The organism is Mycobacterium colombiense (assembly GCF_001672755.1).
Lineage (GTDB): Bacteria > Actinomycetota > Actinomycetes > Mycobacteriales > Mycobacteriaceae > Mycobacterium > Mycobacterium colombiense_C.
This window is the reverse complement of record NZ_LZKI01000133.1, coordinates 1-57,671: the sequence shown is the minus strand read 5'-3', so window position 1 is coordinate 57,671 and position 57,671 is coordinate 1. Positions and strand designations below refer to the sequence as shown.

Here is a 57,671-nt window from a genome sequence, read left to right as displayed (position 1 = left end):
AAAAGCGCCTCGCTCGGCACCAACGTCCTCACCGGCCCGTATCGCCAGTCGATTCTGCGCGGCGCGTACGAGAAGGCCATGGCCGCGAACTCGGTGAACTTCGTGTGGATCACCGACTTTCAGCCGTATCAGCCCCAGCTGGGTCAGCCCATCGCGTGGCTGGTCGCGCCGATCGGCCCGCCGGGCAAACCGGCCGGAGTGCTGGCGCTGCCGCTGCCGATCGCGAAGGTGAATCGGATCATGACCGCCGACAAGCAGTGGCGGGCGGCGGGGATGGGCCAGACCGCCGAGACCTATCTGGCGGGCCCGGACAACCTGATGCGCTCCGACTCGCGGCTGTTCCTGGAAGACCCGCAGCGATATCGGCGTGAGGCGCTGGCCGCCGGCGCTCGCCGCGAGACCGTCGACACCGCGATCAGATGGGGCGGCACCACGCTGGTCCAGCCCGTCGCCACCTCGGCCGTGCGCGCCGCGCAACGCGGCGAGACCGGAACGGTGACCGACACCGGTTATCTGGGCCGACGAGAGCTCGCGTCCTACGCCCCGTTGTCGCTGCCGAATTCCGACCTGCACTGGTCGATCGTGGCGACCAGGGAAACCTCCGAGGCCAACGCCCGGGTGGCGTCGCTGACCCAGACGCTGATATTGACCACCACAGCAATGGTTTTCGTCATCTGCGTGGCCGCGCTGCTGGTCGCCCAAATATTCGTGCGGCCCATTCGCAGGTTGCAGGCCGGGGCCCGCGAGATCAGCGCCGGCAACTACGACGTCGCGATCCCGGTCACCTCACGCGATGAGATCGGCGAGCTGATGGCCGCTTTCAACGACATGAGCCGCAACCTGCAGATCAAAGAGGAACTGCTGACCGAACAGCGCAAGGAGAACGACCGGCTGCTCGCGTCGCTGATGCCCGAACCGGTTGCCCAGCGTTACCGCGAGGGCGAACAAACCATCGCCGAGGAACACCAGGACGTCACGGTCATCTTCGCCGACATCGTCGGCCTCGACGACATCTCCGGCAAACTCTCCGGCCGCGAGCTGGTGGGCATCGTCGACGAACTGATCCGCGAACTCGACTCGGCAGCGGAATCCCTTGGCATCGAGCCGATTCGCACGCTGCACAACGGCTACCTGGCCAGCTGCGGCCTGAACTTTCCCCGGCTGGACAGCGTCCACCGCACCGTCGAATTCGCCGTGGAGATGCAAGACATCATCGCGCGCTTCAACAGCAAGACCGGCTACCACCTGGCCCTGCGGGCCGGCATCCACACCGGCAACGTGATCAGCGGACTGGTCGGGCGATCCAGCATCGTCTACGACATGTGGGGTGCGGCCGTCAACCTGGCGCATCAGACACGCAGCAGCACAACACAATCGGGAATCTATGTCACCGCGAAGGTCTACGAGGTGATGCACGACATCCGGCGATTCACCCCGGCCGGCACCATCACCGTCGGCGGCGTCGAGCAGCAGATCTGGAAGCTCTCGGAAGGGCAGGGGCAATGAAAACCTTTGACTCACCATCGCTGTACTGGGCCGCCGGGGTGATATTCGGCCTGCCGCTGCTGCTGATCGCCCTCACCGAATGGCACCAGAGCCTCGTGCGCAAGGAGAGTCCGCTGGCGCGGCCCGTCCTGCTGATGCGCAGCTACCTTGTTCCGCTGGGCGCACTGCTGGTGTTGCTGGTGAATGTGGCCAGGATGCCGGCCCAGTTCACGTCGGTTCGGGTGCTGGCGACGGTGTTCGGTTTCGTGGTGCTGGTGCTCCTGTTATCCGGGCTCAACGCAACGGTTTTCGAGGGCGCACCGCAGGGCTCCTGGCGCCAGCGGATCCCGGGCATCTTCCTCGACGTGACCCGGTTCGTGCTGATCGGAGTCGGACTGGCGGTCATCTTCTCCTACGTGTGGGGCGTGCGCGTCGGCGGGCTCTTCACCGCGCTGGGAGTCACCTCGGTGGTCATCGGCCTGATGCTGCAGAACTCCGTCGGCCAGATCGTGTCCGGGCTGTTCATGTTGTTCGAGCAGCCGTTCCGGATCGGTGACTGGCTGGACACCCCGTCGGCGCGGGGCCGGATCGTGGAGGCGAACTGGCGGTCCGTGCACATCGAATCCGGCCGCGGGCTGCAGATCACCCCGAACTCGGTGCTGGCCACCACCTCGTTCACCAATCTCAGCCGCCCGCCCGGCGGGCACCAATTGGCAATCACCACAACCTTTTCCGAGATCGACCCGCCCGATCGGGTGTGCGCGCTGTTGGAGCGGGTCGCCAACGCGTTGCCGCAGCGCAGGCCTGACGCGGTGGCGACCTCGGCGCCGACCGGGGACGCCGAATATCGGGTCACCGTCGGGCTGAAGTCGCCCGCGGACGACTCGGCCGCGCAAGCGGCGTTTCTGCGCTGGCTGTGGTACGCGGCGCGGCGCGACGGTCTACACCTGAACGGCGCCGAGGACGACATCTCCACGACCGAGCGCATCGAGAAGGCGGTACGGACGGTGGTGGCGCCTGCGTTGCGGCTCAGCCAACCGGATCAGCAGGCATTGGTGTCGCACGCGAAAATCGTTCGCTACGGGGCCAATGAGATCGTCGAGCACGCCGGTCGCGTTCCGGCGGGGATGACGTTCCTGATCGAGGGCGGCGTGCGGTTGACCGCGACCGCCACGGACGGATCGGTCGTCGCGGTCGGCGGGCTGGACGAGGGCTCGTTCCTGGGTGTCACCGCCCTGACCCGCCAGCCCAACCTCGCCGACGCGCAGGCCATCGACGAGGTGACCGCGCTGGAGATCGATCGCGATCACCTGGTCGAGCTCGTGATGGACAAGCCGCTGCTGCTGCAAGACCTGGGCCGCACCATCGACGAGCGGCGCGCCAGGGTGCGGGCGGCCACCGCGCCGGAGCTCGCGACGACGGGCCACTGACCCGACGGTGGTGACCCGCCGCGCCCGGCTACGCGGCACTTGCGATCGCCACTGACCCGACGGTGGCGACCCGCCGCGCCCGGCTACGCCGCGCTTGCGATCGCCACTAGGAAATCGGATGCTCGGCCTTCTTGTTGCCGTCCCAGCGGCGCAAACCCGCGAAGCTGCCGTCGATCTGGGCGGGCCGGCCCGCGATGCGCAGCGCCCTTCCGAGGTGAGCGCCGCCGACGCGCCGGGCCATCGTGACGTGCGCGGTCCACTGACCGGGCAGGCTGTTGGGCATCGGGCCGGGCGACAAATACGGCCCGCACACCCGGTGCACCTGGGCGTGCAGGGCCAGCAGCTCGCCCGTCGGCACCACCAGCCGCGCGAAAACCGCGCTGGCGCGGCCGAATAGCACCGGCGCACCGATGAGGCAGCGCAGTGGCAGCCGCTCGGTCAGCGGGCTCAGCAGCTCGTCGACGTCGGGGGCGATGCCTTCGGCCACCGCCAGCGTCACGTGCGGACGGCTGGCCGGTGCCTGACTGGGAATTCCTGCCCCGGCCAACGCTTCCCAGATGTTCCGGACCGCCGACTCGGTGTGGCGGTCGAAGACCAGCTCGATGGAGTGGACCATCAGCCCACCAGCGAGGTGACCCAGTCACGGTCGAACGCCTGGGCGCACAGGGCCGCGAACTCAATGGAGTCCAGCGACGCCGAACCTTCGGGCAGCACGGCGCGCACCGCGGCCAGCCTGGCCAGCGCGGGCCGGTTCGTCGTCTCCACCACCCCGGGCTGCCGGGGCCAGCTGCCGATGACCAGACCTGCGCACGAAAGATTCTGCGCGGCAATAGATTCTAGGGTCAGCGCGGTGTGGTTGAGGGTGCCCAGCGACGAGCCGACCACCACCAGCACTCCCGCGCCCAGCGCGGCGGCGAGATCGCGGGCGGTGACCCCGTTTTCGCCGAGTTCGACCAGCAGGCCCCCGGCGCCCTCGACCAGCGTCAGCCGCCCCGGGCGGTCCAGCTCCCCGATGAGCCCCAGCAGCTGCTCGCGGGTGGGCAGCGGCATCCCGGCCGCCTCGGCGGCGGCCACCGGTGCCAGCGGCAGCGGATAACGGCCGAACCCGGCCAGCTCGGTCACCCCGGACAGCCGGGCCACCTCGGCGAGGTCGTCGTCGCCCGCGTCGATGCCGGTCTGGACCGGTTTGCAGACCGCCACGTCGAGGCCGGCCTGACGGGCGTGGCACGCCAGCGCGGCCGTGGCGACCGTCTTGCCGACCCCGGTGTCGGTGCCGGTGACGACCAGAACCGTCACCGGCGCGCCTCAACCCAGCTTGGCGAGCACATCGGTGAGCACCCCGCGCGCGACCTCCAGCTCGGCGTCGTCCAGCGACGCGCGCGCGGTGAGCCGCAGCCGCGACGTACCGGCGGGCACGGTCGGGGGCCGGAAGCATCCCACCCGCACGCCGGCGTCCAGGCAGGCCGTCGCGGCGGCCACCGCCACGTCCGGGTCACCCAGGATCACCGACACCACCGCCGACTGCGGCGTCTCGGGCACGCCGCAGACCTCGGCAAGAAAGGCGGCGTGGCGTAACACCGCGTCCGCGCGCCATGGCTCGGACCGCAGCACGGTCAGCGCGGCCCGCGCGGCGCCCACGGCCGCCGGGGCCAGGCCGGTGTCGAAGATGAACGTGCGTGCCGCGTCGATCAGGTGGGCGCGCACCGACGCCGGCCCGAGCACCGCGCCGCCCTGGCTGCCCAGCGCCTTGGACAGCGTGGTGGTCATGACCACGTCGGGCGCACCGGCCAGCCCGGCCTCGTGCAGCAGCCCGCGGCCGCCGCCGCGCACACCCAGGCCGTGCGCCTCGTCGACGATCAGCAGGGCGCGATGCCGGCGGCACACCTCGTGCAGGTCCCGCAGCGGCGCCAGCGCGCCGTCGGTGGAAAACACCGACTCGGTGATGACGACCGCGCGCTCCTCGTCGCGGGCCGCCAACGCCGCCTCCACGGCACCGACGTCGCGGTGCGGCGTCACCGCCACCCGCGCCCGCGACAGCCGGCAGGCGTCCACCAGCGACGCGTGCGAGTACTCGTCGGACACCAGCAGCGAACCCCGGCCCGACAGGCCGACGACCGCGCCCAGGTTGGCGGCGTAGCCAGAGGAGAACAGCAGGCCGGAGGGGGCGCCGACGTAGTCGGCAAGCTCGCACTCGAATTGCTGGTGCAGCTCGGTGTCGCCGGTGACCAGGCGCGACCCGGTCGCCCCGGCACCCCACATGCGCAGCGCAGCGACCCCGCCGTCGATCACGTCGGGGTGTTGGGATAGCCCCAGGTAGTCGTTGGAGGCCAGGTCCAGCTCGGTGGCCACGGCGGGACGCGGCCGCAGTGAGCGGCGCAGTCCGGCCTCGCGCCGCTGTCGTTCCACCGCTTCCAGCCAGGCCAGCGGGGAAACCTCGATCGGTGCCTTCATCGCCCTAGAGCCTACGAGAGCCGGTTCGCTTGGCGACCTGCACCATCGCCGAGGTGATCTGGTCGATCTCGCCGGGCGTGCAGATGTAGGGCGGCATCGCGTAGACGAGGTTGCGAAACGGGCGCAGCCAGACGCCGTTGTCCAGCGCCGCCGGGGTGGCGACGGCCAGGTCGACCGGGCGCTCGCACTCGATGACGCCGATGGCGCCGCACACCCGCACATCGCTGACCCCGGGCAGCGCCCGGGCTGGCTCGAGTCCGGCGGCCAGGCCGGCGCCGATCTCGCCGACCCGCGCCCGCCAGTCCTGCCCGAGTAGCACTTCGACGCTGGCCACTGACACCGCGCAGGCCAGCGCGTTGGCCATGAACGTCGGGCCGTGCATCAGCGCTCCGGCCTCACCCGTGCTGATGGTGTGGGCGATGTCGGTGGTGCACAGTGTCGCGGCCAGGGTCAGATATCCGCCGGTCAGCGCCTTGCCGACGCACATGATGTCCGGGCTCACGCCGGCGTGGTCGGCGGCGAAGAGCTCGCCGGTGCGGCCGAAGCCGGTCGCGATCTCGTCGAAGATCAGCAACACCTCGTGCCGCCGGCAGATGTCCCGCAGATCGCGCAGGTATTGCGGGTCGTGAAAGCGCATGCCGCCGGCGCCCTGCACGACGGGCTCGACGACGACGGCGGCCAGCTCGGCCGTGTGCCGGGCCAGCTGTTCCTCGAACGCCGCGCTGTAGGCGGGGTGGTAGTCGCGGGGCACCTGCGGGGCGAACACCTGGCGGGCCAGGATGTCGGTCCACAGCGAGTGCATGCCGCCGTCGGGGTCGCAGACGCTCATCGGCGTGAAGGTGTCGCCGTGGTAGCCGCCGCGCCAGGTCATCAGCCGGTGCTTGCCGGGCCGGCCGCGGCTGCGCCAGTACTGCAGCGCCATCTTCACCGCCACCTCCACCGACACCGACCCGGAGTCGCTGAAGAACACTGTGTCCAGCCCGGCCGGGGTGATGTCCACCAGCAGCTGGGCCAGCCGCGCCGCCGGTTCGTGGGTCAGGCCGCCGAACATGACGTGGTTCATCGCGCCGAGCTGGGCCGTCAGCGCCGCATCCAGGACCGGGTGGCCGTGGCCGTGGATCGCGGTCCACCAGGAGCTCATCGCGTCGAGCGCCTCGAGCGGCGTGCCGTCGCGGATCAGGGTGAGCCAGGCGCCGCGGGCTCCGACGGCCACCACGGGGGCGACGGATTCGGCGCCGATGGTGCTGTAGGGATGCCACAGATGCGCGGTGTCGATCGCGCTGATCTGCTCGGGCGTCAGCCCGGCCTTGGCCGCGGGCATAGTGATCGAGGGTAAAGCAGCCGATTCGCGCAAAACTCCGACGTCGGGAAGCATGGGACTTCATGGCCACGCCGCAGCAGTCCGACAGCGCAGCGCCGGGACCCGAGGCGGGGCCGGCGCCGGGGCCCGGCTGGTCGAGGGATACCCACTACCCGCTGGTGGACTACGACGACGAGGCCCCCCGAGTGATCCGGGTGCGGCTGGCGCCATGGGACGTCGTCTGCACCGTCGTGCTGCTGATCCTGCTTGCGCTGCTGGCCACGGCGACGACCTGGCCGACGCGGCTGTTCGGCTTCCTGGCAAACGTCTGCGAGGACGAAACCTGCGGGCCGGTGCCCTACGGGCTGGACCTGTACATCCACCCGATCGTGTGGGGCGGTATCGGTGCGGCCATCGCCGCGGCCATCATCGGACCGGTCGTGTCGATCCTGAAGGGCTGGTACATGTCCTTCTGGCCGGTTCTGGCACTGGCGCTGGTCATGGTCAGCTCGGTGGCCGGGTCGCTGCTGACCATGTTCAGCGAACGCTACTGGCTCTGATCGCCCCGCCGCCGGCGCCCGGCGGACGTGCGGCTCCGTAGCCGACTGAGACCGAAATCACAACTGCGCACACGAGATTCGGCGCGCCAGTCACCGTCCGGTCACGGTACGACAAAAAATCCCGCGTGGACCTGGCGGCTAAGAAAATCTGTTGTCAAAGTGGCTTGTGTGACTGATGTGAATACAGCGGGCTGACCGCTGATTCACTTCGCAAGTGCCATGGACGGCGTCCGGCCCCAGCGTGGGGGCCCTCGCCTGGTCCATGAACCGGGGGCGGACGCGCGAGGTCACCGCGTCGAGGCCCATTGAGCGCCTGAGAGGCCAGGAACAATGAAACGCATCTACGCCTTCGCGATCGGTTTGGCCCTGCTCGGGGCGCCGATGGTGGTTCCCACCATCGCGACCGCCGACCCGGGCGCCAGGTCGATGGACTATCAGCAGGCCACCGACGTGGTGATCGCCCGCGGTCTGTCGCAGCGCGGTGTGCCGTTCTCCTGGGCCGGTGGCGGCATCAACGGCCCCACCCGGGGCACCGGCACCGGCATCAACACCGTCGGTTTCGACGCCTCCGGGCTGATGCAGTACGCGTACGCCGGCGCCGGCATCAAGCTGCCGCGGTCGTCGGGCGCGATCTACCGCGTCGGCCAGAAGATCGTCCCGCAGCAGGCCCGCAAGGGTGACCTGATCTTCTACGGCCCCGAGGGCACGCAGAGCGTCGCGATGTACCTGGGCAACAACCAGATGCTCGAGGTCGGCGACGTCGTGCAGGTCTCGCCGGTGCGCACCAACGGCATGACGCCCTACATGGTCCGGATTCTCGGGGCCCCTTTGCAGCAAGTGCCGGCGCAGCAGGCGCCGTTGCAGCAGGCGCCGCAACAGCTGCCCACCCAGCAGACACCGCAGCAGCTGCCCACCCAGCAGGCCCCGCTGCAGCAGACACCCCAGCAGCTGCCCGCTCAGCAGGCCCCGCTGCAGCAGACACCCCAGCAGCTGCCCGCTCAGCAGGCGCCGCTGCAGCAGTCGCCGTTGCAGCAGGTTCCGACGCAGCAGGCACCGCTGCAGCAGTCACCGTTCCAGCAAGCGCCCGTCCAGCAACTGCCGACCCAGCAGTCGCCGTTGCAGCCGACCGGCGCCGGCATCGGCAGGTAGTTTCCCCGGTCGATCGTCGGCCGTCCGACGCCCGCCACTCGCTCCCCCGCCGCCCGGCGCGGATGCTCTCCCGACCCGGCTGAGCAGCCTCCCCGCCGCGAGCTGCCGGGAGTGGGTGGCGGGTTTTCGGTAAATTAGCTGTCGATCATGCAGACCCCGCCCCCCTCTCCCGCACCGGACGCCACCGCCGATCCGGGGGCCACGGGGGTGCGCAATCCGGGGTCGCAGGGGTTCTATCGCTACGACCTCGACGGCCTGCGCGGCATCGCGATTGCGCTGGTCGCCGTCTTCCACATCTGGTTCGGCCGCGTCTCCGGCGGCGTGGACGTCTTCCTGGCGCTGTCCGGATTCTTCTTCGGCGGCAAGGTGATTCGTGCCGCGCTGAACCCGGCCGTGACGCTGTCGCCGGCCTCCGAGGTGGTCCGGCTCATCCGTCGCCTGGTTCCCGCGCTCGTCGTGGTGCTGGCCGGTTGCGCGGTGCTGACCATCCTGGTTCAACCGGAGACCCGCTGGGAGACGTTCGCCGACCAGAGCCTCGCCAGCCTCGGCTACTACCAGAACTGGGAGCTGGCCAACACCGCCTCGGACTACCTGCGGGCGGGCGAAGCCGTCAGCCCGTTGCAGCACATCTGGTCGATGTCGGTGCAGGGCCAGTTCTACGTCAGCTTCCTGGTGTTGATCGCCGGGTTGACCTACCTGTTCCGGCGCCCCCTGCGCGCCCGGCTGCGGACCGTGTTCCTGATCGTGCTGACCGCGCTGACGGTGGCCTCGTTCGTCTACGCGATCGTCGCGCACCAGCAGGACCAGGCGGCCGCCTACTACAACACCTTCGCGCGGGGCTGGGAGTTGTTGCTGGGCGCGCTGGTCGGCGCGGTGGTGACCCGGGTCCGCTGGCCCATGTGGCTGCGGACGACGGTGGCCACCGTCGCGCTCGGCGCGGTGCTGTCCTGCGGGGCGCTGATCGACGGCGTGCAGGAGTTCCCCGGCCCGTGGGCGCTGGTACCGGTGGGCGCCGCCATGCTGCTGATCCTCGTCGGGGCCAACCTGCAGCGCGGCCGGTTGCCGCTGCCCAACCGGATTCTGGCGACGCGCCCGCTGGTTGAGCTGGGCGCCATGGCGTATGCGCTGTACCTCTGGCACTGGCCGCTGCTGATCTTCTGGCTGTCCTACAGCGGCCACAAGCACGCCAGCGTCATCGAAGGCGCGGTGCTGCTGCTGGTGTCCGGTGTGCTGGCGTATCTGACCAACCGGCTCGTCGAGGACCCGTTGCGCTACCGCGCATCCTCGAAGCCTGCGGTGGCGCCGCCCCCGACCAGGCGGTGGCCGACCCGCCTGGCCCGGCCGACGATGGCGCTGGGATCGGCCATCGTGCTGCTGGGCGTGACGCTGACCGCGACCTCATTCACGTGGCGGCAGCACGTCACCGTCCTGCGGTCGGCCGGCAAGGAGCTCAGCGTCCTCAACCCGCAGGACTATCCCGGCGCGCGTGCGCTGACCGAACGCCTGCGGGTGCCCGCGCTGCCGATGCGGCCCTCCGTATTGGAGGTCAAACAGGACCTGCCCGCCACCACCCGGGACGGCTGCATCAGCGACTTCGTCAACCCCGCGGTCGTCACCTGCACCTACGGTGACGTGGCCGCCGACCGGACGATCGCGTTGGCCGGCGGGTCACACGCCGAGCACTGGCTGCCCGCGCTGGACATCCTGGGCAAGACGCGCCACTTCAAGGTCGTGACGTATCTGAAGATGGGCTGCCCGCTGTCGACCGAGCAGGTCCCGCTGATCATGGGCAACAACGCCCCCTACCCGCAGTGCCGCGAGTGGGTGCAGCGCACGATGACCAAACTGGTCACCGACCGGCCCGACTACGTCTTCACCACCACCACCCGGCCGTGGAACATCAAGAGCGGCGACGTCATGCCCGCCACCTATATCGGCATCTGGCAGACGTTGTCCGACAACAACATTCCGATTCTCGGCATGCGAGACACCCCGTGGCTGGTGAAGAACGGACAACCCTTCGACCCGGCGGACTGCCTGGCCAAACGGGGCGGCACCGCGCAGTCATGCGCGATCAAGCGTTCCGACCTGCTCTCGGACCGCAATCAGACGCTCGACTTCGTCGGACAGTTTCCGCAGCTCAAGGTGCTCGACATGTCGGACGCGATCTGCCGCGCCGACGTGTGCCGCCCGGTCGAGGGAAACATCCTGATCTACCACGGCGCCCACCACCTGACCCCCACCTATGTGCGGACCATGACACCCGAATTGGGCCGCCAGATCGCCGAGGCCACCGGCTGGTGGTGACCCGCCTTACTCCTGGCCGCTTACCCGGGTGAGCGCAACCGCACGCGGATAAGGTCGATAGGTGTCAACCAACAGTCCCGCTTCAGCAGCAGGCGGCAACCACGAACCCAAGCTCGCCACGGTCTGGCCGGGAAACCCGTATCCGCTCGGCGCCTCCTACGACGGCGCGGGGACCAACTTCTCGTTGTTCTCCGAAATCGCCGAGAAGGTCGAGTTGTGCCTGATCGACCATCACGGCAGCGAGTCGCGGATTCCCTTGGAAGAGGTGGACGGGTTCGTCTGGCACGCCTACCTGCCCAACATCACCCCCGGCCAGCGCTACGGCTTCCGGGTCTACGGCCCGTTCGACCCGGCGGCCGGTCACCGCTGTGACCCCAGCAAGCTGTTGCTCGACCCGTACGGCAAGGCTTTTCACGGCGACTTCACGTTCGGCCAGGCGCTGTTCTCCTACGACATGAAGGCGGTCGATCCGGACGGACCCAACGCCGACGGCGCCGACCCGGGGACTCCGCCCATGGTCGATTCGCTGGGCCACACCATGAACAGCGTGGTGAGCAACCCGTTCTTCGACTGGGGATCGGACCGAGCACCGCTGACCCCGTATCACGAGACCGTCATCTACGAAGCCCATGTCAAAGGGATGACGCAGACCCATCCCAGCGTCCCCGAGGAGCTTCGGGGCACCTACGCCGGGCTGGCACACCCGGCGATCATCGACCACCTCAAGTCGCTGCGGGTCACGGCCATCGAGCTGATGCCGGTGCACCAGTTCATGCACGACTCGCGGCTGCTGGACCTCGGCCTGCGAAACTACTGGGGCTACAACACTTTCGGGTATTTCGCCCCGCACAACCAGTACGCGGCCAACCGCACGTCCAGCGTCGCCGAGTTCAAATCCATGGTGCGCAGCTTCCACGAGGCCGGCATCGAGGTGATCCTCGACGTGGTCTACAACCACACCGCCGAGGGCAACCACCTCGGGCCGACCATCAATTTCCGCGGCATCGACAACGCCGCGTACTACCGGCTCGTCGACACCGACCTGCGGTTGTACAAGGACTACACCGGCACCGGCAACAGCCTGAACCCGCGCCACCCGCACGTGCTGCAGCTCATCATGGACTCGCTGCGCTACTGGGTGACCGAGATGCACGTCGACGGGTTCCGGTTCGACCTGGCCGCCACGCTGGCCCGCGAACTACACGACGTCGACCGATTGAGCGCGTTTTTCGATCTGGTGCAGCAGGATCCGATCGTCAGCCAGGTCAAACTGATCGCCGAGCCGTGGGACGTCGGCGAGGGTGGCTACCAAGTCGGAAATTTCCCGGGTTTGTGGACCGAGTGGAACGGGAAGTATCGCGATACTGTGCGCGATTACTGGCGGGGCGAGCCCGCAACCCTCGGCGAGTTCGCTTCCCGGCTGACCGGGTCGTCGGACCTGTACGAGGCGACCGGTCGCCGTCCCAGCGCCAGCATCAACTTCGTCACGGCGCACGACGGATTCACGCTCAACGACCTGGTGTCCTACAACGAAAAACACAACATGGCCAATGGGGAGGACAATCGGGACGGGGAAAGCCACAACCGATCGTGGAACTGTGGCGTCGAGGGCCCCACCGACGATCCCGACATCACCGAGCTGCGCCGCCGCCAGATCCGCAACTTCTGGGCGACGCTGATGCTCAGCCAGGGCACGCCGATGATCGCCCACGGTGACGAGTTCGGGCGTACACAGAACGGCAACAACAACGTGTACTGCCAGGACTCCGAATTGTCTTGGATGGACTGGTCTTTGGTCGACAAGAACGCCGACCTGCTGGCGTTCGCCCGCAGGGTGAGCACGCTGCGCAAGCGGCACCCGGTGTTCCGGCGGCGCCGGTTCTTCGAGGGTGAGCCGATCCGGACCGGCGACGAGGTGCGCGACATTGCGTGGCTGAATCCGAGTAGCCGCGAGATGACGCACGAGGACTGGGGCGAAAGCATTCACAAGTGTGTGGCGGTGTTCCTCAACGGTGAGGCCATCAGCGCACCCAACGCACGCGGTGAACGGGTCGTCGACGACTCATTCCTGTTGTGTTTCAACGCCGGTGAAGATCCGGTGGACTTCGTGACGCCGAACACCGACTATGCGAAAGAGTGGACCGTGGAACTGGACACCAACGAACCGACGGGCCGAAAAGAGGGAGCCGACCAGGTGGTGACCGCCGAGGAGAAGGTGTCGCTGCCCTCGCGTTCACTGCTGGTATTGCGTAAGACACAGTGACGCATGGCTCTACCCGTCATCTCCACCTACCGGCTGCAGTTGCGTGGTGAATCCAGCGGGTTCGCGTTCACCTTCGCCGACGCGGAAAACCTGCTCGACTACCTGAACGACCTCGGGGTGTCGCACCTGTATCTGTCTCCGATCATGACCGCGACCGCGGGGTCGAGCCACGGCTACGACGTCACCGACCCCACCACGGTGTCACCGGAGATCGGCGGCCGAGAAGGCCTGGCGCGACTGTCCGCGGCGGCGCGGGAGCGCGGCCTGGGCCTGATCGTGGACATCGTGCCCAACCATGTGGGCATCGACCAGCCGCGGCAGAATCCCTGGTGGTGGGACGTCCTGCGGAACGGCCGTTCTTCGCGCTACGCAACGTATTTCGACATCGACTGGGACCTGGACGAGGACGGCCGCATCGTGTTGCCGGTGCTGGGCTCCGACGACGACGTTGCCGGCCTCACCGTCGACGGGGACCTGTTGCGCCTGGGCGATCTGGCGTTCCCGATCGCGCCCGGCACCGCCGAGGGCAGTGGCCCCGAGGTGCACGACCGCCAGCATTACCGGCTGGTGGGCTGGCGCAACGGCGTCTGCGGCTACCGCCGGTTCTTCTCGATCACCTCGCTCGCGGGGCTGCGCCAGGAGGACCGCGCCGTCTTCGACGCCACACACGCCGAAGTCGGGCGATGGTTCGCCGAAGGCTTGGTCGACGGCATCCGCATCGACCATCCCGACGGGCTGTCCGACCCGTGCGGATACCTGGCGTGGCTGCGCGAGCTGACCGGCCCGGAGGCCTGGATCGTGATCGAGAAGATCCTGGCCGTCGACGAGGCGCTCGAGCCCACCCTGCCGATCGGCGGCACCACCGGTTACGACGTGTTGCGCGAAACCGGTGGCGTGCTGGTGGATCCGAAAGGCGCCCCGGCGCTGACCGCGCTGGTGGAGTCGGCCGGTGTGGACTATCACGCGATGCCGGACATGCTGGTCGAACTCAAGATCCGCGCGGCCACCGACACGTTGGCCAGCGAGCTGCGCCGACTGCGCCGCAGCATCGTGGCCACCGCCGGCGCCGACCACCCGCAGCTGCCCGAGGCGGTGGCCGCGCTGCTCACCCATATCGGGGTGTACCGCTGCGACTACCCCGGCCTGGTCGCGCTGCTGCCCACCGCGCTGGCCGAAACCCAGGCGGCCGCACCGGAGTTGGGTTCCGCACTGCAGGTGCTGGCCGCGGCGCTGGCCCGCGGCGGTGAGCCGGCCACCCGGCTGCAGCAGCTGTGCGGCGCCGTCACCGCCAAGGCTGTCGAGGACTGTTTGTTCTACCGTGACGCCCGGCTGGTTTCGCTGAACGAGGTGGGCGGCGAGCCGCACCGATTCGGTGTCGGCGCGGCCGAATTCCATCACAGCGCCGCCACCCGGGCCCGGTTGTGGCCGCAGACCATGACGACGCTGACCACCCATGACACCAAGCGCGGCGAGGACGTGCGTGCCCGCATCTCGGTGCTGTCCCAGGTGCCGTCGCTGTGGACCGAGTTCCTCGCGCGCTGGGAGATAGCCGCGCCCTCCCCCGATCCCGCGACGGGACAGTTCCTGTGGCAGAACATCTTCGGCGTGTGGCCGGTCAACGGCGAGGTCACCGACGCGCTGCGCGACCGGCTGCACGCCTACACCGAGAAGGCCATCCGGGAAGCGTCCTGGCACACCTCATGGAACGACCCGGACGCTGACTTCGAGGACGCGGTGCATCGGTGGCTGGACACCGTGCTCGACGGCCCCGTGGCCGGCCAGCTGACCGAGCTTGTCGCCCAACTCAATCCGCACGCCGCCAGTGACGCGCTGGCCCAGAAGCTGCTGGCGCTGACCGTGCCCGGAATCCCGGACGTGTACCAGGGCACCGAGCTGTGGGACGACAGCCTGGTCGACCCGGACAACCGCCGGGCCGTCGACTACGCCGCCCGGCGCGCCGCCCTGCGGGCCTTGGAGCATCCGAAAATCCGGGTCGTCACCACCGCACTTCGCGTGCGCCGCAACCATCCGGACACCTTCCTGCACGGCGACTACGTCCCGGTGCTGGCCAACGGCGACGCCGCCGATCACGTGCTGGCCTTCCGCCGCGGCGAGGACATCGTGGTGGCGGTTACCCGGTGGACCGTGCGGCTGACCGAAACGGGCTGGGGCAACACGGTTTTGCCGCTACCAGACGGTACCTGGAAGGACGCACTCACCGGCGTGATCGCCGACGGCCCGACGTCGGCGGCCCAATTGTTCGCCGATCTGCCCGTGGTTCTGCTGGAGCGCCACCATGACTGAATTCCGGGTCTGGGCGCCCAAACCCGCGCGGGTTCGGCTCGACGTCGACGGGCAGGCGCACGCCATGACGCGCTCGGATGACGGTTGGTGGCATGCGAGCGTGGACACCGCGCCAGACGCCCGCTACGGCTACCTGCTCGACGACGACCCCACCGTCCTGCCCGACCCGCGGTCGGCCCGCCAGCCCGACGGGGTGCATGCCCGCTCGCAGCTGTGGGATCCGGCCGCCGCCAAGTGGACCGACGCCGGGTGGGCCGGCCGCGCGGTCGAGGGTGCGGTGATCTACGAGCTGCACCTGGGCACATTCACCGAGGCCGGCACGTTCGACGCCGCCATCGAGAAGCTGGACTATCTGGTCGATCTCGGCGTGGACTTCGTCGAGCTGATGCCGGTGAATTCCTTTGCCGGAACCCATGGTTGGGGATACGACGGCGTGCTGTGGTACAGCGTGCACGAACCCTACGGCGGCCCCGACGGGCTGGTCCGCTTCGTCGACGCCTGCCACGCCAAGGGTTTGGGGGTGCTGATCGACGCGGTCTTCAACCACCTCGGCCCGTCGGGCAACTACCTTCCGCGATACGGCCCCTACCTGTCGTCGGCGAGCAACCCGTGGGGCGAGGGCATCAACATCGCCGACGCCGATTCCGACGAGGTACGCCGTTACATCATCGGGTGCGCGCTGCGCTGGATGCGCGATTTTCACGCCGACGGTCTGCGGTTGGACGCGGTGCACGCGCTGGTGGACACCACCGCGATCCACATCCTCGAGGAGCTCGCCACCGAAACAGACTGGCTGGCAAAGCAATTGGGGCGCCCGCTGTCGCTGATCGCCGAGAGCGACCTGAACGACCCGCGGCTGATCACCCCCCGCGATCGGGGCGGCTACGGGCTGACCGGGCAGTGGGCCGACGACATTCATCACGCCATCCACACCGCGGTGTCCGGCGAGCGCCAGGGCTACTACGGCGACTTCGGCAGCCTGGCTACCCTGGCACAGACGCTGCGGCACGGCTTTTTCCATGCCGCCACCTATTCGTCGTTCCGGCATCGCCGCCACGGGCGGCCGCTGGACACCAGCGAGAAGTCCGGCATTCCGGCCGCCCGGCTGGTCGCCTACACCTGCACGCACGATCAGGTCGGCAACCGCGCCCTGGGAGATCGCCCGTCGCAGAACCTGACCGGCGGCCAGCTGGCCATCAAGGCGGCCCTCGCGCTCGGATCTCCGTACACCACCATGCTTTTCATGGGCGAGGAATACGGGGCCTCGACCCCCTTCCAATTCTTCAGCTCGCACCCCGAGCCGGAGCTGGCGCGGGCGACGGCCGAAGGGCGCAAGGCCGAGTTCGCCGAACACGGCTGGAACGCCGACGAGATCCCCGACCCGCAGGATCCCCAGACGTTCGCGCGCTCCAAACTGGCCTGGGCCGAGGTCGACACCGGCGAGCATGCCCGGCTGCTCCGCCTGTATCGCGACCTGATCGCGTTGCGGCGCAACCACCCCGACATGGCCGATCCCTGGCTGGAACGCCTCGCGGTCGACTACGACGAGGACGAACGCTGGATCAGCGTGTCTCGTGGCCGGTTGCGCATCGTGTGCAACCTGGGCGCCGAGCAGGTGACGGTCCCGGTCAGCGGCGAAGTGGTGCTGTCCTGGGGCGAGCCGGCAGCCGGCGCCGACGGCACTGTGCTACAAGGCCATTCGTTCGCCATCCTGTCGGTCTGAGTGGGCTGTGGATAACTGAATAGCGGCACCGCGGGCTCACCCCTGATGATGCCGCCATGAGTCAATTCGGTCATCCATTCCGGCGGATCTGTCGGCGCAAGCCGAGCCGCCGCGCCACCAATCCGGCGTCGGACCGGCGCACCGTGCGTCACGACATGCCGCCGTATCCCAGCGTCGAGCTGTTGTGGAGCGGCCCCGGGCCCGGCACCAGCGACGACGACGAGGGCGCTTGAGCTGCGGCTACACGATGGCCCGCCCGGCCGGATGCACCGCCCGGGCGACCGCATCGGCGAGCGGATCGATCTCGTCGGGAGTCACGTCGGAGATCGTGATGCGGATGCCCGCCGGCGTGTTCATCCGGAACCGGCCTCCCGGTGCCGCCGCCCAGCCCGCGCCGAGCAGACGGGATATCGCGACCGCCTCGTCGGGAACCGGCACCCACACGTTGAGCCCCGAGCGACCGTGAGCCGGTAGACCGCGCTCGGACAGGGAGTCGCAGAGCCGTTGGCGGATGTCGGCGTACTGCCGCTCGGCCGTCGCGACCAGCTGCCCGGCCGCCCGGTCGGACCACAGGTCGACGGCGAGCCGCTGCAGCAAGTGGCTCACCCAGCCCGGCCCGAGCCGCAACCGGCCATGGACCCGATCGACGGTGCGGTGGTCGCCGGCGAGGACGGCCACCCGCAGGTCCGGGCCGTACGCTTTGGACGCCGAGCGGACGAACGCCCAGTGCGCGGTGCAGCCGGCCAGGGTGTGCAGTGGCGCCCCGGCGATGCCCGCGCAGTGGTCGTCTTCGACCAGCAACAGATCCTCGGCCCGCCGCGCCAGCAGCGGACGCAACGACTCGGCGCGCTGCGCCGAAAGCGCAGCGCCCGTGGGGTTTTGGGCGCGGTTGGTGAGCACCAGCGCACGCACCCCACCCTCCAGCGCCCGGGCCAGGTCGTCGGCCAGCGGCCCGTCGTCGTCGACCCGCACGGGCTCGGCGGAAAGCCCCAGTGCGGCAAGGAGATCGAGGAGGTTGGCCCAGCCCGGGTCCTCGACGGCGACGCGATCGCCCGGGCGCAGATGCGCGGTGAGCGCGCGCTCGATGCCGTCCAGCGCGCCGCTGGTCACGGCCAGGTGATCGGCGGGGATCCCGTCCGCGGCCAGCGCGCGGCGAGCGAGTTCCTCCAGCGCCGGCGACAGGGCCGGCTCGCCGTAGAGCACGGGATGACCGGCACCCGTGCCGACCGGCGAGGCGCCGGCGATGGGCAGCAGGTCCGGGTGCGGATTGCCGGTCGACAGGTCCCGCACGCCCGCGGGCACGTCGAGGCCGAGCAGCGAGCGCGGGGTGGTCGCCGGGCGATTGCGCACCCGGGTGCCGCGACGGCCGCCGGTCTCGACAGCCCCGCGATGGCGCAGCAGGCGGTAGGCCGCGGCGGCGGTGTTCGCGTTCACGCCGAGCCGGGCGGCCAGCTCACGCACCGGCGGGAGCGCGTCTCCGGGCGCCAAAGAGCCCGCCGAGATCGCCGCTTCGATGCTGGCGGCTATGGATTCCGCCCCGGATCCGGTTATGCTGTTTTGTACTGGCACGCAATATATTATGTACTAGAACAAACTAGAGGGCAATCTCGTGGACACCGCATACCAGCCGACGGCACGCACCACCCCGACCCGCTACCGGGAGCGCGCCCGCTATGACCGCAGCACCGTTCACGGCATCCTCGACGAGGCGCTGATCTGCCATCTGGGCTACTCGAGCGCAGGTCGGCCGGTGGTCCTGCCCACGACGCATGCCCGGCTCGATGAAACGCTCTACCTGCACGGTTCGACGGGCGGCGGCCCGTTGCTGGCGGCCAGGGCGGCCCACGCGTCGGGGGCGGGCCTGCCGGTCTGCGTCACCGTCACCCTGGTCGACGGGCTGGTGCTGGCCCGGTCGGCGATGCACCACTCGGTGAACTTCCGCTCGGTGGTCGTGGTCGGTGACGCCCGCGTCGTCGACGATCCGGCGGAAAAGTCGCGCGCGCTGAGCTGCCTGCTCGACCACATCGCGGTGGGGCGCGCCGCCGACTGCAGGGCGCCCGATGCCCGTGAGCTCGCCGCGACCGGGGTGCTCGCGCTCGACCTCGTCGAGGTGTCGGCGAAGGTGCGCAGCGGTCCCCCGGCCGACGATCCGCAGGACCTTCCGCTGCCGCACTGGGCGGGCGTGGTGCCGCTGAGCCTGACGGCCGGAACGCCGGTGCCGGCCGACGACCTCGACCCCGGGGTCGCGCTGCCGCGCTACCTGGCGGGCTAGAGCAGCAGGTACCGGTAGGCCGGCGAGCCCGGTTTCAGGCTCTCGACGTGCAGCTCCGTCGCCCGCATCCGGTCCAGTAGGCCGTCCAGGTCGGCCGAGGACCCCAGCTGGATGCCGACCAGCGCCTCGCCGGTCTCCCGGTTGTTGCGCTTGACGTACTCGAACAGGGTGATGTCGTCGTCCGGCCCGAGCACCGTGTCGAGGAAGCCGCGCAGCGCGCCGGGCTCCTGCGGAAAGTCCACCAGGAAGTAATGCTTGAGGCCGAGGTGGACCAGCGAGCGCTCGAGCACTTCGCCGTAGCGCGACACGTCGTTGTTGCCACCCGAAATCAGGCACACCACAGTGGATCCCGGCACGATGTCGGCGTCCAGCAGTCCGGTGACGGACAGCGCGCCCGCGGGCTCGGCGATGATGCCCTCGTTCTGATAGAGGCCGAGCATCGCGGTGCACACCGCTCCCTCGTCGACCGCGGTGATCGACACCATGTCGCCGGCCGCCGCCAGCGCGGCGTAGGTCAGGTCGCCCGCCCGCCGCACCGCGGCGCCGTCGACGAACTGGTCGACGTGGTCCAGCGTCACCGGCTCGCCGGCGGACAGCGCGGCCATCATCGCCGCGGCGCCGGCCGGCTCGACGCCCAGCACCGAGGTGTTGTCGGTGCGCTCGGCGAGATAGGTGGTGATGCCGGCGATGCAGCCGCCGCCGCCCACCGGGACGACCACCAGGTCCGGCTCGTTGTCCAGCTGGTCGAGCAGTTCGACGCCGATGGTGCCCTGGCCCGCCATGGTGCGCAGATCGTCATAGGGCGGCACCAGGGTGGCGCCGGTGCTTTGCACGTCGGCCAGCGCCGCCTCGGCGGCCAGGTCGTAGGTGGTACCGCCCACGATCAGGTCGATGAAGTCGCCCCCGTGGTAGCGGATCCGGTCGCGCTTCTGCATGGGCGTCTTGGCCGGCACATAGACGCGGCCGTGTACTTGCAACATCCGGCACGCGTAGGCGAAGCCCTGCGCGTGGTTGCCCGCCGAGGAGCACACCACGCCCGCGGCCAGCTCCGCCTCGGACAGCTGGACGAGCAGGTTGTAGGCGCCCCGCAGCTTGTAGGAGCGCACGATCTGCAGGTCCTCGCGCTTGAGGTAGACCTGGGCGCCGGTGAGCGCCGACAACCGGTCGCTGAACTGCAGCGGGGTCGGCGTGACCACCGCGGCGATCCGCTTGGCCGCGCTGTCGATGTCAGCCGCGGATAACGGCGAGACGCGCGGGCTCTGGCTCAATTCGGCGGACACTGACTAATGGTGCCATGACAGCCGACCAACTCCGGAATTCAGCCGACCGGGGTCAGCACGAACACCGGGATCTGGCGGTCGGTCTTGGTCTGATACTCGGCGTACTCCGGCCACGCCTCGACGGCACGCTCCCACCAGGTGGCCTTCTCATCGTCGAAGACCTCCCGGGCGTCGTAATCGCGGGTCGTCGAGCCGTCCTGCAGCTCGACGCGGGGGTTCTTCTTGATGTTGTGGTACCAGACCGGGTTCTTCGGCGCCCCGCCCAGCGAGGCGACGACCGCGTACTGGCCGTCGTGTTCGACCCGCATCAGCGGTGTCTTGCGCAGTTTGCCGGTCTTCGCGCCGACCGTGGTCAGCAGAATGATCGGCTTGCCCTTCATGTCGGCGGCCTCGGCTCCCCCCGACTCGGCGTATTTGTCAGCCTGCTCGCGAGACCAATCCCATGGGCTCGGCAGGTACTCCCCTTCTAACGGCATGGCCTCAACTCTAGGCGGCGGTTTCGCGGTCCCACTCTTCGCCGCGGGCGGCCATCACGGCGCCGCCCCGGTGAGGTAGTGGGCGAGCACCGGGCGCAGCCATTCGGTCAGCGTCGCGTCGTCCATCGCGGCCAGCGCGGGCACCCCGACGACGTTGCGCGCCACCGCGATTCCCAACACCTGGGATCCCACCATCGCGGTCCGCTCGGCGGCGCGGTCGGGCGTGACGGTGGCCAGGGCTGGCGCCACCTTTTCGACGAACACCTCCAGAAGCGCGTCGGCGGCGGTCCGGTTGGTGGCGGCCGCGCGCAGTAGCGGCAGGAACGACCCGGCCGGATCCCACACCCGGATCAGGAACGGCACCAGGACGTCGGCGATGCGGTCCGGGGCGATGCCGGTGAGGTCGGGGAAGGTGATGTCGAGCCGCGAGACCGCGGCGAACAGGTCGGCCTTGTTGCCGAAGTAGTGCATGACGAGCGCGGGGTCGACGCCGGCCTCGGCCGCGATCGAACGGATGGTGGTCCGCTCGAAGCCATGAGTGGAGAACAGGGTCCGCGCCGCGCTGAGGATCGTCGCGCGGGTGACTTTGCCGTCGCGGGTGGGCATGCCGAAATTCTAGTTCAACAACTGTTGACATGGCTAGAAACTGGGCTTACGTTGATTTCAACAGTTGTTGAATCAGCTGGTCGAGGAGGCTCAGACATGACCGTCACCGTCATCCAGATCGGGCTCGATCCCGACGTGATCGACTACTCGTCACCGGAGTTCGCCCAGTTCGCTGGCCTGTCGAGGGAGGTGCTGCGGGCCGCCAACGACGACAACGTCGCGGGTCTGCGTGCCGCCGGATACCAGGTCGACAACTGCCTGATCAACTTCGGCACCGCCGGCGCCGAAAAGGCCGGCGAGTGGCTGCGCGCCAAGCGCTACGACGCCGTCCTGATCGGCGCCGGGATTCGCCTGGTCGCCGGCAACACGCTGCTGTTCGAGTCGATCGTCAACATCGCGCACACCACCCAGCCCGGCTGCCGCTTCGTCTTCAACCAGGCAGCGCAATCCACCCCCGGCGACATCCGTCGCTGGTACCCGCAACCGGAAGGAGCGGTCCGATGAGTACAACCACTGTTCGCGATGTCGACGTCCTGGTGGTGGGGGCCGGCCCCACCGGCCTGACCGCCGCGGGTGACCTGGCCCGCGCCGGACGGTCGGTGACGGTGCTGGAGCGCTGGCCCGCCGAAAACCCGACCAGCCGGGCGTTCGCCGTCATGCCCCGGACGCTGGAGGTCCTCGACGCGCGCGACGCGGCCGACGAGTTACTCGCGGTCGGGCAGCGCGGACCGGACGTGACCCTGTTCGCCAGGGCCCGCCTGGACCTGACCCGCCTCGACTCGGCCTATCCGTTCGTCCTGATCACCCCGCAGACCAACGTCGACGCGGCGCTGCGCCGCTACGCGGTGGCCGAGGGTGCCGACATCCGGCGCGGCGTCGAGGTGGTCGCGCTCGAGCAGGACGCCGCGGGCGTCACCGTCACCGCCCGCCCCAAGGGCGATGGCGATCCCGCCCACCGGCAGACGTGGCGGGTGCGGTACGTGATCGGAGCCGACGGGGCGCACAGCTCGGTCCGCACGCTGCTGGACGTCGACTTCCCGGGAGAGATGGTGCTGACCTCGCTCATGTTGGCCGACGTCAAGCTGGCGCACGGCCCGTCGCGCGGCGGGCTGGTGGTGGGCACCACCGGCGACGTGTTGGGGTTCTTGGCCCCGTACAACCGCCACGACGAGGACGGCTCGTGGTACCGGGCCCTGGCCTGGGACCGCGACCACCAGTTGCCCGACAGCGCGCCCGTCGGCGACGCCGAGATCATCGACGTCCTGGCCCGCGCCATGCGCGAGGACTTCGGCGTGATCGAGATCGGCTGGAAATCGCGATTCCATTGCGACGAAAGGCAAGTCGCGCAGTATCGGCACGGCCGGGTGTTCCTGGCCGGCGACGCCGCGCACGTGCACTCACCGATGGGCGGCCAGGGCATGAACACCGGCATCCAGGATGCCGCGAACCTGGCCTGGAAGCTCGCCGCGGTGCTCGGCGGCGCCGACGACGCCCTGCTGGACACCTACCAGGACGAACGCCACCCGATCGGCAAGCGGGTGCTGCTGCAGTCCGGGATGATCGCCCGGGGCGCGACCCTGCACCGGCGGCCGGCGATCTGGCTGCGTAACCTGTTGGCTCCCAACCTGCTTCGGATACCGGCGGTGCAAAATTTCGTGGCCGGCAGTTTCGCGGGCACCACATTGCGGTACGGCCGGCGCGGACCGGTCGGCACCCGTGCCGCCACCATCCCCCTCGTCGACGAAAGGTTGACGCACCTGCAGCGCGGCGGCGGCTTCGTCTTCATCCGCGAATACGGCGCCGCCCCGGTCGAGACGCCCGGGATGCTGCAGGCCGAGCGCGCCGACCGCGGACCGGCCGTGCTGGTGCGCCCCGACGGCTACATCGCGTGGGCCGGCGCGTCGGCGCGGGCACCGGAGCGGATCACAAACGTGGCCGCGGCAACCACCGTGCACGCGCGGTGATTTCGTTCTAGTCCGCGTTCTCGGGCTGGACGAACGACCGGAGATGACGGCGGGTCTGGTGGTCTTCCGCGCCGGGCTCGCCGTCGCTGTGCCGGCCCCGCGTGTAATCGCCTTGCCACGGCACCTTCTCGTTCCCGGCGCCGCCCGCAGCCTCCTGCTCGCGGCCCAGTGCGCCGCGTGAACCGAGGAAGTGCTCATGCTTGCGGTGCAGTTGCTCGTCGGATTCGATGGGCCGAAGTTCGGGGGCGAACTCCTCGAGCTCGGCCCGACGTTGCGGCACGATCATGCAGATCGGCTCGCCGACCTCGAACCGCACCGGCATGAACTCGCGGGTGAACTTCCAGTTCATGCTGAAACTTGAGGTGGACCAATCGGTTTCGACGATGCCTTCCAGCGGGGAGATGGCGTCCTTCGGATAGTTGGCCGGCCCGCGGGCCAGCAGGTTGTAGCCCGGCGGGGTGCGGAACAGGATCGGCAGATGCCAGGTCAAGATGCCGTAGCCGAAGTGGCTGGAGGGCAGAAACTGGCCGCTTTCGCGGGTGTCGGGGGCGATCATCAGGTTGGTGCGATCGTTGCCGCCCATCCACGTCGCGGTGAACGCGCTGCGGTTGCGCACCTCCCAGCCGCTCTGGTTGGCGATCAGCATCGGCAGACACCGGTGCGGCCAGCCCTGGCGTATCTCCGACATCCACTCCCGGCCGATCGGCGCGGGGCTGATCGGGGGCGCGATCTCGTGGGTGACGTACCCGATCAGCGGGCGGGACTGCCCGCTGGACTTCTCACTCATCAAATCCTCGCTTCACCGGCCCTATCGAACACCGTCGACCATCACCGACGTCGCCAACGCACTATCGCGACCAAACGTTAACGGTCCGTGAACCACGCCGCCCGGGGACGAACGCGCGCTCAACGCGTTCTGGCCAGCTCCGCAATGGTATTCACCCGCGCGATGGCGGTGGCGATCTCGTCGGCGAACTCACGCCGTCGGTGGGCGATCTGCGGGTCCCCGAAGCCCTCGACCAGTTCGCGATGCCGCGCCAGTCGCAGCGCGGTCTTGAACAGCTCCATCGACCGCGATTCGGCGCTGGCGATCCTGCGCTGCAGTTCCCATTGCTTGCCGACCTGCAGGCACTCGGCCAGAAAGGCGTCCTCGTCGAACGATTCGTCCTCGTAGGCGGCCAGCCGGTCCGCGACGATGTGATAGGCGTCCAGGAACGGGCGCAACACCAGATGCGCGAGCAGCAGATCGGCGCGTTCCAGCAGCCCGCGCACGAAGGCAGCGCTAGCGGCCTTGCTGGTGTCCTCGACCGGCCCGATCAGCCGGACCTCGTCGGCGAGGTCCTTCTCGAATTGCGCGCGCGCGGAGAATAAGAACTCGAATTTGAGCAATTCACGCAGCTTGAGCGCCTCGTCGCGCACGGTCGCCGGCAGCACCGATCCGTCCACGGACTGTTCGGCGTCTTCGGCCGCGGCCAGCAACGCCGTCTCGGCGATGGCCCGGTCGACCAGGATGTGGATGGCGGTGTTGCGGTAGAACGCCGCGACCAGATGCTGGTCGGTACCGATGCCCCACACGGCCTCGGTCCCGGCGTCGTAGACGCTCACCACGCCGGAGGCGACGAGCTGGTGCAGGGTCCAGCGGATGGTGGAGCGATTGGTCAGGTCGGCGGCCCCGGCCACCGCCCAGTGCCGCGCCGCGATGTAGCTCGCCAGCGGTTGCACGGTGGCCAGCACCTCGCTGATGGACAGCGAGCGGTCCGCACCCAGCAGCGCCAGGCTGACCACCGCCGTCGGGGTGACGGGTGTCGCGCGATTGATGCGGTGCTCGACGTCCAGCGCGATGCGCTCGATCTCGGTCCCGACACCCGACTCATCGGACCGCAACTCCTCGAGCCGCTTGCGCAGCGGCAGCGGCTCGCCGAAGTCCAGGTACGCCCGGCCCAGCCGGGTGCCCTGCTGCCGGGCGAGCCGGATCAGGAAGCGAAAGTCTTCGGGCCGCTTCGTTGCACCGTAGGCCTCGGTGGTCATGGCCTCCACCTCGTGCAGCTGGTCGTACACGATGGAGGTGGGCACCAGATACACTTCCGGGCCGTCGATTTCGTCGACCGCGTCGGCGATGTAGCGCAGGATTCCGAACACCGGGGGCCGCAGCTTGCCGGTCCTGGTCCGGCCGCCCTCGATGGACCAGGTCAAGTTGGCGTGGTTTTGCACCAGCTGCGCGGCGTAGGCGCGCAGCACGAAGCGGTAGACCGGGATGTCCTTGGTCTGCCGGCGGATGAAGATGGTGCCGGTGCGCTTGGCCCAGGCGCCCATCGGGAAGAAGTTCAGGTTGGCGCCGCCGAAGGTGAGCGCGGGCGAGAGCCGGCTGGCCTGGATCACCTCGGGCAGCAGCAGGCCGTCCAGATAGGAGCGATGCGAAAAGGCAAACGCCAGCGTGGCTTTGCGATCCAGCTTGCGCAACTGGGCGATCTGGTCCTCGTCGGTCAGCACGTCATAGGCCCGCATCAGCCAGCGGCTGAAGCCGCGCCAAGCCGCCATCGCCGATTCGTCGAGCGAGGGTGCCATCTCGCGCAGGTAGCAGGCGGCCTCGGCGCGCACGCTGTCCAGATCGCGCCCCAGGTCATGGGCCAGCTTGCTCAGCCGCTCGTCATACCATGGCGCACCCAGCAATTCGACGACCTCGGCCGGGTCCGTCGACAGCGGCGATGTCGATTCCGTGACGACACCGGTGCGCTGCAACAACTTTCGCACTCCCACCCGGCCGATCTCCCGGGCGGTCCCCGCCGGTCCCCCGCTCATGCCGGCTGCACCGTGGCGGCTTCGGCGGGCTCGTGGACCTCCGGATGCGGTTCGGCTGTATAGAGCTGCTCGATCTCGTCGGCGTACTTCGCCATGATCGGCTTGCGTTTGAGCTTCATCGTCAGCGTGATCTCGTCACCGCCGGGCTCCCACAAGGTGGGCAGGATGCGGAACCGTTTGATCTGTTCCACCCGGGAGAGTTTGTCGTTGCCCGCGCTCACCCCGGCCGCGATCTGCGCGACGACCTCCGGGTCGGCCGCCAGCGCGGCCGCAGACGCGTCGGGCAGGCCACGCTGGGCCGCATACGGGCCGACCGAGTCGGCGTCGAAGACCATCAGTGCGGTGTTGTACGGCCGTCCGTCGCCGATGGTGATCATCACCCCGACCATGGGACACGCGGCCAGGATGGCGTTCTCAATGTTGGCCGGGGACATGTTCTTTCCGGCCGCATTGATGATCAGCTCCTTCTTGCGGTCCACCACGCGCAGGTAGCCTTCGGCGTCGGCCTCCAGGATGTCGCCGGTGTGCAGCCAGCCGTCTGCGTCGATCGCCTCGGCGGTCTTCGCCGGCTCCTTGCGGTAGCCTCGCATCACCAGCGGGCCGCGCACCAAGAACTCGCCGTCGTCGGCGATCCTGCCCTCCAGCCCGGGCAGCAGCTTGCCGACCGAACCCAGTCGAGCGTCACGCGGATGACTCACGGCCGCAACGCAACTAAGCTCCGACATGCCCCACACCTCGGCGATCGGAATCCCGATGCCGGCGAAGAAGGCCAGCGTCTCCTTGGGGATCGGCGCAGCGCCCGAGACCGCCCAGCGCAGTTCGCCGAACCCGAGCCGCTCGCGCAGCTTGGACAACACCAGCTCGTCGGCCCGGGCCCATTCGGCGGCCAGCTCGTCCGGCATCCGGCCACCGGCCACCAGGGCCTCGGCCCGCTTGGCGGCCACCGCCATCGCCCACTGCAACGCCTGGCGCTTGACCTCGTCGGCCTCGTTGGCGAGGGTGAATTCGATTCCCGCCTTGAGCTTTTCCCAGATCCGCGGCACCGCGGCCCACACTGTGGGCCGCACGTCGGGCAGCGCGGCGGCGATGGCCCGCGGATCGTCCACGACCGTGACCTGGGCGCCGAACACCTCCAGGGCGTAGAGCCCCATCACGCGGTCGGCCATGTGCGCCGTCGGCAGATACGAGGTGACCCGGTCACCGAACTTCGAGGGAAGCACGCTGTTGAGGGCCTGGGACTCGAACAGCAGGTTGGCGTGGGTCATCTCCACGCCCTTGGGGTTTCCGGTGGTTCCCGAGGTGTAGACGAGCGTGACGATGTCGTCGGGTTGTACGGCGCGCCAGGTTGATTCGAAGTCGAAGTCATCTTCGGCCGCCGCGTACAGCTGCTCGACCGACAGCGTGCCCGGCGGTGCGCCGTCGATGCAGACGATGTGCTCGATCGGCACCCCGCTGGCGCGGATCCGGCCCACGTACTGCTCCTCGCAGATCGCGACCTTGGTGCCCGCGTTGCCGAACAGATATGTCAGCTGCTCGGCCGGTAGCGTGTTGTAGACCGAAAACGACGTCGCCCCAAGGTGTTGCGCACCGATTTCGAGCGGATAGAACTCGATCCGGTTGGCCATCATCAACGACACGGCGTCGCCGCGCCGGATCCCCAACCCCGAAAGGCCGGCGGCGACCTTGCGCACCTGTTCGGCGCACTCGCGCCACGTCATCGTCTGGGTAGCACCGGGTGTGCGCAGCACGACGGCGTCGGGGTCGATCGCGGCGTTGCGCTGAAACGCCTCGCACAGGGTGGCCGGATTCTGGGCCGTCGTCATTTCCGTCCTCCTCGGCGCCGCATCAGCACTGCCTTCGTGAGCCTACGTCCGAGCACAGGGGCAGGGAACATATCACGTGACTTCACCGGTTCACGCCTCCGGGCGCCAGAGCTGCACCGTGCTTGTCGCGCCGCCGGGCAGTTCCACCAGCTCGATCGGCGTGCCGTCGGGGTCGTGGATGAAGAACATCCGCACGCCCCCGATGTCGACGGGCGGGTCGGCCCGGACGCCGGGGTGGTGGCGCGTCACGGCGTCGTAGGCGGCGTCGAGATCGTCGACGCGAAACGACATGTTGGTGTAGCCCAGGTGCGGGCCGCTCGGGCACTCGGGCACCGCGCCCAACGACAACAGCTCCACCATCGCCGCCCCGATCAACCCGCCGATCATGCGGCCCTGCTGGGCGGCGCCGCCGGTGACCGAATCCAGGCCGGCGCCGGCGAGTTCGACGTCGAACACCACGTCCATGCCCAACACCGTGGTGTAGAAGGCGAGCGACGCCTCGATGTCGGAGACGCCGACGCAGATGTGCGAGAAGTTCTGCACGGCGATGGGGTGCTGCTGGGTCATGTGGGCTCCTTGCCGGCGTGGGGTGGATGAATGCCACAGGTACAGGCGTCAATTGAGGGGCACGTGCAGCGCATCCCCCACTCGATGACGGCGCGGGCGCGGGCCAGCGAGTCCATCTGGGCGTCGATCTCGGCGAGTTTGGCCTCGGCCAGCGCGCGGCTGGCCGGCCGCCCGGGGGCGTCGTCGGCGAACAGCAGCTGGATCTCTTCCAGCGAGAACCCGGCGGCCTTGCACAGTGCGATCACCTCGAGGCGGGCCAGGATCGAGTCGTCGTAGCGGCGCTGACCGCCCAGCCGTGCCGGCTGCGGCACCAGGCCGATCTGCTCGTAGTAGCGCAACGCCGTCGCGGCCACCCCGGCCTGGCGCGCCACCTCCCCGATCGTCAGGCTCGACGCCATCGCACCCTCCCGGGAATTCGATGCTTGACTTCGAGCCAACTCTAAGTCCTTGACTGGGGTGATGACCATCCCCCAACACGCGGAACTCAGCCGTTCTCGCTACGCCCTGCTGCGATCGTTTCGCCGCGACGGCACGCCCGTCGACACTCCGATCTGGTTCGCGTTCGACGACGCCAGCCTGCTGTTCCGGACCAAGGTCGGCCCGAAGACCAAGCGGCTGGCCGCCCGCCGTGACGTCGAGCTCGCGGCCTGCGACCACCGGGGCCGGGTGCGCCCCGGCGCGACGACGGTGACCGGCAGCGCCACGGTGCTGTCGGGCGCCGAGGCGGCCCGCGCCAACCGTCTGCTGCACCGGCGCTACGGCTGGCAGTGGAACATCGTCCCGCTGATCAAGGTGCCCGGCGTGACCAACGTGCACCAAGACCTGTGCGCGCGCGAAAAGTTGCGGCGCGCCCGCGACCGCGGGGTGTGGCCGGACAGCGTCATCGTGCGGGTGGACCTGCCATGACGCATGCAACGGTGTCTGACCCCGTCCGCTCCCCCGGTTTCCGCCAATGCTGCGGCGCCGCAGCGGGATTGGTGCTCGGCATGGTGCGCCCGAGGCGCCCCGACGAGCGGTTTCTGCGCAGCGTCGTCGACGCGGGCCTGCCGTCTTCCGGCCGCACCGTGACGGTGACAGCGCTGCCCCAACTGGCGCGCCCGGTGCCGACCGCCGCGATCGTCGAGGGCGCGTTCAGCCCGGCGCGCGTCGAGAACTCGCTGACCTCGTTCCTCGTCACCCACCCGGAGGCGACGTTCATCGTCGACCCCGCGGTCTGCGTCGACGTCGAGCGACGCGCGATCGCCCAACTGCCCGCGGTGTTGCGGGTCGCGGTTCGCCCGCCGACCGGCACCATCCCCACCCGCACCGCGTTGAACCGGTTGCCCGACGCGCCGCGGCTGGATTTCGCGCTCCCCACCCACGCACACTGGGACCACGTGTCGGGTCTGCTGGACCTGCCGGACCTCCCCGTGCACCTGCACCGCCGCGAACACGACTGGATCGGCGCCGGGCCCGTCGCGCCCGTCGGCGGCGTGCGGGATTCGTTGCGCGACCGGGCCGTTGTCCAGTACGAGCTGGACGGGCCGCCGGTGCTCACCTTCACCCGAAGCCACGACCTCTTCGGGGACCAGTCCGTGCTGCTGGTGGACCTGGCCGGCCACACCCCGGGCAGCGTCGGGGTGCTCGCCCATACCGCGCGGGGCTGGATCCTCATCGCCGGCGACGCCGCGTGGCATTATTTGCAGATCGAGATGGTCCGGCAGAAGGCAAGCTATCCAGGCAATTTGGTGGACGAGGACCGCGAGGAGACGTTCAAGACCCTGCACCGCCTGCACCTGGCGCGGCACACGGTGACGATCATCCCGACCCACGACCACGGGGCGGCGGTGCGATTGGCCGGGTAGCCGTTCGCGCTCAGCCGCCCAGGCAGCCCGGGCCGAGCAGCGCCTTGAGATCCCCCATCAGCGCCGGCGACGGCGTAACCCGCAGGGACGCATCCAGTTCCAGCGTGGTGATCCGGTCACCACTGATCAGCCGCAGGTGCACCTGCGCCGTGCCGGGGTGGCGGGCCAGCACCTGTTTGAGCGCGGTGACCTTGTCGATGGTGCACTGCCGCGTCGGCAGGCTGACCGCCAGCGGCCGGTTCGGCTGTGCGTTGGAAAAGTCTGGCACCACAAGCTCGTTGGCGATCAGCGCGACCCGGTCGTCGCGCAGCGACACCTTGGCCTTGATCAACACCACGACGTCGTCGGCGATGTCGGCCCCGTACACGGAGTACGCCTGTGGGAAGAACATCACCTCGATGCCACCGGTGAGGTCCTCCAATTGGGCCGATGCCCAAGGCATTCCGTTCTTGTTGACCCGGCGGTTGACCGAGGCGAGGATGCCGCCCACCCGCACCTGGGCGTCGTTGGGCACATCGCCGTCGAGGATGGCCGGGATCTGCGTGTCGACCTGCGCGGTCAGCAGGTGCGCCACCTGGTTGAGCGGGTGCCCGGACACGTACAGGCCCAGCATTTCTCGCTCCAGGGCGAGTTTGTGCTTGTCCTCCCACTCGTCGTCGGGCACCTTGATGTTGAACACAGAATCGGTGACGCTGCCGTCACTGCCGCCGCCGAACAGGTCGAACTGCCCCATCGCCTCGGCCTTCTTGGTGCCCAGCACCGAGTCGACCGCGTCGGTGTGCACCAGGAACAGGCCCTTGCGGGCGTGACCCAGCGAGTCGAAGGCGCCGGCCTTGATCAACGATTCGGTGACCTTCTTGTTGCAGGCCGCGACGTCGATCTTGTTGAGGTAGTCGGAGAAGTCGGTGAACTTGCCCTTGCCGTTGCGGGTGCCGATCAGCGAGCCGACCACGTTGGCGCCGACGTTGCGCACCGCGCCCAGCCCGAAGCGGATGTCTTGGCCCACCGAGGCGAAGTTCACCAGCGACTCGTTGACGTCCGGCGGCAGCACCGTGATGCCGAGCTTGCGGCAGTCGGCCAGGTAGACGGCGGCCTTGTCCTTGTCGTCACCGACCGACGTCAGCAGGCCGGCCATGTACTCGGCCGGGTAGTTGGCCTTCAGGTAGGCCGTCCAATAGGAAACCAGGCCATAGCCCGCCGCGTGCGACTTGTTGAACGCGTACCCGGCGAACGGAAGAATGGTGTCCCACAACGCTTTCACCGCTTTTTCGGAGAAGCCGTTGGCGGTCATGCCTTCGTAGAAGCCCTTGTACTCGGCCTCGAGCACCTCGAGCTTCTTCTTACCCATCGCCTTACGCAGCGCGTCGGCTTTGCCCATCGTGTAGGAGGCTACCTTCTGGGCGATGAACATGATCTGCTCTTGGTAGACGATCAGGCCGTGCGTCTCGGCCAGGATCTCGCGCAGCGGCTCCTCGAGCTCCGGGTGGATCGGCTTGACCGCCTGACGACCGTTCTTGCGGTCGGCGTAGTCGTTGTGGGCGTTCATCCCCATCGGGCCGGGGCGGTACAGGGCCAGCACCGCGACGATGTCGTTGAACTCGGTGGGCTGCATGCGGCGCAACAGGTCTCGCATCGGACCGCCGTCGAGCTGGAACACGCCCAGGGTGTCGCCGCGGCCGAGCAGCTCGTAGGTGGGCTTGTCGTCCAGGGGCACCGATTCCAGGTCGAGGTCGATTCCCCTGTTGCTCTTGATGTTCTCCAGGGCGTCGCCGATGATCGTCAGGTTCCGCAGGCCCAGGAAGTCCATCTTCAGCAGGCCGATGGCCTCACACGACGGGTAGTCCCAGCCGGTGATGATGGCGCCGTCCTGGGGCCGCTTCCACAGCGGGATGGCCTCGGTCAGCGGCTCGCTGCTCATGATCACCGCGCACGCATGCACGCCGGCGTTGCGGATCAGGCCCTCCAGGCCGCGCGCGGTCTGGTAGATGGTGCGCACGTCCGGGTCGGTTTCGATCAGGCCGCGGACCTCGGTGGCCTCCTTGTACCGCTCATGGCCCGGGTCGGTGATGCCTGACAGCGGAATGTCTTTGGCCATGATCGGCGGCGGCAGCGCCTTGGTGATCCGGTCGGCGATCGCGAACCCGGGCTGGCCGTAGTGGATGCGCGCCGAATCCTTCAGCGCCGCTTTGGTTTTAATGGTGCCGAAGGTGATCACCTGGGCGACGCGGTCGGAGCCCCACTTCTCCGCGGCGTAGCGCACCATCTCGCCGCGACGACGGTCGTCGAAGTCGATATCGATGTCGGGCGCCGACGGACGTTCCGGGTTGAGGAACCGCTCGAACAGCAGACCGTGCGGGATCGGGTCGATGTTGGTGATGCCCAGCGCGTAGGCCACCAGCGAGCCCGCCGCCGAGCCACGCCCCGGCCCCACCCGGATGTCGACCGACCGCGCGTAGTTGATCAGGTCGGCGACGATCAGGAAGTAGGACGGAAAACCCTTGTCGCAGATGACCTTGATCTCGTACTCGGCCCGTTGGATGTAGTCCTGCCCGACGCCGGACGGGAAGCGGCGCTGGAGCCCGGCCAACACCTCGTGGTGCAGCCAGGTCGCCTGGTCGTGTCCCTCGGGCACCGGGAAGATCGGCATCCGGTCGCGCGGCGCCCACACCTCGTCGTAGGACTGCACCCGCTCCGCGATCAGCAGCGTGGAGTCGCAGGCACCGGGCACCTCGGCGTCCCAGATCTGGCGCATGTCGGCGGCCGACTTCAGGTAGTAGCCGTCGCCGTCGAACTTGAACCGGTTGGGGTCCGAGAGGGTCTTGCCGGTCTGCACGCACAGCAGTGCCTCGTGGTTGTGGGCGGCGTCGCGGGTGACGTAGTGGCAGTCGTTGGTGGCCAGCGGCGGGATGCCCAGCTTGCGACCGATCTCCAGCAGACCTTCGCGGACCCGCGTCTCGATGGACAGCCCGTGGTCCATCAGCTCCAGGAAGTAGTTGTCGGCGCCGAAGATCTCGCGCCACTTGGCGGCCGACTCCAGCGCCTCGCGCTCATGCCCGAGCCGCAGCCGGGTCTGCACCTCCCCCGACGGGCAGCCGGTGGTGGCGATGATGCCCTCGGCGTGTTCGGCGATGATCTCGGCGTCCATCCGCGACCACTTGCCGAGCTGGCCCTCGAACGACGCCAGCGAGGACAGCTTGAACAGGTTGCGCAACCCGGCGGCGTTCTCGGCCACCATCGTCATGTGCGTGTAGGAGCCGCTGCCCGAGACGTCGTCGGACTTCTGACCCGGGTCACCCCACAGGATCCGCCGGGTGTCGAAGCGCGAGGCCGGCGCGATGTAGGCCTCGACGCCGATGATCGGCTTGATCCCGGCCTTGGTCGCCGCGTTGTAGAACTCGCTGGCGCCGAACATGTTTCCGTGGTCGGTCATGCCGACCGCGGGCATTTGCAGCCGGTCCACCTCGGCCAGCATCGGCGCGATCTTCGCGGCACCGTCCAACATCGAATACTCGGTGTGGTTATGCAGGTGCACGAAGGACGAGTGGTTCATAGGGACGCCAGTCTATGACCGCGGACCGACACGAGTTCGGCGTGTCGTGGCGTGTGTCTTGACCGGTTTATCCGTACAACTCGACGAAGTTCTCCAGCGACTTCTGGACGTCGCCTTTGACGGCGCGGGCCGCCGCCGAGCCCACCGGACCGAACAGCGCCCGTCCGCCCAGTTCGAGGCGCAGACCCAGCGTCGATCCCTCGCCGGTGGGCCGCACGGTGAGGGTGACGGCGTACTTGGCGCCGCCCTTGCCCGAACCGGACATCGCCATCTCGTGCGGCGGGTCCCAGGTGGTGACCGTCCAGGTGACCCGGTTGCGCAGGCCCTTGGCCCGTGCCACGCCGACGATCTGGGTGCCCTCGGCGATCTCGTCGGGCAGCTCGCTGCGCCATCCCTCGTGCAGGATCAGCCAGTCGCCCAGGTCCGACAGATCGGAGACGTGGTCCCACATGTCCTGCGGGGTCATCGGGACGTCGGCGGTCAGGTCCACAGCAGCCACCGCCCGAGCCTAGCGCTTCGTCACATCCGCCACTGCGGTCTCACCGCCGAGGCACATGGTCAGTTGCCCGCCTCTGAGCGACAACGGGCGACGGGTGCGGGGACCGCGCGACCGCGGAAGACGGCGCGCCGACCCAGTTGTCGCTCAGAGGCGGGCATTTCACCACCCGTCCCCCGGAGAGACGGCTGTGACGGGTGTGATCCGGCGACGGCGCGTCTCCCGGATCTCGAATCACGCAACCGCGCGAATCACTGTTCGGGACTGAGGGCGCGAGGCCGAACTTCGCCTTCCTCCTCGTTGATGCCGATGCGCTCGTGCAGCCTGACCAACGGTCTGGGCGCCCACCAATTGGCGCGGCCCATCAAACGCATGAACGCCGGAAGCAGCAGCATACGAACGAGCGTCGCATCGACCACCACCGCCAGAGTGAGTCCCAGACCGAACATCCTCATGAACGACACCCGCGCGGCTATCAACGCGGCGAACGAGATCGACATCAACAGCGCCGCCGCAGTCACAACCCGACCGGAGCGAGCCAAGCCTTGCGCGACGGCCTCGTCGTTATCCTCTGGCGTTCGGTCGGAGGCCAACCAGTGCTCGCGGATCCGCGACACCAAGAAGACCTCGTAATCCATGGAGAGACCGAACGCGATGCAGAATAGCAGCACCGGCATGTGGACCATCAGGGTGCCGTTGGCCGTGGTCCCCAGGCCACCCAGGTGGCCTTCCTGGAAGATCCATACCAGCGCGCCGAATGCGGCGGTCAGCGAAAAGACGTTGAGCACCAAGGCTTTCAGCGGCATCACAACACTGCCGGTCAACAAGAACAACAGCGCGAAGGTGATCACGGCGATGATCGACAAGACAAGCGGCAGCCGCGACGTCACCGCTCCCGCGCTGTCGCGGTTTATCCCCGCCCTGCCGGTGAATTGCACGTCGCGGCCGCCAGGCCCGGCGATGGCCGCAAGACGATCCAGCTGTCTTTCCGATGCGATGGAGAACAACGCGGCCGCACTGCGCACCGTGAGGAAGACACTGCCGTCCTGCGCGCCGGTGGGTGCGGAAGGCGGCCCGACCGGCGCGCCGTTCTGGAAGGTCCCGCCAGGCGTCGACACTGACACGACGCCGGCTACCTGCGAGAGTCGGGCGGCATAGCGCTCGATGTCGCCGGGCGCCGACCCGGACGCGTCAGGGATCACGACCGTCACGTCCCTATCCGTGCTGACCCCGAAATCCGAGCGCATGTCGTCGCCGACCTGCCGCGCCGATGCCGATGTCGGCAACACTCGGTCGTCGGAGAAGCCCCAATTCGCCCTGAGAAAAGGCGCCCCCAGCACCAGCAGGAACGCGATGACCGCTACGCCGATCAGAATCGGCCGTCGCATCACGGCTTTCGTCGAGCGGTACAAGAAGGTCTCCTGGATCGGGCCTGACACCGGTTCGGGGCGCCCGCGGACCCGGCGAATCAGCCGCCGCACGTTGAGCGAGTCCAGCCGGTCGCCGAGCAGCACGATCAGGGCAGGAGTGATCACCACCGCGGCAACGGCCGCCAAGGCGACCACCGCGACGCCCGCGTAGGCGAACGACTTCAGGAAGTACATCGGAAACAGCACCATCGTGGCCATGGACAGTGCGACGGTCGTCGCCGAGAACAGCACGGTTCGCCCGGCCGTGCGCATGGTGCGAACCAGTGCATCCTCGCGCTGCATGCCGTCGGCGAGTTCGTCGCGGTATCGGCTGATGATCAACAGGGTGTAATCGATGGCCAACGCCAGTCCCATGGCCACCGTCAGGTTGAGCGCGAATATCGAGACGTCGGCGAAGAGTGTGATCGCTCGCAGCGTCGCCAAGGTGGAAACGATGGCAAAGCCGCCTACCGCCATCGGAATCGCCGCGGCGAGCATGCCGCCGAACACCCACACCAATACGACGAAGCTCAATGGAAACGCGATGGATTCCATGACCAACAGGTCCTTTTCGCTCTGCCTGTTGATCTGCGCATACGTCAGGGCCTCGCCGCCCGCCTTCACAGTGACGCCGTCACGATCGCGCACGAGCTTCTTCGCCAGCGCCGCGGCGTTCTTCTGGGCGCCGGTCTCGCCGCCGCGAATGCCGGCGATGATCAATCCGGTCTTGCCGTCCTTGCTGATCAGGCCCGCCGCGGCCGGCGGCGGAACGGTCCACGCCGAGCTGACTTGAGCAACGTCCGGCGACTCTTTCAGCTGCGCGACGATGTCTTCGGCCACCTTTCGGGCGGACTCGCTTTGGGCGCCCGCGTCGGTGGTCAGCTCGAAAACCATCTGTTGGTCGCCATAGTCAAACTTCTCCGCGAGCACCCGCTGAGCCCGCGAAGACTGCGATGACGGATCCTGATAGCCACCCGCCGACAACACGTCGAGGGCGGAGAAGCCGAAAATTCCGGCCGCGACCATGACCAGGAAAGCCGCGGCGACGATCCTGCGCGGCGCGATTATGGCGAGTCGAGCGGCTCCCCGTAGCACCTGGTGCTCTCCCTATGCGCCCCGCCTCAGTTCTTGGGCCCGCCGCGGAATCGGTTGCCGATCCGGATGCCGGGCAACAGCAGGCTGCGCGGCACGAACCGCCCGCCGGTGCTGACCACCTTGGGCACCACGCCGGGCACCACCGTGCGCCGGCCGGCCAGCATGCCGCCGATGGCCGCCTCGGCGACGTCGCGCGGCGACACCTGCGCGATGGGAATGCTGAACCGCTCGGCGTTGGCGATCTCGGCCCACTCCGTCGGCACCGGCCCCGGGCACAGGCAGGTGACCGACACCCCCGTCCCGTGCAGCTCCTCGTGCACCGCTTCGGAGAACGTCTGCACGAAGGCCTTGGTGGCCGAATAGACCGCCATGAAGGGAACCGGCTGGAATCCCGCGATCGACGCGATGTTCATCACCGCGCCGGCGCCGCGCTCGACCATGCCGGGCAACGTCGCGTGGGTGAGTTCCATCAACGCCAACGCGTTGAGGGTGACCTCTTCGCTCTCGCGCTCCACCGGCAGCTCGTGGAACACCCCGCTGGTGCCGAAACCGGCGCTGTTGCACAGGCCGGCGATCGGTTCGCTGCGCAGCCGGCCCGCCAGCTTGGCGCGGGATTTGCCGTCGCTGAGATCCAGCGGCAACACCTCGACGCCGACCGAGTACTCCTGGCCCACCTCGTTGGCCAACTCGTCGAGGCGCTCGCGGCGCCGCGCGACCAGCAGCAGCGGGAAGCCGCGGCGGGCCAGCCCGCGGGCCAATTCGGCGCCGATGCCGGACGACGCGCCGGTGATGACGACGGTGGTCTGAATGTCAGGTTTTGGAAGGCTCATGGTGTCACCAATGTATCCCTCGGGTCGCCCGCACGAAGTTCTCGCTGCGTTTATCGAATTTCGTTGCCTCGGTTGATGATTCATCACCCTTAGCCGCGTCGGAATCACCGAACATGGCGAACGCCCGGTTGCGCACCCGGTCCATCACCGCCGGGTTGACGGCGTCGGCGACGGCGGCGAACTGCCCGAACGGTGAGCTGGCCCGCCGCGGCCGGTGCACGATCGCGTCGGCGATCACCCCGGCCGCCTGCTCGGGCGTCAGCGCCGGGAACTTGTCGTAGAGCGTGGTGGGGCTGATCATCGGCGTGCGCACCAGCGCCATGTGCACCGTGGTGAACCGCACGTCATCGTTCACCGTCTCGGCCTGCAGCGCGTCGCACAAGCTGTCCAGCGCGGCCTTGCTGGCGATGTAGGCCCCGAAGCGCGGCGCGCGGGTCTGCACGCCGACCGAGGAGACGTTGAGCACGTGCCCGTATCCCCGCTCGCGCATCCCGGGGATGAACTTGAGGATCAGCTGGACCGCGCCGAGATAGTTCAGCTGCATCGTGCGCTGGTAGTCGTGGATCCGGTCGTAGGACAACTCGAGCGAGCGCCGGATCGAGCGCCCCGCGTTGTTGATCAGGATGTCGACGCCGCCGAGATCGTCGAGCACCTGATCGGCCATCGCGGCGATGGCGTCCATGTCGGTCAGGTCGCACGGGTAGACGTGGGCGGTCCCGCCGTCGCCGCGGATCTCCTCGGCGACCTTCTCCAGGTTCTCCCGGGTGCGGGCCACCAGCGCCACCGCACCGCCGGCTTCGGCGATCTTCTTCGCGGCGGCCTCACCGATACCCGAGGATCCCCCGGTGATCAGGGCGGTCCTGCCCTCGACGGCCTCCTCGAGGGTACGGCCCTGCACCGCGTCCAGCAGATTCCTCAGATAGAACGGCCGATACCGCCCGGCCGAGTTCGGGGTATTGACGATGTGGGACACCGCGGCGAATGGTTTTTCCACCAGGTTCCCGATCGAGTTCTCCACCAAGTTCGTTATGTCACCAAGATTCATCGGCTTCGCTCCTGATGATGTGAGCCCCCCGACCGCAACTGGCCTGCCCGTTGACCACGACCGCCTTGCGGGGCTGCGCGAGTGATGTGACGTGCATCATTAAGCCAACCTAGGACATCAGCCGCTCAGCTCGATGCAGATTGCCGTCATGTAACGCGGCGCCGGATCTCACGGTTCGCCGGGAAGGGCCGCCAGCTGTGGGCAATCCGCTTGTTACACAGGGCAATCCCGGCGTGATCGCGCACTAACTGACGAGCAACGCCGCAATGTTCCAATCGAACTTATGAAAATTCTGGCGCGCTTCCGCAAGTCCGCACCGGCAGCCATCTACGACCGGATCGGTGGACACGAGGCGATCGAAGTCGTGGTCGAGGACTTCTACGTTCGCGTGCTTGCCGACGATGAACTGTCCGGCTTCTTCACCGGCACGAACATGAACCGCCTCAAGGGCAAACAGGTGGAGTTCTTCGCCGCCGCCCTGGGCGGCCCGGAGCCCTACACCGGCGCCCCGATGAAGCAGGTGCACCAGGGCCGCGGGATCACCATGCACCACTTCAGTTTGGTGGCCGGGCATTTGGCCGACGCGCTGGCCGCCGCCGGGGTGCCGTCGGAGACGGTCACCGAGATACTCGGCGCGATAGCACCGCTGGCCCCCGAGATCGCCACGGGCGACGCCGGCAAGGTCCGGGTCTGACGGCCGGCGGCGCCAGGGCTCGGAGTACTGGGAGCATCAGGGCGAGCTCACGCTCGACGGCACCACATTTGTCTGCCGCACGCCGTGAACAGTGCCTAGCATGCCTGACATGCGGCGCACATTTGACGACCTGATCGCCGAGGCGGACGCCGCCCCCGTCGAGGGCTGGGACTTTTCCTGGCTGGACGGACGGGCCACCGAGGAACGCCCGTCGTGGGGCTACCAGCGGCTGTTGCGGGGCCGGTTGGCGACGGTGTCGGCCGCACTGGACATTCACACCGGCGGCGGGGAGGTGCTGTCCGGCGCGGCGCCGTTCCCGCCGACCATGGCCGCCATCGAGACATGGCCGCCGAACGCGGCACTGGCCACCAAGCGCCTGCACGCGCTCGGCGTGGTGGTGGTCGCGACCCGCGACGAGCCACCGCTGCCGTTCGCCGCCGACGCGTTCGACCTGGTGACCACGCGTCACCCGATCTCCGTCTGGTGGGGCGAGATCGTCCGGGTACTCCGGCCGGGCGGCACCTACTTCGCGCAGCACATCGGCCCGGCCACCATGGGCGAACTGGTCGAGTACTTCATCGGGCCACAGCCAGAGAAGTGGGCCGAGTTTCACCCGGACGCGGTGCGCGCGCAGGCCGAGGCCGCCGGGCTGGAGATCGTCGATGTGCGGATGGAGCGGATGCGCGCCGAGTTCTTCGACATCGGCGCCGTCGTGTACTTCCTGCGCAAGGTGATCTGGACGGTGCCCGACTTCAGCGTGCAGCGCTACAGGGAGCGGCTGGCCGAACTGCACGAGCGCATCGAATCCGGCGGCCCGTTCGTCACGCACTCCGTGCGGCTGCTCGTCGAGGCCCGCAAGCCCGCCTGAGTCAGCCCTCGTCGCGCAACACGTCCAGCGCGTGCTGCAAGTCGGGCGGGTAGGGGCTGACGATCTCGATCCGCCTGCCATCGGCCGGATGGGCGAAGGACAGTGAGCGGGCATGCAACCATTGGCGTTCCAGCCCAAGCTTTTTCGCGAGCTTGGGATCGGCGCCGTAGACGAGGTCACCGCAGCACGGGTGATGCAGCGCGGAGAAATGCACCCGGATCTGGTGGGTGCGGCCGGTTTCCAGGTGCACGTCGAGCAGACTGGCGGCGACGAAGGCCTCCACGGTGTCGTAGTGGGTCAGGCTGTGCCGACCGTCCTTGGTGACCGCGAACTTCCACTCGCCGCCGCGGTGACGCCCGATCGGCGCGTCGATGGTCCCGCTGGACGGGTCCGGATGTCCTTGCACCAGCGCGTGATAGCGCTTGTCGACGGTGCGCTGTTTGAACGCCCGCTTCAGCAGGGTGTAGGCGCGCTCGGACAGCGCGACCACCATCACCCCGGACGTGCCGACGTCGAGCCGGTGCACGATGCCCTGCCGCTCGGGCACCCCCGAGGTGGTGATCCGGTAGCCGGCGGCGGCCAGTCCGCCGAGCACCGTGGGCCCGGTCCAGCCGACCGACGCGTGCGCGGCCACCGCCGCCGGTTTGTCGACGGCGACGATGTCGTCGTCGGAGTACAGGATCGTCATGCCCTCGATGTCGACCGGCGTGTTCTGCAGCGGCGCCGGCGCCTCGGGCAGCCGCACCTGCAGCCAGGCCCCGCCGGTCAGCCGGTCGGACTTGCCGGCCTGAACGCCGTCGAGTTCGACGCCGCCGTCTTCGGCCAGCGCGGCCGCCGCGCTGCGCGACAACCCCAGCAGGCGGGCCAACCCGGCGTCGACACGCATGCCCGCCAGTCCCTCCGGGACGGGCATCGAGCGGTCACTCACCCGCGCTGTCCTGGCTGTCGCCCTCGTCCTTGCGCCGGTCGTCGGCGTGGCGCCGGTCGCCGGTGGTGCGCCGCCCCGGAGAGTCGCCGTCGGCGTGGCGCCGACCAACTGAGTCGAAGTCGAACCCGAAGATCGACAGCACCACCAGCAGGATGGCGCCGCCGACCACCGAGGGGTCGGCGACGTTGAACACCGGCCACCAGCCGACCGACAGGAAGTCCACGACATGCCCGCGCAGCGGCCCGGGGGCGCGGAAGAAGCGATCGACCAGGTTGCCCATCGCGCCGCCGAGGATCATGCCCAGGCCCACCGCCCACCAGGGCGACACCAGCCGGCGTCCCATCCAGAAGATGCCGACCACCACACCGGTCGCGATCAGCGTCAGCACCCAGGTGTAGCCGGTCGCCATCGAGAAGGCCGCTCCCGAATTGCGCACCAGGGTCCAGGTCACCGTGTCGCCGATGATCGGCACCGGCTGGCCGGGCGGCAGCAGTTTGACGGCGAGGACCTTGGTGACGACGTCGAGGGCCAGGACTATCGCCGCGATCGACAGCAGCAGCCGCAGCCGCCGTGGAGCGGGTTCGGGCGAAGCGGCGGTCTCGGGCGCCGCGACGGTTTCGGGCTCCGCGTCTCGCTTGACCGGGGCGGCCTCACCAGCCTCTTCGGCTGAGGTCACCGGCTCAGTCGAGTTCGTTGGTTCTTCAGGCACTTCCCCATCATCCCCTACTGCCTCACCCGGGCTAGCCATGTTCGCGCAGCGGCGATGCGCAATGATGCCACCATGGCCCGCCTCACCGTGATCGCCACCGGGGGCACGATATCGACCGGCACCGGCGCCGACGGGGTGCACCGGCCCTCGTACAGCGGGTCGGACCTGACGGCGCCCTTCCGCGGAGAACACGACGTCGATGTGGTTGACCTGCTGGCGGTCGACAGCTCGGAGCTGACGCTGGCCGATTGGGACCGGATCCGCGACGCGATGACGGCCGCGGTCGACGGCGGGGCCGACGGGGTGGTGGTGCTGCACGGCACCGACACCATGGAGGAAAGCGCGCTGTGGCTCGATCTCACCTATGCGGGCCCGGCCCCGGTCGTGCTGACCGGCGCCATGCGCAGCGCCGACGCCCCCGACGCGGACGGCCCGGCGAATGTGCGGGACGCCCTGGCGGTGGCGGCCAGCCCGGCCGCCCGCGACCTGGGCGTGGTGCTGTGTTTTGCCGGCCGGGTGCTGCAACCGCTGGGCATGAGCAAGGTGGCCACCGAGGACCTCAGCGGCTTCACCGGCCGGCTGCTCGGCGGCGTGGGCGGCGACGTGACCCTCACCGGCCCGAAGACCCGCCCGTACGTCGGCGATCTGCGGGCCGCTTCCGCGCCGCGCGTCGACATCGTCGCGGCGTACCTGGGCAGCGACGCGGTGGCCCTGGATGCGTGCGTGGCCGCCGGGGCGCGGGGCGTGGTGCTCGAGGCGCTGGGTTCGGGAAACGCCGGGCCCGCGGTCGTCGATGCGGTGCGCCGGCACTGCGGCGACGGGGTCGCCGTCGCGGTGTCCACCCGCGTCCCGGGCGGGCGGGTCGGCGCCAGCTATGGCCCCGGCCACGACATGGCGGCGGCCGGGGCGGTGATGGTGCCGGGGCTGCGACCGTCTCAGGCGCGCGTCCTGCTGATCGCCGCGCTGGCCGCCGGGCTACCGGTCGCCGACGTCTTCGCCCGGTGGGGCTGACAGCGCATCGGCCTGCAGCCCCCCGGCGTAATCGGGCCAATCCAGTGAATCGATCGGGTTGGCGCGCACCAGGTCGCCGCCGTCGGCGGGAAACGTCCGGGCGGGTCCGGGGCCGGTGCTGCGCGTTTCGAACCGCGCGGTGACCACGCCGTGGCCCGCGCCTTGCACCCAGCCGTGCCCGAGCTCGCGGTGGGCGACGTCGTCGCCGACCCGCCACCCCGCATCATCGGGCCCCGGAGCGAACATCGCCTCGGTCGCGGTCTCGACCGATGGTGAATCCGGTTGCGGCGCCGCCAATTCCAAGTCCGGGAACAGCGATTCCTGGCGCACGTCGCTCAGCCCCGAAAAGCCCACGCCGAGAAGGCGAATGGGCCCGATCTCGCGCGGATCGAGCAGCAGCCGGCGGGCCATGCCCACCAGCGCGGCGACCTCGGTGGTGGCGTAGGGCAGCGTCGCGGACCGGGTCAGCGTGCTCATGTCGAATTTCTTCATCTTGACGGTGACGGTGCGCGCGCCGCGACCGTCGCGCAGCAGGCGGTGATGCGCGTGCTCGGCGATCGGCTCGATGGCCTCACGCAACTGCTCCAGGCTGGTCAGGTCGGCGGCAAAGGTCGATTCGGAGCTGATCTGCTTGGCCTCGGCGCGTTCGGCGACCGGGCGGTCGTCGATGCCGCGGGCCAGCCGGTGCAGCGCCGGCCCGATCGTGGCGCCCAGGATGTTGGCCGCCTCGGCCTCGGTGAGCGCGGCCAGCTCGCCGATGGTCTCGATGCCCAGGCGATGCAGCCTCTCCTCGGCAACCGGGCCGATCCCCCACAGCCGGCGCACCGGCAGGCCGGCGAGCAACGGCCGTTCTTCGGCGCGACGCACCACCCGGACGCCATCGGGTTTGGCCAGGCCGGAGGCGATCTTGGCGATCTGCTTGCCCGAGCCGGCGCCCACCGAGGCGATCAGGCCGGTGTCCTCGCGGACCCGTCGCCGCAGGTCCTCGCAGAACGCCTCGACGTCCTCGGCGGACGCCCCGGCGAGCTGCGCGGGTTCGCCGAATCCCTCGTCGAAGGACAACTGCTCGACCACGGGCACCACGGCGCGGATGGTGTCGAAGACGCGCCTGCTGGCCAGCCCGTACACCACGCCGCGCGGCGGCAGCACCACCGCGCTCACACCGACCAGCCGGCGCGCCTGATGCATGGGCATGGCCGAGCGCGCCCCGAAGACGCGCGCCTCGTAGCTGGCCCCGGCCACCACGCCGCGCCCGCCCACACCGCCGACCAGCACCGGGCGCCCGCGCAGCGTCGGGCGGGTGAGTTGCTCAACGGAGGCGAAGAACGCGTCCATGTCCAGGTGCAGCACCCACCGCGACTCCACACGCTCGATGCTAGGGCCCACGCGAAGGGCCGGTTGGGACTAACGTTTTGTCATGGCCATGAGCGGTCAACTGAAGGACACCGGGCAGGGCGATGCGGCCGTTCCGCACGGGGACGCGCCGCCCTCGACGCGATGGGCGCGGCTGCGCCATCAATGGAACGAACGCCTGCAACCCGGAGAGCAGACCACGGTGCTGGCGTGGACATCGTTCACCCTCACCTTCGCGGGCCTGCGTGGCCTCACCCACTGGATCCGCGCCGGCCACGGCCCGTCCGGTGGCGGTATGTCGTTGGGCGGCAAGCACTTCCACCACTACAACATCGGGATCGGGATGCTGGCGACGGTGGCCGGTGTGGGGCTGCGGGGCAGCGAGAAGCAACGGCGCCATCCCGCGGCGGCGGTGGCCTACGGTGCCGCCAACGCCATGATCGTCGACGAACTGGCGCTGCTGTTGGACCTCAAGGATGTCTACTGGGCCTCGGATGGCCGCAAGAGCGTCGACGTCGCGGTCGGCGTGATCGCCACCGGGGCGACCGTGGTGGCGGGGATGCCGTTCTGGCCGCATGCCCACCGGGCGCTGCGATCTCGCGCCTGACCGCTCACGCCCTGGCGATGCTCACCCGCACGCCGTCGCCGATCTCGGCGCCGTCGGCGGGATCGCCGAATTCGAAACTGGTGGCCAGGATCTCGCCCGCGATGAGGTCGCGGTGGGTGCGCGCCCAGTCGGCCCGCTCGCCGGGCACCGCCATCACCACCGATATCCGGTCGGACACATCCAGACCCGTGGTCTTGCGCAGCTCCTGCAGCTCGCGGATCCGGTCCTTGGCCCAGCCTTCGGCCTCGAGTTCCGGGGTCACCGTCCCGTCCAGCACCACCAGGCCCGCCCCGTCGGGCAGGGCAGCGGTGAATTCCGGGTCGGCGGCGACCAGCCGTGAGCTGTATTCCTCGGGTTGTAGCACCGCGGGTCCGGCGCTCAGGGTGCCGTCCGGATTGACGACGCCCTCCCCCGCCTTGACCGCCTTGATGGCCGCCTGCACGTCCTTGCCCAGCCGCGGCCCCGCCACCCTCGCGTTCACGGTGAGCTCGAAGCGGCCGTAGGTGTCGATCGCATCGGTCAGCTCGACGCTCTTGACGTTCAGCTCGTCGGCGATCAGGTCGGTGAAGGGCTCCAGTCGCTGCGGATTGTCCACCGCCACAGTGAGTTTGGGCAGCGGTAGCCGAACCCGCAGCTTCTTGGCCTTGCGTAACGAGGACGCGGCCGAGCAGACCTCGCGGACCTGATCCATCGCGGCGACCAGGTCGGGGTCGGCGGGCACGTCCCCGGCCTGCGGCCAATCGGTGAGATGCACGGACCGCTGCGACGTCAGGCCGCGCCACACGATCTCGGTCACCGACGGAAGCAGCGGCGCGGCCAGCCGGGCCGTCACCTCCAGCACGGTGTGCAAGGTGTCGATGGCGTCGACGTCCTCTTCCCAGAACCGTGAACGTGACCGGCGCACATACCAGTTCGTCAGCGCCTCGGTGAACTGGCGCAGCTGCTCGCAGGCCCGCGAGATGTCGCAGGTGTCCATCTCGTTTGTCAGGTCGTCGCGCAGCTCGGCGAGCTTGGCCAGGATGTAGCGGTCCAGCACCTGCGTCGAATCGGTGCGCCAGGTACCGACTTTGGGCGCGTAGAGGGCCAGGAAGCTGTAGGCGTTCCAGAACGGCAGCAGCACCTGGCGCACACCCTCGCGAATGCCCTGCTCGGTGACGATGAGATTGCCCCCGCGCAGGATCGGCGAGGCCATCAGGAACCAGCGCATGGCGTCGGAGCCGTCGCGGTCGAACACCTCGCTGACATCGGGATAGTTGCGCAGCGACTTGCTCATCTTCTGGCCGTCGGATCCCAGCACGATCCCATGCGCCACACAGGTTTTGAAGGCGGGACGGTCGAACAGCGCGGTGGCCAGCACGTGCAGGGTGTAGAACCAGCCGCGGGTCTGCCCGATGTATTCGACGATGAAGTCGCCGGGATAATGGCCGTCGAACCAGTCGGCGTTCTCGAACGGGAAGTGCACCTGGGCGTAGGGCATCGATCCCGAGTCGAACCACACGTCGAGCACGTCGGGGATCCGGCGCATCGTGCTGGCGCCGGTCGGGTCGTCGGGGTTGGGCCGGGTCAGCTCGTCGATGAACGGCCGGTGCAGGTTGGTGGGCCGCACCCCGAAGTCGCGTTCGAGTTCGTCGAGGCTGCCGTAGGCATCGACCCGCGGGTAGGCGGGGTCGTCGGACTTCCACACCGGAATCGGGGTGCCCCAGTAGCGGTTTCGCGAGATCGACCAGTCGCGGGCGCCCTGCAGCCACTTGCCGAACTGGCCGTCCTTGACATGCTCGGGGTACCAGGTGATCTGCTGGTTGAGTTCGACCATCCGGTCCCGGAATTCGGTGACCGCGACGAACCATGAGGACACCGCCCGATAGATCAGCGGGTTGCGGCAGCGCCAGCAGTGCGGGTAGGGGTGCTCGTAGGTTTCGTGGCGCAGTAACACCGCGCCGTTGGCCGCGGCGGGACCGCTGCCGTTCTTCAGGTCGCGGATGATCTGCGAGTTGGCGTCAAAGACGTGCTGGCCCTGGTAATCCGGGACCGTGGCGTCGAAGCGCCCCTTGGAGTCGACGGGCGTGACCGGGGTGATGCCGACCTTGTCGGTGGTCGCCATGTCGTCCTCGCCGTAAGCCGGCGCCATGTGCACGATGCCGGTACCGTCCTCGGTGGTGACGAACTCACCGGGCAGCACCTGAAACGCGTTATCCGTATCCATGAAGTACGGGAACGGCGGCAGGTAGCGGGTGCCGAGCAGGTCGGCGCCGCGGTGGGTGGCCAAAATCTCTGGCGCATCTCCTTTTTCGAAGCCCAACTCGCGCGCGTAGGCGGCCAGCCGCGGCTCCGCGAGGACGAAACGTTTGCCCTCGGCCTCGACCTCGACGTAGGTCACGTCGGGGTGGACGGCGACCGCCAGATTGGACGGCAGGGTCCACGGCGTCGTCGTCCACACCAACAAATAGGCGCCGTCCAAGTCGCCGCCGGTGACTTTGAATCCCACCGTCAGCGCGGGGTCCTGGCGGCTCTGGTAGACGTCGTCGTCCATCCGCAACTCGTGGTTGGACAGCGGGGTTTCGTCGCGCCAGCAATAGGGCAGCACCCGGTAGCCCTCGTACGCCAGGCCCTTGTCCCAGAGCTGTTTGAACGCCCAGATCACCGACTCCATGTAGGGCAGGTCCAGCGTCTTGTAGTCGTTGTCGAAGTCGACCCAGCGGGCCTGGCGGGTGACGTAGGCCTGCCACTCGTCGGTGTAGCGCAGCACCGAGGCACGGCAGGCGTCGTTGAACGCGGCGATGCCCATGTCATCGATCTGCGATTTGTCGGTGATGCCCAGTTGGCGCTCGACTTCGAGTTCGGCCGGCAGCCCGTGGGTGTCCCAGCCGAACCGGCGCTCGACCTTGTAGCCACGCATGGTGCGGTAGCGCGGCACGATGTCTTTCACGTAGCCGGTGAGCAGGTGCCCGTAGTGCGGCAGCCCGTTGGCGAACGGCGGCCCGTCGTAGAACACGTATTCCGGTGCGCCGTCGCGGCGGGCGATGCTGGCCCGGAAGGTGTCGTCGCGGGCCCAGTAGTCCAGCACCTCGAGCTCGAGCGCCGGGAAGTCGGGCGCTCCGCCGGCCGGCTTGGGGTAGGCCTGGACGGAGTCCACCGGCTGAGCCTCGAGGTCAGCTTCGGGGCCGGGTGTGTCGGTCACGATGCGCGTTGTCTCCTGTGCCACGGTGCAAACCGGGGACGACGACGCGCTGGCTGCGCGAGCGCCGCGGTACCACCCCGCTTGCCGCGCTTTCGCGTGGCCGCTCGATGACGGCTGTGACGGGCCTACCCGTTCGGTTCTACTGAGCCGGGACGGCTGTTCTTCCGAAGGCTCCCCGGTGATGGCCGGATCGACGCCAGTAGATCGATTCTACGAAGACCCGCAAATCCGGGTGCACTCCAAGGGGCCGCCAAGGCGCAGAACTACGTCTGCGGCCAGGCGACCCCTTGGAGCCGGAGTTGTTCGACGTCCATCGAAGTTCGGCTTTCAGGCCCGGACTTCGAGGACGCCAACCCGCCACAGCGCGGCGTACACGTGCCGCAGCGGCACGCTCAGCAGGCGGGCGGCGCCGTCGACCAGCGGGTCGCTCCCGGCGCCGAACGGTGCGCTGTCGGACCGGCGGCGGGCCTTGGCCACGGGAGCCTGGGCGGGGGCCGGGATCGTGTCGGTGTCGCGCACCACGGTCAGCGTGGGGGCGGGCGCTACGGTGAGCACTTCGTCGTAGAAAGCTGCGGTCATCATCGCCTCCTAGAGGGGAGATCCAACGGGGACTGACTGGACTGATGTGTCCCATCCCGTGTGATCTCAGAACGCTTGGGCGATAACCAATTAGCGTTGCGACGTCTCAGCCGAGAAAGTCGCGCCCGAGACCGGATCGGGACGAAACACAGTTCGGACTTCGGTCCGGACTATCGCTAGAACTCATGTGTCCCTCACCTCCTCGCGGTCACGACGCATGCGCGGGTCGCATGCAATCTCTGCGCAGCAAAGGAGCAGAACCCGACGACCGTCGGAGTTCCGCACCCCTCTCGTCAGAGCTTCGGCACCACACGACGTGTCCGGTTAGTCCGGAAGCCACCTGGGCTCAACCCTTAAGCCGGGAGGAGCTGTCCTGACCCGGGGCGTCTTTCGACGTTCGGGGTCAGTGGCCTGTATTCGTGTAGACGCCTCACCTAACGAGGTGCTTACCCGACCGATGATGCACGACGGCTATGACGCGGTCAAATCCCCCGCTGGCGTGTCGGGGATTCTGTACGCATTCATGAGGGGCGCGCACAGCATTCGGCCAGGTTCACGGGGCTGAGCTGGGCATACGCCCGGCGGCCGTCAGGAATCCGTCAATTCCGCGCGGTTGGCCCGGATCACTTCTCCACCAGGCCCTCGAGCCGGCCGATGGTGTCGATGAACTCCTCGACCATGTCCAGCACCACCGAACGCGTCGGGCGGACCCGGTCGAGCGAGCCCACCACCTGCCCGACGAAGTAAGTGGCCAGCTCACGCGCCTTGGCGCCCTGATGGGCGGCGGCCTGGTTGATGCGCACCTGCGGCTCGGTGATCAGCGCGGTCTGCAACGGCATGCCCAGCGGATCCGGGTTTTCCGGCCGTTCCCACTCGTCGGTCCACGCCGTGCGCAGCATCCGCGCCGGCTTGCCCGTCATCGAGCGCGACCGCACCGTGTCCGACGAGCTGGCGGCCAGGAATTTCTCCTTGACCACGGGCGCCGTCTCGGCCTCCTCGGTGGTCAGCCACACCGAGCCGCACCACACACCCTCGGCGCCCAGGGCCAGCGCCGCGGCGATCTGACGACCGCGGGCGATTCCGCCGGCGGCGAGCACGGGCACCGGCGCCACGGCATCGACGACCTCGGGCACCAGGACCATGGTCGCCACCTCGCCGGTGTGCCCGCCCGCCTCGGTGCCTTGCGCGACGATCAGGTCGACGCCGGCGGCGGCGTGCCGTTGCGCGTGCCGGGTGGTGCCGGCCAGCGCGGCCACCAGCACGTCCCTGTCGTGCGCGCGTTCGACGAGGTCCGCCGGGGGCGGCCCCAGCGCGCTGGCGATCAGCCGGATGTTGTGGGAGAAGGCGACGTCCAGCAGCGGCTCGTAGGTCTTGGGCGAGATGTTCAGACCACCCAGCGATGCGCGCGGCTGCTCGGCGGTCGCGGAGACACCGTAGCGGGCCAGCAGGTCGTCGACGAACGCGCGGTGTTCCTCGGGCAGCAGGCTGCGGACCCGCGTGGTGTCGATGCCGCCTTCCTCGGCACCGACGTATTTGGGCGGCAGCAGCAGGTCGACTCCGTAGGGCTTGCCCCCGGTCTGTTCCTCGATCCAGGTCAGCTCGCTCTGCAGGCGCTTGGGGCTGTGCGCGGTGGCGCCCAAGATCCCGAAGCCGCCGGCGTTGGTCACCGCCGCCACCACGTCGCGACAATGGCTGAAGGCGCAGATCGGGAATTCGACTCCGAGCATGTCGGCGACCCTGGTTCTCATTGCCCGACGCTAAGAGTTATCGACTGCTAAGTCAATCGGCCACGGCGCGTGGGCAACTCATGCGCGCGCGCCCGCGCTAAGGCCGATGGGGGCGACCCGCTTCGCCCGGCTGCGCCGCGCTCGCGATCGCCCCTAGGACCGGGGCGACCGGCCGTCCGGCGGCCAGCTGGACACGCCCTCCTCCAGCGGCACCTCCAGGCTTTGCAGGATCGACGCGACCATCCGCCACGCACCGATGACCGTCACCAGCTCGACGAGAATCGTTGTGTCACCTTGGAATTCGCGCTCGCATGCCGCCCAGCTCGCGGCACTCACCGCGCCGTCGCGCACCACGTCGTCGGTGGCCGCGAGCACGGCCCGCTCGATGGATCCGAACCCCGCGTGGTTCGGCCAATCCCGCACGCCCAGCAGATCGTCGGCCGGAACGCCGAGCCGCGACGCGACCCGCCAGTGCTGTGTCCATTCGTAGTCGCAAGAGGTGAGCCAGCCGATCCGCATGATCACCAGCTCGCGCAGCCGCGAGTCGAGCGTTCCGTGCCACAGCATGGTGGCGAGCAGGTCGTTGATGCCACGCGCCAGTGGCGGGTGGTTGAGCAGCACCTGGAAGATGCTGAGCTCGGCCATGTAGTTGGGGACGGCCGCTTCGTCGGCGGCGGCTTTGGCTTCGTCGAGTGGCAGTCGAGGCAGGCGCGCTGTTGTCATCGGATGAGCACTCCTCCGTGCTGGCGGAACCGTCGCGTTCTACCGTCATGGTAATCAGGCGTCCGGGTCCCGGTGGTCAGCTCGGCATTGGCTCACCTATGTAGTCGCCGAATGACCACAAGTTGCCTTCAGGATCGCGGACGGCGAATTCGGTTGCACCATAATCGGTTCTGGCGAGCGGGCGAACGATTTCCGCCTCGTGCGAGAGCACCCGTTCGTAGCGGGCAGCGGGATCGCCGGTGACGATGTAGCCGCCGGCGGTTCCCGGTTCGCGCGACCAGTCCGCGCAGGCTTTGTGGCTGCCCAGCATGATCCCGCCGCTGCCTTCCGGCCAGTTCAGTTGGGCGTGATCGACCCTGTCGCCGTCACCGTATCGGGCCGCGACGACGAAGCCGAACACCTCGACGTAGTAGTCGATCAGCTTGGGAGCGTTATGTGCCTGAAGCGTCAACCAGACGGTCGGATTCGAGGTAGTCATGGCCCCATCGTGAACCCGACGAGTGTCCGCCGTCTTGTATGTTTCGGAACTCTTCGGCCAGCCAGGCCCGCGGCGGCACCCCGGCGAACCGGCCGAACTCCCGGGTCAGGTGTGCCTGATCCCAATACCCGCAATCGGCTGCGACCGCGGCGAGGTCGACCCGGCCATTCCGGCGCGCCGACGCCGCGATCCTCGCCGTCGCATGCTGGAATCGCATCAGCATCGACACCGTCTTCGGAGATCTGCCCACCTCCCGCTGGAACAGCGTGGTCAGCCATCTGGCACTCACCCCGACGCGATCCGCCAACGCGCTCAACGGAATTCGGCCCTGAGTGCGCTCCATCAGGTGCCAGGCATGGGCGAGCTCGGGACGCACGGTCACGTCGTCGTGACGGCGCCGGGCATCGACGAGGTAATCAGCCACGGTCGCGAAGACCTTGGCCCATTGACGCGCTTCGGCGACTCGCTCGGAGAGTTCTGTGGCGCGACGGCCGAGGACATCGACACCGTCGTAGGCGGTGACGGGCAGCTCGGCGCTGGGCACACCGAACAGTGCGCGCGACGCCAAAGGATGCACCGCGAGCTGCACACCGGCCTGGGCGCGGCGCTGCCGCACATGGCTGGCCTGCACATGTAATCCGCCCAGAACCAACGGGTGGGGCCGAGAACTCGGCAGCGCATCGGCGGTGGATGCGGCCTCCACCCCGTCGTCGAGGCTGACAATGAACGTCAGCATCGACGACGGCAGACCGCGGTGCACGGTCTCGGGCACCTCCAGCGCGCGATAACCCACCATCGACGTGACGCCGGGCGCAATCCGCGTCGGCGCCACCACGAACTCCCAGCTGCGCTGCGCTTCGCCGCCCATCTCAGCCACGCTAGCGCGGCGCGTGTGCGACGTCAGGTCGGTGGCTCCAGCAGCCCGAGCACTTGCAGGTCGGTCACGTATTTGACGATCACCGACGGGCTGATCTGCGGGATGTCGTTATCGGGGCCGATTTTGGCTTCTTGCACCGCGGCGCGGAAACGGTCCGTCGGCGCCAGGCACCCGCGAGCCGGGTCCGCCGGCGGCACGTGCTGGGCGTTGCGCAACTGCAGCAGCTGCAGCACCGACTGCTGGCGTAGCCGTTCCGGCGCGGCGTGCAGGGCGGCCTCCATTCGTTGCAGCCACTCGGTGAAGTCGTCGATGCGCCGCACCGGGTAACCGGCCTCGATGATCCAGTCGACGTACTCGTCGAGCCCGACGCCGTCGTCGTGTGGGTTCATCACGTGATAGGTCTCGAACCCGTCCAGCACCTGGGCGCCCAGCGTGGTGATCGCCTCGGCGACGAACTCGACCGGCAGGGCGTCGAAATGCGCGCGCTGCCGGTTGCCGTGGGCGTCGAGCTCGTAGAACGAGCGCGGCGCGAGGCCGCTGACCACCACGCTGTGCACCATCCGGGTGAACATGTCCGACAGGTTCAACTGGCCGGCGTAGGTGGTGTCGGCCAGGATCATGTCGCAGCGGAACACCGAAACCGGCAGCCCGCACAGGTCGTTGGCCTCGCGCAGCAGCACCTCGCCCGCCCACTTGCTGTTGCCGTAGCCGTTGCCGTAGCCGCCGTCGATGGTCCGGATCGGGCCGGCGATCCGGACGTCGGCGTCCTCGGTGAACCCCGACGGGTCGATCTGGTCGCCGACGTTGGCCGTCGAGATGTAGGTGTACGGCTTGAGTTTGGTGGTCAGCGCCAACCGGATCAGCTCGGCGGTGCCCGCCACGTTGGGCGCGAACAGCTCGCTGTAGGGCAGCACGCCGTTGACCACGGCCGCGCAGTCCACGATCAGATCGACGGTGTCGGCCAGCCGCTGCCAGGTTTGTTCGCCGACACCGAGATCGGACCGTCCCTTGTCGCCGGCGATGACCTCGAGATGGTCATCGGCCAGTTCGTGGAAGTACCGCAGCAGGGCGGGATCTCCGCTGTCGAAGGTCTTTTCGAGGCGTCGCCGCGCATCCTCATCCGAGGTGGCCCGCACCAGGCAGATCAACTTCCCGTCGGCCAGTTCCAGCCGTTCGAGCCACTGCAGCACCAGGTACCGGCCGAGGAAGCCGGTGGCCCCGGTGAGCAGGACGGTGCGCACCCGGGCGCCCGGGCCCGGCAACGCCGGCGCGCCGGACAGCGTCGGGGCGTCGATGAACTTGTCCAGCGTGAGATCGCTGGCGTACACCTCGGTCGCGTCGCGGCCGTGCACGGATGCGAAGTCGGCCCGAAGGCCCTCTGCCGCAGCATGATCGCCGTTTAGCTGCTGGCTCAGACCGCGGACCGACGGCGCCTCGAAGAGGGCGCGTACCGGCAGGTGGATGTCGAGGGCGTTGTAGATCGCGGCGACCAGGCGCATCGCCGACAGCGAATCCCCGCCCAGATCGAAGAACGATTCCTGGACCCCGACCCGCTCGAGACCCAGCACCTGCGCGTAGAGGAAGGCCAGGATCTCCTCGACCGCGGTGGCCGGGGCGAGGTAGTCGTCGGTGCCCTGGTAGTCGGGCGCCGGCAGCGAGCGAATGTCGAGTTTGCCGCCGGGCGTCAATGGCAGCGCCGCCAACACCACCACCGCGGCCGGCACCATATACGCGGGCAGCCGCTCGGCCAGCAGGGTGCGGATCTCGGTGGGGTTGGCCGTTCCGGTGATGTATCCGACCAGCCGCAAGGCGGCGGGGCGGTCCTCGCGGGCGATCACCAACGCCCGGTCCACCCCGTCCAGCGCGGCCAGCGCGGCCTGGATCTCGCCGAGTTCGATGCGGTAACCGCGGATCTTGACCTGCTCGTCGGCGCGCCCGGCGTAGCGCAATTGCCCGTCGCTACCCCACCACGCCAGGTCCCCGGTGCGATACATGCGCGCACCGGATCCGCCGAAGGGGCACGCCACGAACCGCGACGCGGTCAGGGCGGACCGGCCCAGGTAGCCGGTGGACACGCCGGCGCCCGCCACGTACAACTCGCCGACCACCCCGGCGGGCGCCGGCTGCAGGCACCCGTCGAGCACGAACAGTGCGGCGCCGGACAGCGGCGAACCGATCGGCGGTACCTCGGGGCCCGGGATCAGCGGCGCGCTGACGGCCGCGACGATGGTGATCTCGGTGGGGCCGTAGACGTTGACCATCACCCGTCCCGAGGCCCAGCGGTCCACCAGCTCGGTCGGGCAGGCTTCACCCGCGACGGCCAGCACCGTCGAGTCCAGGCCGTCGGTGGCGAGCAGCCCCGCCTCGGAGGGTGTCTGGGTCAGCATGTCGACGTTCTCGGCAACCAGCAAGGCGTGCAGGTCTTTCGGCGAGCGCACCACCTCGTCGGGCACCACCAGCACCCGTCCGCCATGCAGCAGCGCGCCGAAGATCTCCCACACCGAGAAGTCGAAGGCCAGCGAATGGCACTGGCTCCACACCTTGCCCGGCGCCGCCGGCAGACCGGCGGCGCCCAGCGAGGCGAACAGCTGGGTGGCGTTGTGGTGGGTGACCGCCACGCCCTTGGGAACACCGGTGGTGCCCGAGGTGTAGATGACGTAGGCGACGTCGTGCGGTGCCGGGGCCGGCGGCGCGGTCGTGGGCCGGTCCTGGATCGCCGGATCGTCGATGTCGATGACGACCGGGCCGGAAACGCCTATCCGCGAGCGCAACTCGGCGGTGGTGAGCACCGCCGTCGGCGCGGCGTCGGCGAGCATGAACTCGATCCGCGCCGCCGGCAGGGCCGGGTCGATCGGCACATACGCGGCGCCCGCCTTGAGCACCGCCAGGATCGCGGCGACGGCCCGGTCCGAGCGTCCTACCAGTAGCGCCACGCACCGCCCCGGGCGGGCGCCGTGGTCAACGAGCAAGTGCGCCAACCGGTTCGCTTGCTCCTCGAGTTCGAGGTATGTCCACGAGCACGATCCGTAGCGGAGGGCCACGGCCTCGGGGTCACGCGCGACGTGGCCGGCGAACACCTCCGGGATCGACGCGGGCCTGTGCGACGGGCGCGTCAATACCGCCCGATTACCGATCGTGTCGAGGCGCGCGTGCTCGTCGGCACCGAGCACATCGATCGACGACAACCGCTGGGCGGGGTCGGCGGTGATGGCCATGAGCACCCGATGCAGCCGGGCGATCAGGTCTTCGATGGTGGCCGTGTCGAACACGTCGGTGCGGAACTCCACCGCTCCGCCGATCCCGGCGGGTAGCCCCTCGGGGGTCCAGCGTTCGGCCAGCGACCACGCGAGATCCATTCGGGCGGTGCGTGTCTCGACCGGCACCGGGGTGACCCGCACGTCGCCGAGGCTCAGGTCGGCCGAGTCGGTGTTCTGCCAGGCCAGCATGACCTGCACCAGCGGATGATGGGCCAGGCTGCGGGTCGGGTTGAGCCGTTCCACGAGGACCTCGAACGGCACGTCCTGGTGTTCGTAGGCGGCCAGGCTGCGCGCGCGCACGTGCGCCAGCACCTCCGCGACGGTGGGATCACCGGCCAGGTCGACCCGCAACACCAGGGTGTTGACGAAGAAGCCCACCACGTCGTCCAGCGCCGGATCGCGCCGTCCCGCGATCGGGAACCCCACCGCCACATCCGAACTCGCGCAGATCTTGCCCAGCAGCACCGCCAGCGCCGCCTGCACCACCATGAAGCTCGTCGCGTTGTGCGCATTGGCCATCGCGCGCACCCGCTGCTGCAACTCGGCCGGCCAATCCACGGCCACACTCGCCCCGCCGAAATCGGCTACCAACGGATACGGCCGATCGGTCGGCAGTTCCAGCCGCTCGGGCATTCCGGCCAGGGTGTGTTCCCAGTACCGCAGTTGCCCGGCGATCAGGCTGTGCGGATCCTGCAATTCGCCGAATTGCGCGCGCTGCCACAGCGTGTAGTCGACGTACTGCACCGGCAGCGGCGCCCAGTCCGGGGCGTCCCCGGCCACCCGGCTGGAATAGGCCTCCCCCAGATCCCGCACCAGCGGGGTCAGCGACCAGCCGTCGGCGGCGATGTGGTGCAGCACGGCCACCAACAGGTGCTCGTGGTCACTGAGCCGGAACAGCAGTGCCCGCAACGGAAGCTCGGTGGCCAGGTCGAACCGGTGGCCCACCACGGTATCGATGGCCCTGCCCAGCCGGTCGGAGGACCACCCGCGCGCATCGCTGATCCGCCAACCGAAGTCGGCGTCATCCACCTCGACCACCAGCTGTCGAGGTATGCCCTCGTGCGCCGGGAAAAGGGTGCGCAGGCTTTCGTGCCGGCCCACCACGTCGGCCAGCGCGGCGCCGAACGCCTCACCATCCAGACGCCCGCGCAGCTGCAGGGCGATCGCCAGGTTGTGCACCGGCGACGGTCCGTGCAGTTGGCCGATGAACCACAGCCGCGACTGCGCGAACGACAGCGGCACCACCTCCGGCCGCGCTCCGGCCATCAGCGGCAGGCGATCTCCCCCGTCGGCGCCCAGGCGCGCCGCCAGCCGCCGGATGGTGGGCGCTTCGAACAGGGCCCGAACCCCAAGGTGGACATTGAGATTGGTGTTGACCTCGGCGACCAGCCGCATCGCCGACAGCGAGTCGCCACCGAGGTCGAAGAAGGAGTCGTCGATCCCCACGCGGTCGACCCCCAGCACGTGGGCGTAGATGTCAGCCATGGTCTGCTCGACGGCGGTGGCCGGCGCGCTGTACTGATCGACGGTTTGGTAGTCCGGTGCCGGCAGGGCGCGGGTGTCGAGTTTGCCGTTGCGTGTCAACGGCAATGCCTCGATGGCCACCACCGCGGCCGGCACCATGTAGGCCGGCAGCCGCTCGGCGAGCCGGCTG

General features: G+C 69.0%; 45 protein-coding genes, 1 pseudogene and 1 riboswitch (1 of these 47 running past the window's edge). Of the genes and pseudogenes, 18 read left to right on the top strand and 28 right to left on the bottom strand.

Translation table 11 applies throughout. The annotated features are described in order from the left end of the window. Window positions 1–1,506, top strand: partial view of an adenylate/guanylate cyclase domain-containing protein gene (locus A5708_RS19065; RefSeq protein WP_065030114.1) — the 3' portion only. Its footprint begins 675 nt before the window's first position; the window shows 1,506 of its 2,181 coding nt (coding positions 676–2,181); its start codon lies off the left edge, out of view; its stop codon occupies window positions 1,504–1,506. After that, window positions 1,503–2,915 (top strand): mechanosensitive ion channel family protein, encoded by a 1,413-nt coding sequence (locus A5708_RS19060; protein ID WP_065030113.1) that lies wholly within the window; start codon window positions 1,503–1,505, stop codon window positions 2,913–2,915. The genes A5708_RS19065 and A5708_RS19060 overlap by 4 nt, the downstream gene beginning before the upstream one ends. Window positions 2,916–3,021: 106 nt before the next feature. On the opposite strand, the gene A5708_RS19055 is transcribed toward A5708_RS19060, so the two are convergent. From A5708_RS19055 to A5708_RS19040, 4 genes are read right to left on the bottom strand one after another with little or no spacing between them, the layout of a single operon-like run. Continuing rightward, entirely contained in the window at window positions 3,022–3,531 is a 510-nt protein-coding gene (locus tag A5708_RS19055; RefSeq protein WP_065030112.1) for a 2'-5' RNA ligase family protein, read from the bottom strand. After that, a complete protein-coding gene (gene bioD, locus A5708_RS19050) occupies window positions 3,531–4,211 on the bottom strand; it encodes a dethiobiotin synthase (RefSeq protein ID WP_065030111.1) in 681 nt (226 codons plus the stop codon). Before bioD ends, A5708_RS19055 begins: the two co-directional genes overlap by 1 nt. A gap of 9 nt (window positions 4,212–4,220) precedes the next feature. Beyond that, a complete protein-coding gene (locus tag A5708_RS19045) occupies window positions 4,221–5,366 on the bottom strand; it encodes an 8-amino-7-oxononanoate synthase (RefSeq protein ID WP_065030110.1) in 1,146 nt (381 codons plus the stop codon). 4 nt (window positions 5,367–5,370) lie between these two features. Beyond that, on the bottom strand, window positions 5,371–6,687 hold the full coding sequence (locus tag A5708_RS19040) for an adenosylmethionine--8-amino-7-oxononanoate transaminase (protein ID WP_065030109.1): 1,317 nt from the start codon (window positions 6,685–6,687) through the stop codon (window positions 5,371–5,373). 62 nt (window positions 6,688–6,749) lie between these two features. Between A5708_RS19040 and A5708_RS19035 the strand changes: the two genes are divergently transcribed. The 7 genes and pseudogenes from A5708_RS19035 (at window position 6,750) to A5708_RS27265 (ending at window position 17,205) form a co-directional block, all read left to right on the top strand. Beyond that, on the top strand, window positions 6,750–7,226 hold the full coding sequence (locus A5708_RS19035) for a hypothetical protein (protein ID WP_065030108.1): 477 nt from the start codon (window positions 6,750–6,752) through the stop codon (window positions 7,224–7,226). A gap of 330 nt (window positions 7,227–7,556) precedes the next feature. Further along, window positions 7,557–8,210: pseudogene (gene ripD, locus A5708_RS19030) on the top strand (NlpC/P60 family peptidoglycan-binding protein RipD); the annotation flags it as partial. Window positions 8,211–8,522: 312 nt separating this feature from the next. After that, window positions 8,523–10,682, top strand: a complete 2,160-nt coding sequence (locus A5708_RS19025) for an acyltransferase family protein (protein WP_065030106.1) — start codon at window positions 8,523–8,525, stop codon at window positions 10,680–10,682. A gap of 61 nt (window positions 10,683–10,743) precedes the next feature. Beyond that, window positions 10,744–12,945, top strand: coding sequence for a glycogen debranching protein GlgX (gene glgX / locus A5708_RS19020; RefSeq protein ID WP_065030105.1), 2,202 nt, complete (start codon window positions 10,744–10,746; stop codon window positions 12,943–12,945). A gap of 3 nt (window positions 12,946–12,948) precedes the next feature. Then, the gene (gene treY, locus A5708_RS19015) at window positions 12,949–15,249 is read left to right on the top strand and encodes a malto-oligosyltrehalose synthase (protein WP_065030104.1); all 2,301 of its coding nucleotides are present in this window, start codon (window positions 12,949–12,951) and stop codon (window positions 15,247–15,249) included. Further along, window positions 15,242–16,972 (top strand): malto-oligosyltrehalose trehalohydrolase, encoded by a 1,731-nt coding sequence (treZ, locus tag A5708_RS19010; RefSeq protein WP_065030103.1) that lies wholly within the window; start codon window positions 15,242–15,244, stop codon window positions 16,970–16,972. Before treY ends, treZ begins: the two co-directional genes overlap by 8 nt. Before the next feature lie 56 nt (window positions 16,973–17,028). Next, window positions 17,029–17,205: a hypothetical protein gene (locus A5708_RS27265; protein ID WP_196772678.1), complete on the top strand. Its 177-nt coding sequence runs from the start codon at window positions 17,029–17,031 to the stop codon at window positions 17,203–17,205. Window positions 17,206–17,212: 7 nt separating this feature from the next. On the opposite strand, the gene A5708_RS19005 is transcribed toward A5708_RS27265, so the two are convergent. Beyond that, window positions 17,213–18,541 (bottom strand): aminotransferase class I/II-fold pyridoxal phosphate-dependent enzyme, encoded by a 1,329-nt coding sequence (locus A5708_RS19005; protein ID WP_065030102.1) that lies wholly within the window; start codon window positions 18,539–18,541, stop codon window positions 17,213–17,215. 40 nt (window positions 18,542–18,581) lie between these two features. Here A5708_RS19005 and A5708_RS19000 point away from each other — a divergent pair, with 40 nt between their 5' ends. Continuing rightward, window positions 18,582–19,244: a pyridoxamine 5'-phosphate oxidase family protein gene (locus A5708_RS19000; protein ID WP_065030101.1), complete on the top strand. Its 663-nt coding sequence runs from the start codon at window positions 18,582–18,584 to the stop codon at window positions 19,242–19,244. Here A5708_RS19000 and ilvA read toward each other — a convergent pair. Genes ilvA through A5708_RS18985 form a run of 3 tightly spaced genes read right to left on the bottom strand, consistent with a single transcriptional unit; the run spans window position 19,241 to window position 21,606 of the window. After that, a complete protein-coding gene (gene ilvA, locus A5708_RS18995; RefSeq protein WP_065030100.1) occupies window positions 19,241–20,524 on the bottom strand; it encodes a threonine ammonia-lyase in 1,284 nt (427 codons plus the stop codon). The two genes, A5708_RS19000 and ilvA, sit on opposite strands and share 4 nt — an antisense overlap. A gap of 38 nt (window positions 20,525–20,562) precedes the next feature. Then, window positions 20,563–21,000, bottom strand: coding sequence for a nitroreductase family deazaflavin-dependent oxidoreductase (locus tag A5708_RS18990; RefSeq protein WP_065030099.1), 438 nt, complete (start codon window positions 20,998–21,000; stop codon window positions 20,563–20,565). 54 nt (window positions 21,001–21,054) lie between these two features. Continuing rightward, on the bottom strand, window positions 21,055–21,606 hold the full coding sequence (locus A5708_RS18985; RefSeq protein ID WP_065030098.1) for a TetR/AcrR family transcriptional regulator: 552 nt from the start codon (window positions 21,604–21,606) through the stop codon (window positions 21,055–21,057). A 96-nt stretch (window positions 21,607–21,702) separates the two neighbouring features. Between A5708_RS18985 and A5708_RS18980 the strand changes: the two genes are divergently transcribed. Both A5708_RS18980 and A5708_RS18975 read left to right on the top strand, forming a co-directional pair. Next, window positions 21,703–22,110 carry a hypothetical protein gene (locus A5708_RS18980; RefSeq protein WP_065030097.1) on the top strand — a complete coding sequence of 136 codons (408 nt, stop codon included), beginning with the start codon at window positions 21,703–21,705 and terminating at the stop codon, window positions 22,108–22,110. Continuing rightward, window positions 22,107–23,570 (top strand): FAD-dependent oxidoreductase, encoded by a 1,464-nt coding sequence (locus tag A5708_RS18975; RefSeq protein WP_065030096.1) that lies wholly within the window; start codon window positions 22,107–22,109, stop codon window positions 23,568–23,570. The genes A5708_RS18980 and A5708_RS18975 overlap by 4 nt, the downstream gene beginning before the upstream one ends. Window positions 23,571–23,577: 7 nt before the next feature. Here A5708_RS18975 and A5708_RS18970 read toward each other — a convergent pair whose 3' ends face one another. The 5 genes from A5708_RS18970 to A5708_RS18950 all read right to left on the bottom strand — a co-directional run bounded on the left by A5708_RS18970 (window position 23,578) and on the right by A5708_RS18950 (window position 29,157). Then, the gene (locus A5708_RS18970; protein WP_065030095.1) at window positions 23,578–24,357 is read right to left on the bottom strand and encodes a DUF6065 family protein; all 780 of its coding nucleotides are present in this window, start codon (window positions 24,355–24,357) and stop codon (window positions 23,578–23,580) included. Between the two features lie 119 nt (window positions 24,358–24,476). Then, window positions 24,477–26,369, bottom strand: coding sequence for a lysophospholipid acyltransferase (locus tag A5708_RS18965; RefSeq protein WP_065030094.1), 1,893 nt, complete (start codon window positions 26,367–26,369; stop codon window positions 24,477–24,479). Further along, entirely contained in the window at window positions 26,366–28,192 is a 1,827-nt protein-coding gene (fadD11, locus tag A5708_RS18960; RefSeq protein ID WP_065030093.1) for a fatty acid--CoA ligase FadD11, read from the bottom strand. Before fadD11 ends, A5708_RS18965 begins: the two co-directional genes overlap by 4 nt. A gap of 90 nt (window positions 28,193–28,282) precedes the next feature. Continuing rightward, window positions 28,283–28,759 (bottom strand): VOC family protein, encoded by a 477-nt coding sequence (locus A5708_RS18955; protein WP_065030092.1) that lies wholly within the window; start codon window positions 28,757–28,759, stop codon window positions 28,283–28,285. Beyond that, window positions 28,756–29,157: a helix-turn-helix domain-containing protein gene (locus tag A5708_RS18950; RefSeq protein WP_065030091.1), complete on the bottom strand. Its 402-nt coding sequence runs from the start codon at window positions 29,155–29,157 to the stop codon at window positions 28,756–28,758. The genes A5708_RS18955 and A5708_RS18950 overlap by 4 nt, the downstream gene beginning before the upstream one ends. Before the next feature lie 61 nt (window positions 29,158–29,218). Between A5708_RS18950 and A5708_RS18945 the strand changes: the two genes are divergently transcribed. Together A5708_RS18945 and A5708_RS18940 are read left to right on the top strand one after the other, a co-directional pair. After that, window positions 29,219–29,665 carry a PPOX class F420-dependent oxidoreductase gene (locus A5708_RS18945; RefSeq protein WP_065030090.1) on the top strand — a complete coding sequence of 149 codons (447 nt, stop codon included), beginning with the start codon at window positions 29,219–29,221 and terminating at the stop codon, window positions 29,663–29,665. An 80-nt stretch (window positions 29,666–29,745) separates the two neighbouring features. Then, window positions 29,746–30,603, top strand: a complete 858-nt coding sequence (locus A5708_RS18940) for an MBL fold metallo-hydrolase (RefSeq protein WP_231117953.1) — start codon at window positions 29,746–29,748, stop codon at window positions 30,601–30,603. 10 nt (window positions 30,604–30,613) lie between these two features. Here the strand turns inward: A5708_RS18940 and dnaE are convergent, their stop codons facing one another. The 5 genes from dnaE to A5708_RS18915 form a co-directional block, all read right to left on the bottom strand. Continuing rightward, window positions 30,614–34,153 carry a DNA polymerase III subunit alpha gene (gene dnaE / locus A5708_RS18935; protein ID WP_065030088.1) on the bottom strand — a complete coding sequence of 1,180 codons (3,540 nt, stop codon included), beginning with the start codon at window positions 34,151–34,153 and terminating at the stop codon, window positions 30,614–30,616. 67 nt (window positions 34,154–34,220) lie between these two features. Continuing rightward, entirely contained in the window at window positions 34,221–34,652 is a 432-nt protein-coding gene (locus A5708_RS18930) for an SRPBCC family protein (RefSeq protein WP_065030087.1), read from the bottom strand. A 248-nt stretch (window positions 34,653–34,900) separates the two neighbouring features. Then, window positions 34,901–37,153 (bottom strand): MMPL family transporter, encoded by a 2,253-nt coding sequence (locus A5708_RS18925; RefSeq protein WP_065030086.1) that lies wholly within the window; start codon window positions 37,151–37,153, stop codon window positions 34,901–34,903. 26 nt (window positions 37,154–37,179) lie between these two features. Continuing rightward, a complete protein-coding gene (locus A5708_RS18920) occupies window positions 37,180–37,983 on the bottom strand; it encodes an SDR family NAD(P)-dependent oxidoreductase (RefSeq protein ID WP_065030085.1) in 804 nt (267 codons plus the stop codon). 4 nt (window positions 37,984–37,987) lie between these two features. Continuing rightward, complete coding sequence (locus A5708_RS18915; protein ID WP_065030084.1) at window positions 37,988–39,028, bottom strand: SDR family NAD(P)-dependent oxidoreductase; 1,041 nt, start codon at window positions 39,026–39,028, stop codon at window positions 37,988–37,990. Between the two features lie 283 nt (window positions 39,029–39,311). Here A5708_RS18915 and A5708_RS18910 point away from each other — a divergent pair, with 283 nt between their 5' ends. Both A5708_RS18910 and A5708_RS18905 read left to right on the top strand, forming a co-directional pair. Beyond that, complete coding sequence (locus A5708_RS18910; RefSeq protein ID WP_065030083.1) at window positions 39,312–39,722, top strand: group I truncated hemoglobin; 411 nt, start codon at window positions 39,312–39,314, stop codon at window positions 39,720–39,722. Between the two features lie 109 nt (window positions 39,723–39,831). Next, a complete protein-coding gene (locus A5708_RS18905; protein WP_065030149.1) occupies window positions 39,832–40,590 on the top strand; it encodes a methyltransferase domain-containing protein in 759 nt (252 codons plus the stop codon). Window position 40,591: 1 nt separating this feature from the next. Here the strand turns inward: A5708_RS18905 and A5708_RS18900 are convergent, their stop codons facing one another. Then, complete coding sequence (locus A5708_RS18900) at window positions 40,592–41,518, bottom strand: RluA family pseudouridine synthase (RefSeq protein ID WP_064878025.1); 927 nt, start codon at window positions 41,516–41,518, stop codon at window positions 40,592–40,594. Next, the gene (gene lspA, locus A5708_RS18895) at window positions 41,511–42,227 is read right to left on the bottom strand and encodes a signal peptidase II (RefSeq protein ID WP_065030082.1); all 717 of its coding nucleotides are present in this window, start codon (window positions 42,225–42,227) and stop codon (window positions 41,511–41,513) included. The genes A5708_RS18900 and lspA overlap by 8 nt, the downstream gene beginning before the upstream one ends. 54 nt (window positions 42,228–42,281) lie before the next feature. Between lspA and A5708_RS18890 the strand changes: the two genes are divergently transcribed. Then, window positions 42,282–43,238, top strand: coding sequence for an asparaginase (locus tag A5708_RS18890; protein WP_065030081.1), 957 nt, complete (start codon window positions 42,282–42,284; stop codon window positions 43,236–43,238). On the opposite strand, the gene A5708_RS18885 is transcribed toward A5708_RS18890, so the two are convergent. After that, the gene (locus A5708_RS18885) at window positions 43,203–44,588 is read right to left on the bottom strand and encodes a DNA polymerase IV (RefSeq protein ID WP_196772679.1); all 1,386 of its coding nucleotides are present in this window, start codon (window positions 44,586–44,588) and stop codon (window positions 43,203–43,205) included. The genes A5708_RS18890 and A5708_RS18885 overlap by 36 nt on opposite strands. A gap of 73 nt (window positions 44,589–44,661) precedes the next feature. Between A5708_RS18885 and A5708_RS18880 the strand changes: the two genes are divergently transcribed. After that, the gene (locus A5708_RS18880; RefSeq protein WP_231117952.1) at window positions 44,662–45,198 is read left to right on the top strand and encodes a hypothetical protein; all 537 of its coding nucleotides are present in this window, start codon (window positions 44,662–44,664) and stop codon (window positions 45,196–45,198) included. A 4-nt stretch (window positions 45,199–45,202) separates the two neighbouring features. Here the strand turns inward: A5708_RS18880 and ileS are convergent, their stop codons facing one another. The 7 genes from ileS to A5708_RS18845 all read right to left on the bottom strand — a co-directional run. Next, on the bottom strand, window positions 45,203–48,331 hold the full coding sequence (gene ileS, locus A5708_RS18875; protein WP_065030147.1) for an isoleucine--tRNA ligase: 3,129 nt from the start codon (window positions 48,329–48,331) through the stop codon (window positions 45,203–45,205). A 372-nt stretch (window positions 48,332–48,703) separates the two neighbouring features. After that, on the bottom strand, window positions 48,704–48,955 hold the full coding sequence (locus A5708_RS18870; RefSeq protein ID WP_065030146.1) for an Rv1535 family protein: 252 nt from the start codon (window positions 48,953–48,955) through the stop codon (window positions 48,704–48,706). A 278-nt stretch (window positions 48,956–49,233) separates the two neighbouring features. Beyond that, a riboswitch (M-box (ykoK) riboswitch) is annotated at window positions 49,234–49,404 on the bottom strand. Between the two features lie 174 nt (window positions 49,405–49,578). Then, window positions 49,579–50,703: an NAD(P)H-dependent flavin oxidoreductase gene (locus A5708_RS18865; RefSeq protein ID WP_065030079.1), complete on the bottom strand. Its 1,125-nt coding sequence runs from the start codon at window positions 50,701–50,703 to the stop codon at window positions 49,579–49,581. 132 nt (window positions 50,704–50,835) lie between these two features. Continuing rightward, entirely contained in the window at window positions 50,836–51,405 is a 570-nt protein-coding gene (locus tag A5708_RS18860; RefSeq protein WP_065030078.1) for a carboxymuconolactone decarboxylase family protein, read from the bottom strand. Window positions 51,406–51,481: 76 nt separating this feature from the next. Further along, the gene (locus A5708_RS18855; RefSeq protein WP_065030077.1) at window positions 51,482–51,883 is read right to left on the bottom strand and encodes a VOC family protein; all 402 of its coding nucleotides are present in this window, start codon (window positions 51,881–51,883) and stop codon (window positions 51,482–51,484) included. After that, window positions 51,837–52,679, bottom strand: coding sequence for a helix-turn-helix transcriptional regulator (locus tag A5708_RS18850; RefSeq protein ID WP_065030145.1), 843 nt, complete (start codon window positions 52,677–52,679; stop codon window positions 51,837–51,839). The genes A5708_RS18855 and A5708_RS18850 overlap by 47 nt, the downstream gene beginning before the upstream one ends. Window positions 52,680–52,783: 104 nt before the next feature. Beyond that, window positions 52,784–57,671: non-ribosomal peptide synthetase (locus A5708_RS18845; RefSeq protein WP_155766079.1), on the bottom strand; the 4,888-nt coding region annotated here is incomplete at its 5' end.

Coding starts and splice junctions, on each gene's coding strand:
- A5708_RS19060 (WP_065030113.1), top strand. CDS start 1,503: ATGAAAACCTTTGACTCACCATCGCTGTACTGGGCCGCCGGGGTGATA.
- A5708_RS19055 (WP_065030112.1), bottom strand. CDS start 3,531: ATGGTCCACTCCATCGAGCTGGTCTTCGACCGCCACACCGAGTCGGCG.
- A5708_RS19045 (WP_065030110.1), bottom strand. CDS start 5,366: ATGAAGGCACCGATCGAGGTTTCCCCGCTGGCCTGGCTGGAAGCGGTG.
- A5708_RS19040 (WP_065030109.1), bottom strand. CDS start 6,687: ATGCCCGCGGCCAAGGCCGGGCTGACGCCCGAGCAGATCAGCGCGATC.
- A5708_RS19035 (WP_065030108.1), top strand. CDS start 6,750: ATGGCCACGCCGCAGCAGTCCGACAGCGCAGCGCCGGGACCCGAGGCG.
- A5708_RS19025 (WP_065030106.1), top strand. CDS start 8,523: ATGCAGACCCCGCCCCCCTCTCCCGCACCGGACGCCACCGCCGATCCG.
- treY (WP_065030104.1), top strand. CDS start 12,949: ATGGCTCTACCCGTCATCTCCACCTACCGGCTGCAGTTGCGTGGTGAA.
- treZ (WP_065030103.1), top strand. CDS start 15,242: ATGACTGAATTCCGGGTCTGGGCGCCCAAACCCGCGCGGGTTCGGCTC.
- A5708_RS27265 (WP_196772678.1), top strand. CDS start 17,029: ATGAGTCAATTCGGTCATCCATTCCGGCGGATCTGTCGGCGCAAGCCG.
- A5708_RS18990 (WP_065030099.1), bottom strand. CDS start 21,000: ATGCCGTTAGAAGGGGAGTACCTGCCGAGCCCATGGGATTGGTCTCGC.
- A5708_RS18985 (WP_065030098.1), bottom strand. CDS start 21,606: ATGCCCACCCGCGACGGCAAAGTCACCCGCGCGACGATCCTCAGCGCG.
- A5708_RS18980 (WP_065030097.1), top strand. CDS start 21,703: ATGACCGTCACCGTCATCCAGATCGGGCTCGATCCCGACGTGATCGAC.
- A5708_RS18975 (WP_065030096.1), top strand. CDS start 22,107: ATGAGTACAACCACTGTTCGCGATGTCGACGTCCTGGTGGTGGGGGCC.
- A5708_RS18970 (WP_065030095.1), bottom strand. CDS start 24,357: ATGAGTGAGAAGTCCAGCGGGCAGTCCCGCCCGCTGATCGGGTACGTC.
- A5708_RS18965 (WP_065030094.1), bottom strand. CDS start 26,369: ATGAGCGGGGGACCGGCGGGGACCGCCCGGGAGATCGGCCGGGTGGGA.
- fadD11 (WP_065030093.1), bottom strand. CDS start 28,192: ATGACGACGGCCCAGAATCCGGCCACCCTGTGCGAGGCGTTTCAGCGC.
- A5708_RS18955 (WP_065030092.1), bottom strand. CDS start 28,759: ATGACCCAGCAGCACCCCATCGCCGTGCAGAACTTCTCGCACATCTGC.
- A5708_RS18950 (WP_065030091.1), bottom strand. CDS start 29,157: ATGGCGTCGAGCCTGACGATCGGGGAGGTGGCGCGCCAGGCCGGGGTG.
- A5708_RS18945 (WP_065030090.1), top strand. CDS start 29,219: ATGACCATCCCCCAACACGCGGAACTCAGCCGTTCTCGCTACGCCCTG.
- A5708_RS18940 (WP_231117953.1), top strand. CDS start 29,746: ATGGTGCGCCCGAGGCGCCCCGACGAGCGGTTTCTGCGCAGCGTCGTC.
- dnaE (WP_065030088.1), bottom strand. CDS start 34,153: ATGAACCACTCGTCCTTCGTGCACCTGCATAACCACACCGAGTATTCG.
- A5708_RS18920 (WP_065030085.1), bottom strand. CDS start 37,983: ATGAGCCTTCCAAAACCTGACATTCAGACCACCGTCGTCATCACCGGC.
- A5708_RS18915 (WP_065030084.1), bottom strand. CDS start 39,028: ATGAATCTTGGTGACATAACGAACTTGGTGGAGAACTCGATCGGGAAC.
- A5708_RS18910 (WP_065030083.1), top strand. CDS start 39,312: ATGAAAATTCTGGCGCGCTTCCGCAAGTCCGCACCGGCAGCCATCTAC.
- A5708_RS18905 (WP_065030149.1), top strand. CDS start 39,832: ATGCGGCGCACATTTGACGACCTGATCGCCGAGGCGGACGCCGCCCCC.
- A5708_RS18890 (WP_065030081.1), top strand. CDS start 42,282: ATGCGCAATGATGCCACCATGGCCCGCCTCACCGTGATCGCCACCGGG.
- A5708_RS18880 (WP_231117952.1), top strand. CDS start 44,662: ATGAGCGGTCAACTGAAGGACACCGGGCAGGGCGATGCGGCCGTTCCG.
- A5708_RS18870 (WP_065030146.1), bottom strand. CDS start 48,955: ATGACCGCAGCTTTCTACGACGAAGTGCTCACCGTAGCGCCCGCCCCC.
- A5708_RS18865 (WP_065030079.1), bottom strand. CDS start 50,703: ATGAGAACCAGGGTCGCCGACATGCTCGGAGTCGAATTCCCGATCTGC.
- A5708_RS18860 (WP_065030078.1), bottom strand. CDS start 51,405: ATGACAACAGCGCGCCTGCCTCGACTGCCACTCGACGAAGCCAAAGCC.
- A5708_RS18855 (WP_065030077.1), bottom strand. CDS start 51,883: ATGACTACCTCGAATCCGACCGTCTGGTTGACGCTTCAGGCACATAAC.
- A5708_RS18850 (WP_065030145.1), bottom strand. CDS start 52,679: ATGGTGGGTTATCGCGCGCTGGAGGTGCCCGAGACCGTGCACCGCGGT.